Consider the following 57,671-nt stretch of genomic DNA (forward strand, 5'->3'; position numbering starts at 1 on the left):
GGTTTCCATACCGTTAAAGGCGGTGCTGGGTTTTTATCACTCACTGAATTGGTTGAAACGTGTCACGGTGCTGAGAATGTGTTTGACTGTTTACGCCAGAATAATCGCAGTGTTAATGCTGGTTTAATGGACACTATTTTAGGGGCTTTAGATGTTATTAATACACAATTTGAAGCGGTTCAATCTGGTGATGAAGTAGAGGCTGCACCACCTGAAGTACTTGAGCAACTACACCGATTAAGTAAGCCTGAGTCAGAAGATGAAGTGCAGCCTGAGCCTATTGTTGAAGAGGTTGTTGTAGAAGAAGAGCCGGCTTCAAGTGGAGACAGCTCAATAGATGAAATGACACAAAATGAATTTGACGCATTATTAGATGAGTTACATTCAGAATCAGGTTCGACAGTCGCAGCTTCCGCTGCAAGTGTTGAAAATGCAGAAATTAGTGAAGATGAATTTGAATCACTACTCGACGAACTTCATGGTGCGAGTGGTCCTTCTAAAATAACGCCCAATGAGAGTGTCGCTAGCAGTGATGAAATGAATGATGATGAATTTGAGTCATTACTTGATGAGTTACATGGTAAGGGGGCGCATACTGGTCAGCCTACTCCGGTGACCGCTGAAAGTAAACCAGCAGCAAGTGGCGATGAAATTACCGATGATGAATTTGAGTCATTACTTGATGAATTACATGGTGTCGGAAAAAGTGTACAGACAATTGTCGATGAGCCCCCTAAAGCTTCTAAACCGGTAATAAAAGAAGTTCAATCAGAGCCAGTGGTTAAAAAACCAGAACCTATTCCTGCGGTTAAAAAAGAAAAACCAGTAACGCCTGCCGCAGCACCACAAACAGCAAAAAAAGCGCCCGTTGCGAAAGCTGAACCTACAGTGCGTGTCGATACTGCTATTCTCGATGAATTGATGAATATGGTTGGTGAGCTAGTGCTAGTGCGTAATCGTTTAGTGAGTTTGGAAACCAATTCTGAAGATGAAGAAATATCGCGTGCGGTTGCAAATCTTGATATTGTGACCGGTGATCTGCAAGGGTCGGTAATGAAGACTCGTATGCAACCGATTAAAAAAGTATTTGGTAAGTTTCCTCGTGTTGTTAGGGACTTAGCGCGGACACTAGGTAAAGATATTCGATTAGATTTAGTTGGTGAAGAAACAGATCTTGATAAAAATTTAGTGGAAGCACTTGCCGATCCATTAGTGCATTTAGTGAGAAATTCGGTTGACCATGGTATAGAAATGCCAAATATTCGTATGCAAAATGGCAAGGAGAAGCAAGGTTGTATATTACTTTCTGCGTCTCAAGAAGGTGATCATATCTTGCTTGTTATCGAAGATGATGGTGCCGGGATGGATGCGCAAAAATTAAAAGGCATTGCGATGAGCAAAGGTATCTTAGATCAAGATGGTGCGGATCGGATGTCAGACAAAGAAGCCTATTCATTAATTTTTGCTCCTGGTTTTTCAACTAAGGTTGAAATTTCTGATATTTCCGGCCGTGGTGTTGGTATGGATGTTGTAAAAACCGGTATCAGTAAGCTAAACGGTACTATTTCAATTGACTCGGAATTAGGCAAAGGGACGCGTTTGGAAATAACGGTTCCATTGACCTTGGCTATACTACCCACTTTAATGATTGTCGTTGAAGAACAAACCTTTGCATTGCCGTTGACTAATGTTAATGAAATTTTCCATTTAGATCTCTCCAAAACCAATTATGTTGATGGGCAGTTAACGATTGTTATCCGTGAACATGCTATTCCATTATTTTATCTTCGTGATTGGTTGGCGAAAGATGCGGCACCTGTTGAAAAGAGAAAAGGGGTGGGGCATATCGTTATTGTACAATTAGGTGTCAAACAGGTCGCTTTTGTCGTTGATGCTTTATTAGGACAAGAAGAAGTGGTTATCAAACCTTTAGACAAGTTATTAACGGGTACGCCTGGTATGGCGGGAGCAACGATTACCAGTGATGGTGGTATTGCATTAATCCTTGATTTGCCAAGTTTACTAAAGCATTACGTGTAAAATAGGATTCAGAATGACCGTTAAAGTATTAGTTGTTGATGATTCGAGTTTTTTTCGCCGCAGGGTCAGCGATATTATTAACCAATCCCCCTCATTAGAAGTAATTGGAACAGCTAATAATGGGGTAGAAGCAATTGAAATGGTTAATAAATTAAGGCCCGATGTTGTGACTATGGATGTTGAAATGCCAGTGATGGATGGTATTACAGCGGTGAAAAAAATAATGGAAACGAATCCATTACCTATTTTAATGTTTTCGTCATTAACTCACCAAGGTGCTAGTGCAACATTAGATGCATTAGAAGCTGGTGCTGCTGATTTTTTACCGAAAAAATTTGAAGATATTGCACGTAACAAAGATGATGCTATCGCGCTCTTGCAACAACGCATTAAAGCGATTGCGAGTCGACGACCTGCTAGAGTGGTAAGAACATCTCCGGTGAGAGATGTTTCTACACCATCACGTTCTCTTAATACACCGCCATTATCCGCGTTACAAAAATTGAAAAGTAGTAATGCGGCTAGAATAAATTCATCGTCAACTAATTCAAGTCGAACAGAGAATACTGAGCCAGCTCAAGCTATCCCACAGAAGCGGTTTGTTGCATCGGGTAAAACATACGATATTCTTGCCATCGGTACATCGACTGGTGGCCCCGTTGCTTTACAAACAGTCTTAACAGCTTTACCTGCTAATTTTAAGATGCCCATTTTGCTTATTCAACATATGCCAGGTACTTTTACCAAAGCATTTGCTGAGCGTCTTAATGGAATATGCAAAATTAACGTAAAAGAGGCGAGTGATGGCGATATGCTACAGCCTGGTTGTGCATATCTTGCGCCTGGTGGAAAACAAATGTTAATTGATGGGCGTTCAGGGAGAAGTAAGATACGTATTCATGAAGGAAACGAGAAATTAAATTATAAGCCAAGTGTTGATATCACTTTCGCTTCTTTATCTAAACAATATGGTAATAAAGTGCTGGCTATTGTTTTAACGGGGATGGGGGCAGATGGCAGAGATGGTGCCCGTATGCTTAAAGAAAAAGGATCCGTTATCTGGGCGCAAGATGAAGCAAGTTGTGTCGTTTATGGGATGCCACAAGCAGTTGCAAAAGCGGGGATAGCAACGGAGTCTCTTCCCTTGGATCAAGTTGCAAAACGTATCAAAGTTGAATTGAGATATGAATAAACTGAGTCTTTTTGGTTTTGTCGTTATTATCTGTTGCTTGCTATTTGCACAGGTTTATCATGGCGCCGCAGTCTCTGGATTATTTGATTTACCCGCATTTTTAATCGTGTTTGGTGGCACATTAGGTGCAGTTATGATCCAATCATCTAACAAGCAATTTCGTCATGCATTAGCTCTTTTAAATGATATTTTTATTACTCCAGTTGTTTCTTTGGATGCTCAGTCTAAAAAAATCCAAGCATGGTCTTTGAAATCTCGACAACAGGGGTTACTGAGTTTAGAAAAAGAAGTTGAAGATGAAGTTGAAGATCCCTTTACGCAAAAAGGTTTAGCAATGCTTGTCGATGGCAGCGATCATCTTGTTCTTCAAGATGTATTACAACAAGATATTGATTTAGAAAGTGAGCACTATGAACGCAGTGCTCAGCTCTATGAGTCCATGGGAGGATACAGCCCAACAATAGGCATAATAGGGGCTGTTTTAGGACTAATTGAAGCAATGAGTTATTTAGATCAACCAGATAAATTAGGGGAAGGTATTGCCGTTGCTTTTATTGCGACGATATATGGTGTTGGTTTTGCTAACTTTATATATTTACCTATCGCTAATAAAATCCGATTATATTATCAATATATTGCTATCTATAAGGAAATGACACTAGTTGGGTTAATTGCGATTGCACATGGTGATAATGGTTTATTGCTCGAGCGTCGTTTAAATTCCTATATTAATCGAGCTTCATTTTAGTGAGAGCAAAAGGCCGTTCCCGGGCTAATCTACATGCGGGAAATGATCTTAATCGTTGGACTATTTCCTTTGCCGATTTTATGACGCTTATGTTTGCTGTGTTTGTTGTACTTTATGCGGTGGCAATAAGTAAAGAAGAAAAATACAAAGAAGTCATACAAAGTATCCAAAATGCTAGTAAGTTAATTAACCCTACAATGCTTAATCCGGAACGGGAACAAATACTGCTCAAGCAGAGCAATAATATTATTGAAGAAAAAGGACCTGCGATTCTTTCTGATAATGGTGATAAACAAGCTAAAGATCAGCTCTCAGATGTCGATAACCTAAAAAAAGGGGCCCAATTAAGTGAATTAAAGCTCGAATTGGAAAATGCACTTTTATCTGATTTGACTAATGCGTCAGTAAAATTAGATTTAGAAGGAGAGTGGCTAACGATTGAAATGGGAGGGGATTTATTATTTGTCGGTGGTAGTCACACCTTATTGAATACTGCTAAGCAGCAATTAGAAAGATTAGCCAAGGTATTAATGCCAGTTAACAATATGTTGAGAATTAGGGGCTATACAGACCCTGAACCAATTTCCAATGAAATATATTTATCAAATTGGGAATTATCAGGGCTGCGGGCTTTTGCTGTATTACATGCATTAAATGCACTGGGAGTTGATGGTCATCGAATGGCAATGGAAGCATATGGTCCATATTATCCAGTATTTGATACACAAAATAAGATAGATAATGTACGAAGTCGACGTGTTGTTATCGCTATTTCAAAATATGCGTTAGTGGAAGCTGAAGTAAGTCATCCTGTTGCGCCTAAATCGGATGCAGATACAAATGATGCAGTGCCTGTTGTAGATGAAATTAAGGCTGATAGTAAAGAGATGCGCGAAATACATTTACCCAATAACCGATTAATTATTACCACAAGGCAGGAATGACGTTGTTAGTTTGGACAGTTGCGAATCAAAAAGGTGGGGTAGGGAAAACAACAACGGTGGTGTCATTAGCTGGCCTTTTAGCTGAGAGAGGTTTTCGTGTTTTATTAATCGATACGGATCCCCATGCCTCTTTAACTAGTTACCTACAGTATGACTCGGATCAATTGCCAGTAAGTTTATTTGATTTATTTACTGAGCCTGCTGAAAATAAGGCTGAATTAGCGCAAGTTATTCTTCCTACTGAAATTCATAATATTTCGTTAATTCCTGCATCGATGGCATTAGCGACATTAGATCGAGTACTTGGAAACAAAGAGGGAATGGGGCTGTTTTTAAAAAAACAATTATTACTTGTTGAAGATGATTATGACTTTGTATTAATTGATTGCCCGCCTGTCCTGGGGGTCATGATGGTTAATGCTTTGGCTGCTTGTGAAAGAATTTTGGTACCAGTGCAGACTGAATTCCTCGCAGCTAAAGGGCTTGAACGAATGATTAAAACGCTGCAAATAATGCAAAAGTCACGCAATGATCATTTTGAGTATTGTATTATTCCTACTATGTTCGATAAGCGAACGCGGGCTTCATTAAATACATTAAAAGATTTAAAAAACAGTTATGCAAATAGAGTCTGGAATGGAGTAGTGCCCGTTGATACAAAATTTAGAGATGCAAGTTTAAAGCACTTACCTATCTCTTCTCATTCACGAAATTGCCGAGGTGCTTTTGCCTATGAAACGTTACTTAACTACTTGTTACAGATTGAGCCAAATTAATGAAAAATCATAATGATAAAGCAATAGAGCAATATTTTAACTCGATGCTTGATGATACTGCGGCTAAAACTAGCGATGCTGAAAATATAAATAATGATATACCGTCTCAATTAGCTAGTTTACCTGCGGTTACGCCAGTTATTACTGAAACAATTGTTTTTCCAGAAGACCAATCAGAAGAGCAAGTTGCAATTATAATAGAGGAGCAACGTGAATCAGAGGGGCTCGATAATCAACAATCTGAAGTGTGGAAGAATCTTGAAGTTGAAAATGAGTTTCAAGTATTATTTTTTAAATTATCTTCATTAACTTTTGCTGTTCCCCTAGTAGACCTAGGAGGAATACATCATTTAGATACATCATTAAATGAATTGTTTGGTAAGCCCGATTGGTTTTCAGGTGTCATGCCACGAGGCGATATGCTCTATAATATTGTTGATACAGCTAAATGGATAGGAATAGGGGAAACATCTGAAACATTAAACTATAGTCATTATGTTATACTTGGTGAAACAAAATGGGGGTTATCCTGTGAAAAGTTACTGGGTACTGAAACGATAACGCGTGCTGAAGTTGAGTGGCGTAAAGTGAGCGGTAAAAGGCCATGGTTAGCGGGTATGATCAAAGATAAAATGTGTGCATTGATACATGCCGATGAGCTTATTAAGCTATTGAACAATGGAATGAATATTAAGGGTCATTAACATTTATGTTTATTGTTGTTTATCGTATTGATAAATGATTAGTTAATGATAGTAAGTAAAAATAACGTTGAATGATGAAATAAATATCAGCAATTGAAATACATTTATTAATTCACTAAATTAAGTAGAGAGTCTTATGTCTAGAAACAGTAGTGTAGTAGAAACATCTTCAGAGAATGAAGTACTCCAACGTGTGACTTTTCAATTAGAAAATGAAACCTATGGCATTAACGTGATGCAAGTGCAAGAAATTTTACGATATAGTGAAATTGCAGCGGTACCTGGTGCACCTGATTATGTTTTGGGGATTATTAATATTCGTGGTAATGTTGTTACCGTTATAGATACACGTTCTCGATTCGGTTTAATGCCTGCTGAAATTACGGATAATAGCAGAATTGTTATTATCGAAGCAGAAACGCAAGTTATTGGTATTTTGGTTGATAGCGTTGCTGAAGTTGTGTATCTAAAAAAATCTGAAATCGAAGATGCGCCTAATGTAGGGACTGAAGAAAGTTCTCAATTCATTCAAGGTGTGGCGAATCGCGAGAACGGATTACTTATTTTAGTTGATTTAAATAAACTGCTTAGTGATCAAGAGTGGGACGAACTAAATCTTTTATAATTAGAGTTATTGATGTTTATACAATATATTTCTTGGCTAGCCTTAGTGTTAGCCTTTGTTTTTTTTATTGTTTGTTATTTATTAATAAAAAAACAAGCTAAAAAAATTGATGCATTACAACTGTTAGTGAAAACGTTGCTTGCAAGTAACGATTCATTTAAAAAACAGTTTACTGAGATTCATTCGGGAAGCATTGGTATGGGGAAAAAAATTCAGCAACTCGATGCTATTGTGAAAAAAACACAAGAAAACCAATTAAATTTAGTCGCACAGGCACCAGAAAATCGGCTTTATACTCGTGCTACTAAAATGGTTGAACTTGGAGCATCTATCGAAGAGTTGATGGTCGAATGTGAGCTTCCTCGTGCAGAAGCTGAGTTGTTATTAAATCTGCATAGAAAATAAGTTATTTTATTTTTGTTTCTGCCACGTTGAGGCATTTATTACTATTTTATGGTAAACATACATTTAGTGTTAATTGTTATCGTTCCTATCATTTACCATTGTTAAAGATGCTAAACAAATAAGACTCCTTGTTATTAATAAAATGAAGATATCAGACCTATGTTAAATTTTTTATCGCTATGCCAATCTTGTACTTCACTGTCTATCCGTACTATCTTGTTTGCTCTTCTTTTATCTCCTGCAATATCATTTGCTGAATCTGACAGTACTTATACAGAGGAGAAAGGGGCTGAATATGAAATGAATGACCCATTTGAACCATTTAACCGAGTTATGTGGGATTTTAACTATAAAGTAATGGATGCCTATATATATCGTCCAGTTACTGAGAATTATGTGGAATTTGTACCAAAACCAGGACGTAAAGCGATTAATAACTTTGTATCAAATTTCGATGAGCCTTCTACGTTTGTAAACAACTTATTGCAGTTTAATTTTAAATACTCTGCGCAAGCCTTTTTCCGATTTTCAGTTAATTCAACTTTTGGATTGTTAGGTTTTTTAGATGTTGCTGATAAGTTAGGGGTACCACGCAGAAAAGAAACATTTTCAAATGTACTTGGACGTTGGTCTGTTCCTAATGGACCGTATTTGATGTTACCTTTTATTGGACCTGAAAGTACGAGAGAATTAGTTGGAGGCGTTGTTGATGGGTTGTATTTTCCATTTAGTTATCTTTCTTTTGGTGAAGAGGTTGGCTTAGAAGTGTTTGATGGTTTAGATACACGAGAGAGTCTACTTGGCCAAGAAGGGCTACTTGAACAATCGCTTGATCCGTATTTGTTTGTAAAAAATGCGTATATCCAATATAAGACATTTGTTTTTTTAGAAGGTGATAATCAACTAAATTTAATCGAATCCCAACAATCTGATCTTTATGATGATCAACTTGAAGAGTTTGATGATTTTGATGATTATCTCGATGAAATAGATTAATACAAGGTAAGTAATGATTAATAAAAATTTAATTACCATTGATGGGCCAAGTGGTTCGGGTAAAGGCACTGTTTGTCATATTTTGGCAAAAAAATTAAATTGGCATTTACTCGATAGTGGGGCGTTATATCGTATTTTAGCTTTTGTTGCGCTACAACAACATATTGAATTAGATAATCACGTCGAATTAACGGAATTAGCGCTTAATTTAGATGTTTCTTTTAAGTCTAATGGTACTGGGGTTGATACGCTGATTTCTGGTGAAAATGTCGGTGATAAATTAAGAACAGAAATTGTCGCTCAGGCTGCATCTCAAGTTGCCGCGATTCAAGCCGTAAGAGATGCTTTACTCGCGCGCCAAAAAGCTTTTTATCAAATGCCTGGTTTAATTGCAGATGGGCGTGATATGGGAACTGTTGTTTTCCCCGACGCGCCAGTTAAAATATTTTTAGATGCTAGTGCTGAAGAACGAGCACAGAGGCGTTTTAATCAGTTGCAAGATAAGGGCTTTAGTGTTAGTATCGCGCAAATTTTAAGCGAAATCAGAGAGCGAGATTTTCGTGACCGTAATCGTCCTGTTGCGCCTTTAAAGCCTGCAGACGACGCTATCGTGATCGACTCAACGTCATTAAGCATTGATGAAGTTGTGGATCAAGTTCTTCAACTGACGAACCTTAAGCTAAACTTAACGGTTGAATAATCAATCGTTAACTAATACTGCTTTACGGATGAAGTGGTAATCTTTTTCAGCCTCCCTTACTAATGGATTGTATGTGGTTGTATAAAATAAGTGTGAATAAATAGATGATGGAATCTTTTGCTGAACTATTTGAAGAATCTCTTCAACAAGTAGAAACTCGCCCAGGTACGATTGTTAAAGGTACAATCGTAGGAATTCGTAACAACCTAGTATTCGTTGATGCTGGTCTTAAATCTGAAGCTGCTATCCCAGCTGAAGAATTCAAGAACGCTGCAGGCGAAATCGAAGTTGCTGTAGGCGATGTTTGTGATGTAGCGCTAGATGCTGTGGAAGATGGTTTCGGTGAAACTAAACTTTCTCGCGAAAAAGCGAAACGTCATGAAGCTTGGATCCAGCTTGAGAAAGCATACGAAGACCAAGAAACTGTTATCGGTGTTATTAACGGTAAAGTTAAAGGTGGTTTCACTGTTGAATTAAACGGTATTCGTGCTTTCCTACCTGGTTCATTAGTTGACGTACGTCCGGTACGTGACACTGCTCACCTTGAAAACAAAGATATTGAATTCAAAGTGATCAAACTTGATCAAAAACGTAATAACGTTGTTGTATCTCGCCGTGCTGTTATCGAAACTGAAAACAGTGCAGAACGTGATGAATTACTTGAAAATCTTCAAGAAGGTCAAGACGTTAAAGGTATCGTTAAAAACCTAACTGACTACGGTGCTTTCGTAGATCTAGGTGGTGTTGACGGGCTACTACATATCACTGATATGGCTTGGAAACGTGTTAAACATCCAAGTGAAATTGTTAATGTTGGTGATGAAATCAATGTTAAAGTACTTAAATTCGATCGTGAGCGTACACGTGTTTCTCTAGGTCTTAAACAACTTGGTGAAGATCCATGGGTAGCAATTGCTAAGCGTTACCCAGAAGGCACTCGTCTAACTGGTAAAGTGACTAACTTAACAGATTACGGTTGTTTCGTTGAGATTGAAGAAGGCGTTGAAGGTCTAGTTCACGTAAGTGAAATGGATTGGACTAACAAAAATATTCATCCATCTAAAGTTGTTAATCTTGGTGATTCTGCTGAAGTTATGGTTTTGGATATCGATGAAGAACGTCGTCGTATTTCTCTAGGTCTTAAACAGTGTAAACCTAATCCATGGGAAGAATTCTCTTCAACTCATGATAAAGGTCAGAAAGTTTCTGGTAAGATCAAATCTATCACTGACTTTGGTATCTTCATTGGTCTTGATGGAAACATCGATGGTTTAGTACATCTTTCTGATATCAGCTGGGATGTTGAAGGCGAAAAAGCAGTTCAAGAGTACAAAAAAGGCGACGAAATCGAAGCTGTTGTACTACAAGTTGACCCAGAGCGTGAACGTATCTCTCTAGGTATTAAACAAATTGCTGCAGACCCATTCAATAATTACTTAGCAGAAAACAAGAAAGGGACTATTGTTGTAGGTACTCTAGCTGAAGTTGATGCTAAAGGTGCAACTGTTACTCTTGCAGATAGCGTTGAAGGTTACATCCGTGTTGCTGATATTTCACGTGACCGTATCGAAGATGCATCTGCAGTATTAAAAGCGGGTGATTCTGTTGAAGCTAAATTCGTTGGTGTTGATCGTAAAAACCGCGTAATTAGCCTTTCTATCAAAGCGAAAGATGAAGCTGATGAGAAAGAAGCTATTGATAGCTTAAAACAACAAGATAAAGAAAGCATGGGTAATGCAATGCTTGACGCGTTTAATGCAGCTAAAGGCAAATAATTAATTAGGCAGTGGTTATTGTCCACTGCCATTAATTAGCATTAACTGGAGTCGGTTTACTATATTCATTTACATTTATGAACACGAGGTAAGTTATGACTAAGTCTGATTTAATAGAAAGACTAACCAGCAAGCACTTTCAATTGTCGGTTAAAGATATTGAGGATAGTGTTAAGGAAACATTGACATTAATGACAGATTCTCTTGCTAATGGTGAGCGAATTGAAGTCAGAGGTTTTGGCAGTTTTTCATTGCATTATCGTGCTCCTCGAATTGGACGTAATCCTAAAACAGGAGATAAAGTCGAATTAGGTGGTAAGTATGTTCCTCATTTTAAACCTGGCAAATCTCTGAGAGAGCGGGTAAATGCTGCAAATGCTTAATACTTTTCTGGTATAGCTAAAATGGTGCTTTTATAGCACCTTTTTTTTATCTAGAATTTAATATATGTTTTCAATGATTTATTCACAAATAAAATTATAATAGACTGCTATAATTACTATTTTCTATCAGGTGTTAATATGAAACGCTTAATTACTTTAATCATTTTAATTATTGCTATTTTACTTTTTGGCATTGCCATTATTCTTGGATTGAAAAATCAGCAACTAATCGACGTCAATTATCTCATTGCTGAAAATGAGGTTCCTCTTGCTACATTATCGGCCATTATTTTTATGTTTGGTTTTATTGTTGCAGGTTTCTTCGGTAGTTTTTTCTATTTGAAACTGAAAATGAAAACGAGACAATTGCGTAAAGTGAATAACAAGCAACTTAAAGAGCTTGAACAGTTACGTAACGCGTCTCAAATCACACAAGATTAATTTTTAGTGCAAGAGATATTCTTTCTTTTACTGCCAATTGCAGCCTTATATGGTTGGTATATGGGCGCGCGTAGCGTTTATCAAAAGAATCAAAAGAAAGATAATAAACTCAGCAGAGATTATGTCAAAGGGCTTAATTTCTTATTAAGTGAGCAACCCGATAAAGCGGTTGATCATTTTATTGCTTTACTGAAAGTGGATGATGACACGATTGATACTCACCTTGCGCTGGGTAACTTATTCCGTCAGCGAGGTGAGGTCGAACGTGCAATACGAATCCATCAAAACTTAATCGCTCGTCCTACCTTGACCCGAGAGCAGCGTGATCTTGCCCTTTTGCAATTAGGGAATGATTTTTATCAATCTGGGTTATTTGATCGTAGTGAGGAAATATTTCTTCAACTAAAAGAGTCCCCTGAATATAGACAACTCGCTCTTGAAAAACTATTGCTTATTTATCAACAGTTAAAAGATTGGAATGAAGCTGTTTCGGTTGCTGAAGTCTTGAGTAAATTGTTGAAAGGAAAAGCTAACCGAAGAACTTTATCCTATTTATATTGTAGTTTGGCAGAACAGTCTGACAAGCCAAAAGACGATAAACAAAAGGTTAAACTTTATCAAAAAGCGTTGACTACTTATCCTAATTGTATTCGTGCAGGAATTGGCCTTGCTGATCATTATGAGTCTAACAATGAACTTGAAAAAGCATTAGAAATAATAAAACAAGTTGCTGAAGCCGATGTTGAATTTACCGCAGTGATTCTTGAACAATTATTACGCTTGCATCAAGGCCTAGGTACCGAACAAGCTTTGATTAATTATTTGTATCGAATAGTGAGTTTGGGGGGCGGTGCAAGTGCTGTCATTATGCTTGCAAAGTTGATTGCCAAATACAAAGATATTCATACGGCTCAGGCTTTTATTCTTCAAGAATTACGTCGTAATCCCACAATGAAAGGGTTTAACCACTTGATGACTTACCATCTTCAATTGGCTAATTCTGAAAGTGAAAAAAAGAATTTAGCGTTTTTACAAAAATTAGTTTCAGAGCAAATAAAATTAAGACCTCAATATCGTTGTCAAAAATGTGGTTACTCGAGTAAAAAACTTTTTTGGTTATGTCCTTCTTGTAAAAGTTGGGGACGTATAAAACCTATTCGTGGGCTTGATGGTGAGTAGTTGTGTTCGCATTAGAAAAAGCTTGATGTCTTAAAATATAAATTCGCATCATCCGCTAACTTTAGCATTAGGCCAATAACTCATTGTAAATCGAGTTTTATAAATATTAATTAAGTAGAGGAAATAATGAGTCAGTTATCTGATCCGAAAGTAATTATTGCATTAGATTATGCCGATAAACAACAGGCACTAGATTTTATAGCACAACTTGATCCATTAACTTGCCGTTTAAAAATAGGTAAAGAGATGTTTACCCGCTTTGGGCCGGAATTTGTTAAACAAGTTGTTGCAAAAAACTTTGATGTTTTTTTAGATCTTAAGTTTCACGATATTCCTAATACCGTTGCACAAGCTGTTAAAGCTGCTGCTGACCTTGGTGTTTGGATGGTTAATGTTCATGCAAGCGGTGGACGCCGAATGATGGAAGCTGCTAAGCAGATTTTAGAGCCCTATGGGGAAAATGCACCAATTCTTATTGCAGTGACAGTCTTAACCAGCATGGAACAGTCAGATTTAAATGAACTAGGTATTACTATCACACCTGCTGAGCAGGTTAATAAGCTAGCTTTATTAACAAAATCTTCAGGTCTTGATGGTGTGGTTTGTTCATCTCATGAAACAACAGAATTAAAACATTTACTGGGAGCTGATTTTAAATTAATTACTCCGGGAATTCGTCCTGCCGGAACGGATGCTGGAGATCAACGCCGAATTAAAACACCGAAACAAGCCGTTGATAGTGGTTCTGATTATCTAGTTATTGGTCGTCCTATTACTAAGGCTGCTGATCCGGTTCAGGTGTTAACAGAGATAAATGCCAGTTTAGTCTAGTTTGTGGCCAATTGGTGTAATAACGTTACAGCCCTATGGGTGTAATTTGTATTAGGTTGTTTAATGAAAAAAATTGCTATTAATAAATATAAAGTCGAGTTTATGGAAAAATTTTCTTTTGAAGTTAGAGAGTGGATGTCGCCAACAATTCGAGATTATTATTCATTATTTATCAAGAAGGCACATTACAACAAAAGTCAAATACTCTCATGGGTAAAAGAATACTCGATTTTAAAAGATGGGCGTTCGGTAAATGTAGAGCAAAAACCAGTACAATTATCACCGGATGCGCGGGAATTATTCCTAACGTTATGTGCGCAACTTGGTCAAGAAGTACATGTTGGAGAGTGGTTAGAGATCTCACAGGAGAGAATCGATAAATTTTCTGATGTAACTGAAGATCATCAATGGATACATAATGATATTGAGCGTGCAAAAAATGAATCTCCTTTTAAAACAACAATTGCACATGGTTTTTTAACGTTATCATTACTGCCGCGTTTAACCGAAAGTGTTAATCCAGAAAATTCATTGTATAAAAGTGCTAAAATGACGGTTAATTATGGGCTTAACCAAGTTCGTTTTCCTTATCCTGTTAAAACTGGGAGCGTAATTCGCGCTCACAGTCGGTTAATTAAAGTGACACCTATTAAACGCGGTTTGGAGATAGAGAAAGAAATTTCTATTGAGATTAAAAATACTCGCCGTCCAGGGTGTGTTGCTGTGTCCGTCGTTCGTGTGTATTTTTAACGCGAATTTTAATCGTTAAATTCACCTTGTCTAATTTTCGTAAGGCAAGGTAAATCCTCCCTAATTTCCTTCCATGAAATTTATTTACTTTACTCTTAATCTTGAAGTTAGATAAAGGTTACTTGATATTCTAAGTCTACTTATTAAATATTGAAAATTATTAACTCCTTGTTTTTATTGTTGTTAGTTACTCATTTATTTCATAAATATACCATTTTCAAATAAATCGTTATTAATCTCTAAAGAATTTTTGATGAATGTCGATACAGTTATTAAGTCTGAACAACTAAGTTAAAAAGTTGAAAACTCGACTGTTTAGAAATGCGCCGTTAAAGAATTAAAAAACATTAAAGTTATTTTTTAAGCGGTCGATAAATAATTTATACACCAATTTAATCTTAAGTCTTTGTAAACTTAAGCCAGAAAAACATAAAGGAGAAGTTTATGTCATCAGTAATAAATACCAATGTGATGTCTTTAAATGCACAACGTCAATTAGGTAAATCACAAGCAGTAAGCAACCAAGCTATGGAACGTTTATCTTCTGGCTTACGTATTAACAGTGCAAAAGATGATGCAGCAGGTCTTGCTATTTCAACTGGCATGCAATCTCAAATTAGAGGTATCAATCAAGGCGTACGTAATGCTAACGATGGTATTTCAATGGCGCAAACGGCTGAAGGCTCAATGGATGAAATGACTAACATCCTACAACGTATGCGTGAGTTATCAGTACAAGCATCAAATGATACAAACTCTTCATCAAACAGGGCATCAATCCAAAAAGAAGTGGATCAACTCTATTCTGAAATTGACCGTATCGCTGAAACAACACAGTTTAACGGAACTAATCTATTAGATGGTTCAAGTAAATCAACTACATTACAAATTGGTGCTAACTCAGGTGAAACACTTTCTTTCTCTATCGATTCTGTTACGACGAAAGACCTTAATTTGAATGCAACATCTGGTTTAGGTGAGTTAAATGGTGGACGTGTTTCGGGTACAAGTACAGCAGATGGCGATATGGCTATCAATGGCGTTGATATTGGTGCTTCAGGTACAACGGCTAAATCATCTGCTTCTGCAATTAATGCAAAAACAGGGTTAACCGGAGCTTCTGCAACTGCTTATAACGTAGTTGAAGGTACTGGTGGTATTTCTGGGGTAACAAGTGGTGATTTAACTATCGACGGTGGTAATGGCGCGGTGCAAATTGCAGCTACATCAAGTGCACAAGACCTTGTTGATACCATTAACCGTGATGTAGGTGGTGTAACTGCAGCGTTAAATAGTGATGGTGGATTAGTATTAAGTAATGATACTGGTGAAGACATTGTTATTGGTAATGCTGGCGCTGGTAATAACGATGCATCTGCAATTGGTTTAACAGAAGATACTTATAAAGGTATGGTTGCATTAACAAGCTCTGATGGTGCTGAGATTGAAATTTCACAGGGGACTTCAGCAACAGCAAGTGCTGGAGCAGTACAAGACTTCGGTTTTAATGAAGGTGTTGGTTCATCTTCAATCAAAGGTAGTGAAATTGATGAAACATTACCGGCTATTAGTGCAAATGACCAAATTAAAATAAATGGTGTTGATTTAGGTGCGGTTTCAGGTACTTCTGCTGCTGACAAAGCCTTTGCGATTAATGAAATATCAGGTGAAACAGGTGTTACTGCATCGGCTAAAACTGAAGTTTCTTATTCAGCTGAACCAGGCACACTAGCTGACCTAAGTATTAATGGTGCAGCGGTTGACTTAACGGGTGCTGCATCACTTGATGATGTTGTAAGTGCGATTAATTCAACAGGTTTACAAGGGGTTGTTGCAAGTGCTGATGCCGATACCGGTGAGTTGGTATTAACTTCTCAGTCTGGTTCTGATATTAACATTCAAGCTTCTGCTGGTTTATCTGATGCAGCGGGTAGTGCGGTGACCGACGAAACAACGGGTGGTCAAATTACATTAACAGGTGACAACGGTAAAGATGTTGTTGTAACAAGTGATGCAATTAGCCAAGGCGCAAAAGAAACAGCCTTAGATAAATTAGGTATGACTGACCAAGGCGGAAGTTCAGCTGCAGTTGGAACTGGTTTAAGTGTTGCTACTTCAGCAAATGCACAAAATAGTATTGACCGTATTGATGACGCATTGAATAAGATTTCTGATTCTCGAGCTAATCTTGGTGCGATTCAAAACCGTTTAGGTTCAACAATTTCTAACTTAGAAAATGTATCACAAAATACATCGGCAGCAAACTCTCGAATTCAAGATGCAGACTTTGCGGCAGAAACATCTAAAATGAGCAAATCACAAATCTTACAACAAGCAGGTACATCGATGTTAGCGCAAGCAAATGCATCTTCACAAAGTGTACTTTCACTTCTTGGTTAATTTTTCAAGGGTGCTCGCTAAACAGTAATATCAATAGCTCCCTCGTAGTAGGGGGCTTTTTTGCTATGATTAAGATGTAAATTGGAGGCTATATGTCAGATTTAAATATATCACTATCATTACCCAAGTTAATACCAGGAAAAGCAGATGTAGTGAATACACTGCCAGTTAATAAAGAACTTGCTAGCGTAGATAAAGCCGAGCAAGAAGTTAAAGAATTACCATCTAAAGAAGTGGATGCAGCGGTAGAAGAAGTTAATGCTTTTATGCAAAGCATGGAACGAAACTTATCTTTTCGGGTTGATGAAGATCTTGGTGAGCCAATTATATCGGTTATGGATCTTGAAACTGATGAGGTGATTCGTCAAATACCATCTGAAGAGTTATTAGTTATTCGTAAAAAGATGGACGATGTAAATGGGACATTATTTGATGATGAAGTCTAATATTAAGTATGGAGGTATAGATTTATTTTATTTATAAAGAAAGCGAGTTAATTGTTGGGTGTAAAATTAATAGCAATAATCACTAGGATAAAACAAAGCTAAGTAATTTTATATTTCAATTATTTACCTTTATTTTATTAGCGGAGTGTTGGCGTAGTTTTTGCTTTATTTAAAGCTCGTTTCAATTGTAATTCATATCTAATTTTTACTTTATTGTAAAAATTGAGATTTTGTTGGGAATCGTTATGTCATCAATTAAGTCGACTGGTTTAGGATCTGGTTTAGAAATTAACAATATCGTGAGTGCGATTGTTGGTGCTGAAAAAGATCCTGCTATGGCTAAAATAACTAAATCTACAGCGACTGCTACGGCTAAAATATCTGCTTACGGCATGATTAATAGCGAATTATCTTCATTCAAATCTTCCTATAGTGAACTTACAAAAACATCTACATTTTCAGCGGCAAGTGCAGTGAGTAGCGATACTGATATTCTTGATACTGAATTAGGTGTTGGTGCTGAAACGGGTAATTGGGAGTTTGAAGTCAAGCAGTTAGCTCAAGCGCATACTCTAGTCTCTGCTGCGAATACTTTTTCAAGTGTAAATGACCCGATTGGGACCGGTGAAATTTCTTTCCGTTTTGGTAGTTATGGTACGACGACCGACGAAGAAGGGGTAACTAAAAATAACTTTTCAGTTAACGCGGATAAACCGATAGAAACAATAACAATAGACAGTAGTAATAATTCTTTAACGGGATTACGCGATGCGATTAACGAAGGTGATTATAGCGTCAGCGCTTCTATTATTAATGATGGCAGTGACTACCGTTTGGTATTGTCGAGTAAGGAAACTGGACAGCAAAGTGCCATTGAGTTAACGGTTACTGATGATGATGGTAATAATACTGACAGTGCTGGATTATCAAGCTTTATTTATAGTGCTGACACAAAAAATAGCGAACAAACTTCAGCTGCTCAAGATGCAAAAGTCGTGATGAATGGTATTACGATTAGTCGTCCTAGTAACGAAATAACAAATGTAATTGAAGGTGTAACCCTTAATTTACACGGAGAAACCCAGCCAGGTAAGAAAGTTAGCCTTAATATCAGTAAAGATACCAGTAAAGTTGAAGAACAACTGAATGGTTTTGTTGATAATTACAATAGCATGATTAGTAAAATGAATGAGCTAACTGCATTTAATGGCCAAGGTGCTGAAAATGGTATTCTTAATGGTGACACGACCATTCGTAGTATACAAAGTCTTTTACGAGGCGTGTTAAATGCTCAGGTTGACCATATCGGTGGCTCTATACATAGTTTTGCTGATCTTGGTATTTTAACGGCACGTGATGGTACCCTAGAGTTAGATAATCTTAAATTCAATAACGCAATGCAGAATGATATGAAAAGCGTGGCGAACTTTTTTACCGCTGCGGGTGTTGCGAGTGACTCACTTATTGGTTTTGATAAAAGCAATAGTTTAACTAAACCTGGATCATATTCTGTTGAAGTTAGTCAATTAGCCACGCAGGGAACTTTAACTGGGACGAAAGTCAATAATTTGACCATTAATGATGATAATGACACATTTAGAATGCGTATGGATGGTGTTCTCTCCGATGAGATTGTTTTATCTCATGGTACCTATGCGTCGGTTGATGAATTAGCCACCGAATTTCAATCTAAAATCAATTCCGACCCAACCTTTATCAATAAAGGCATCACGATTAAAGTGATTGACGATGCCGGAAAATTGGCGTTTACTTCAAATCGATATGGTTCAAGTTCCAGTGTTGGTTTTACAAATGTTGATGAAGAGTTTTTAAGTGATCTTGGTATTGGTGTTCAATCCGGTTCAAGGGGATTGGATGTTAAAGGTAAAATAGCCGGCGTTGATGGTGTGGGGGATGGTCAATTTTTATTGTCTCGAAGTGGAGATTCAACGGGGATTAAGTTATTAGTTGAAGGCGGTGATCTAGGCGCTCGTGGTAATGTTGCATATGGCGAAGGTATGTCTGTTGTTATGAATAAATTGTTAGGCAGTATCATTGATAAAAGTATTACAGCCAACAGCGGTGATGTTGATTTAAGTGAAGGTATTATTGACGGTAAAATTGATTCACTTTATAAAAGCATTGAAGAATTAGAGAAAAAACAAGAAAATTTAACCTACCGAACCGATAAACTAGAAGCTCGGCTTTATAAAGACTTTAATGCGATGGATGCTGCTGTATCTGGATTGGGTAATACAATGACATACTTAAAAGGTGCGCTAGACGCACTGCCTGGTTATACACGAGAATAACGTTACTTATAAGCTTTGAGTCTATTTTTATTACGTTGTTGTAATAGCGATTTGTCTTTTAATTGTTTGAAATGACTTTCCGCTTGTATTGTTAATGCCGTTGTTTTTTCCTCTAATCGTCGAAGTTTATTTAATACTTGCGTTAATGAATCCGGTGAATGACTATCCATAAACTCTTTTATTTGTTGTGATAGTATTATTTGTTGCTGTAGAAAGTCTTCATACTGCTCTTCCTTGAGCAGTATATTAAGTTGTTTTTGCTGTGTTAATAACGCATCAAGTTGCTGTTCAATATGATTGTTATTTTCTATTTCATGCATAAAGTGCATAACCTTAAATCAACATTTATTTGTTGCGATATTGTTGGCGAATATCCTGTGGTATCCCATCCCAACCAGATTTAATTTCTGTAATAAGTCCAGCAACTTCGGCCAATGGAGCGACATCGTTTTTGATATTGGCTTGGGTCACTTGTGAAATCATATAACCGTATAGTCCATAAAGGTTTTCAGAAAGTTCACCGCCTTTTTCCATATCGAGACTATTTTGTAGTTCGCCCAATAAACCGATAACTTTACCTAACATTTTATTTTTACTTTCAATCTCTTTACGTTCGATTGCACCTTTAGCAGCTGCTAGGTTACCAAGGATATGCTGCATGATTAACGATATAAGGGTATGTGGATCGGCTTGTTCGACATGTGCCATATTAGTATTTTGATATTTTTGAATAGAGAGGCGTGCCATATTATTTATTCCTTACATACTTCTTAAATTTAATGATTATTAGATCAATGCTTAATATTTAAAGGCCATTGGCACAATAATATTAAGTATGGTTTGTTATATTGATTTTGAAAAGAAAAAGAAATATGTTGTCTTTTACTTTATTGATAGTAATGCATTTTTTATGCCATTAAAAACAATGGGAATTGTATGGCAAATGTCAGAATATAGTCATTGTCAGCTTATTGACATATTTTCCTTTTAAATTTCAAATTATGTTCTAAAATATGTTTCATAATCTTTTACGTACGCGTGAAATTTACTTTAACTTGATAAGTGGAAAGTTATGGAATGTCGTTCTCCAATTTATTTGGTTGATATCAATCAAGCTCAATACAATGCATTATCAACGGTTTTACAATTTATTGGTGAAACTTGTCAGTCGCTATCAAGTAATGAATTAACTGAAAGTATTCAGCATGTTAATCCTTTATGTGTTATTTGTGGTTCATCTGAAACGGAGTCACTCAATTTATTAACCATGTATTCAAATACTGCTTTTATCACGACTTCTCTGACGTTAAATACCAATGAAAGTAATTATATCGGTGCGTTGGATTTACCCGTTTCTCAAGGGCAGCTTACGCAGCTGTTACATCATTGTCAGACCTTTAATGACGCGAGTAAACAATTTAAAAAAACGAATAAGTATTTATTATCCTCATTAGTTGGTCGTGGGAAACGTATTCAAGAAATTCGTTATTTGGTCGAGCAAGTAGCCCAAAGTAATGCCAATGTGTTGATTTTAGGAGAATCGGGAACAGGTAAAGAGGTTGCTGCGCGTGCCGTTCATGAAATGTCGAATCGTAAAAATGGTCCTTTTGTTCCAATAAACTGTGGGGCAATTCCTGCCGAATTATTAGAAAGTGAATTATTTGGTCATGAGAAAGGTGCGTTTACCGGTGCATTTGCGGCTCGCAAAGGTCGTTTCGAGTTAGCCGCTGGTGGAACAATATTTTTAGATGAAATTGGTGACATGCCAATGCCTATGCAGGTAAAGTTACTGCGTGTTTTACAGGAAAGAACTTTTGAACGTGTGGGCGGAACAAAATGTTTAGAAGCTGATGTACGCGTTGTTGCTGCTACCCATAGAAATCTTGAAACCTTGATTGAGGAAGGGAAATTTCGTGAAGATCTCTTTTATCGTTTAAACGTATTTCCTATTGAGAAACCGGCACTACGTGAACGTCAAGAAGATATTCCACTACTATTACAAGAATTGCTGTCTCGATTACAGGATGAGCATAAAGCTACATTACGTTTTACCCAGCGCGCGCTTGATTCATTAATGAAACATAATTGGCCTGGTAATGTACGCGAGTTGTCTAATTTATTAGAAAGGTTGCTTATTTTACATGCTAATAAAATAGTTGATTTAGTTGATTTACCGATTAAATACCGTTATCTCGACGATCAAGGAGATACCGTTGAAAAAATTGATTTTAGTCCTGAGCAAGAAGCCCTAGCTGAGCGAGATGCCCTTTGTGGAATGTTTGAAGACCCTCCACTCGCGCCTGAATTTGAAGCCTACGATGAGTCACTTGGATTTCTAGGTCATTTACCAGCAGAAGGTATTAACTTAAAAGATAAATTAACTGAGTTTGAAATCGAAATGATCCGTCAAGCTTTAGACAGTCAAGATGGTGTGGTTTCACATGCTGCCGAATTATTGTCAATGCGTCGAACAACTTTAGTCGAAAAAATTAAGAAATATGGCTTAAATAAAGAAGGTTAATTTTATTTATTGTTACTATTTTAAAAGCCCGTCATTATTTTTTATGACGGGCTTTTTTATTGATTAAAAGTGTCATATTTATGGCTTTTTATTTATAAGTTGTTGTAATTTAATTGTATTTTATATTGGCATGATTGCTGCTTTGTAACTTGTAATAACAAATTATAAAGTAAGGCTATCTAATGGATACTATCAATCAACAAGCACTACAACTGCAACAGGAAAGCTTCCCAGGTGAACTTGATCAATTGCGTGCGCAAGCAAACTATATGGAACAGCTTTATAACAAGCTGCCATCGGGTTTAATTGTGATTGATGGTAACGGTATCGTTGAACAGGCTAACTGTGTTGCACTTTCCCTACTCGGAGAGCCATTAGAAGGGCAACTATGGAGTGCAATTATCAGACGTTCCTTCGCGCCTAAAAATGATGATGGCCATGAAGTTTCCTTAAAAAATGGTCGACGTATTCAATTATCAATTTCATCACTTGAAGGTCGTGCTGGGCAACTTATTTTATTAACCGATTTAACCGATACACGTGAATTACAAGAGCATGTCGCAAAACTAAAACGTCTCTCATCTTTAGGAAAAATGGTTGCCTCTCTTGCTCATCAAATAAGAACACCACTTTCAGCTGCAATGTTGTACGGTGCTAATTTAGCAAATAGAACATTAACCGAAAGTGCGCGTTCGCGTTTTCAGGGCAAGTTAATGAATCGTTTACAGGACTTAGAAACACAGGTAAACGATATGTTGTTATTTGCTCGTAGTGGTGACCAAAAAATAGTGGAAGAAGTTTCTCTGGTCAATTTGCTGGAGTATGTACAGGATGCTAGCGAAGGATTATTGACTAAAATTGAAGGTAATTTGCAGTGTCGTTTACCGGATCCTGATTTATTAATAATGGCAAATAAAAGTGCGTTATCAAGTGCCATTACCAACCTTATTTCTAATGCAGTAGAAGCGACTGGAAAAGGTGTTCGCTTATATATAACCGCATTACGACGCGGTGAAGACCAAGTTGAAATTTCGGTTATGGATAATGGTCCAGGGATTGAAAAACAACATATTGCAAAAGTTATGGAAGCCTTCTATACCACTAAATCTCAAGGTACTGGGTTAGGCTTAGCCGTTGTACAGTCGATTGCACAGGCGCATAAAGGTAGTGTGGAAATCAAATCAGAATTTGGTAAAGGTAGCTGTTTCACCTTGGTTTTACCTTTACATCGTGTTGGTGAATCACGCTATGTGGTAACGGATAATTCGCAATTTAATCAAGTTGTGGGAGGTTAATATGTCGCAAGGTAAATTATTAGTTGTTGAAGATGATTCGGGATTAAGAGAAGCATTAGTTGATACATTACTACTTGCGGGATATCACTGTTCGGAAGTCGATAGTGGCGAGGCAGCTTTAGTTGCCTTAAATAAGCATAAGTTTGATCTTGTTATTAGCGATATTCAAATGGGGGGCATGTCTGGTTTGAATTTATTGCAAACCCTCAAAGAAAAATATCCAACCCTTCCAGTATTATTAATGACCGCCTATGCAACGATTGATGATGCGGTCAATGCAATGCGCGATGGGGCGATAGACTATTTAGCAAAGCCTTTCTCCCCTGAAGTGTTGCTGAATCAAGTGAGTCGTTATGCGCCAGTTAATAAAGTGGAATCGCGCACACCTATTTACGGTGATCCAAATACTGAAAAATTATTTAAAATGGCTGAAAAAGTCGCTAATAGTGATGCTTCAGTTATGATCACTGGCCCAAGTGGATCGGGGAAAGAAGTTTTATCACGTTATTTGCATGATAAATCACCGCGAAGCGACCATGAATTTGTTGCAATTAATTGTGCGGCTATTCCTGAAACGATGTTAGAAGCAACTTTATTTGGCTATGAAAAAGGCGCTTTTACGGGGGCTGTCCAAGCTTGCTCGGGGAAATTTGAACAAGCTCAAAATGGAACAATTTTATTAGATGAAATTACAGAAATGCCTTTGGAATTGCAGGTTAAATTACTGCGTGTTTTGCAAGAGCGAGAAGTAGAGCGTTTAGGATCACGTAAAACGATCAAATTAAATATTCGTGTAATTGCAACCAGTAACCGAGATATTAAAAAGGCCGTTGATAAAGGCGACTTTCGTGAAGATCTTTATTACCGTCTTAATGTTTTTCCTTTACAGTGGTTGCCGCTAGCCAAGCGTCGTGGTGATATTTTACCGCTATCTGAACATTTATTAATGCGCCATGCGCTTGACCAATCTCAAGCCGTCCCAATTTTAACCGATGCAGCTAAACAATTATTATTAAATTACACTTGGCCCGGAAATGTGCGCGAACTTGATAATGTTATGCAGCGTGCCCTTATTTTATCCGATGGTGAAACTGTCGATAAATCGTCACTGATATTGGAAGATGGTCAATTTGAGCATATTTGTGATGATGAACAGTCCGAAGTCAGTACGCAACATGAGCCTGAAAGTATTGCGATGACTAATAGTACTGATGAAAGTATTAAAAATGAAGGCGCTGAAAGTGATGTGGCGGCACTGGGTAAAGGCTTAAAAGAACAAGAGCAGAAAATAATTTTAGAAGCCTTACAAAGTTGTCGAGGAAAACGCAAAGATGTTGCTGAGTTATTAGGTATCAGTCCACGTACTTTACGTTATAAAATTGCAAGAATGAAAGAGCAGGGCGTTGCGCTACCTGCATAGTCTAGCTTATTAAAATCAAGAGTGGGGAGTCATACTCCTCACTTAAATAACGTACCAATAGCCTTTATTCACAAGTTTAGTGAATAGTGCTAAAGCATCAGGATTATCATCAAATAACTCAATTGCTTCACTGCCTATTTCATCTTGATCGCAAAGGTAATGCCCAAATTCAGTAAACCCCTCACAATTAAATTGTTCACCATTAATAAATAATAAGTCAGGAGCAGTAGCGAAATAAACTGCGCGTAGCCCACCAAGGCGAATAAATTCAGCACCATCATTAAACAGACTTTGTACTTCTTGTTCTGTATGGGGCGGATCTATCTCTGCAATATCAAGTTCATGTTTGGCTTCGCTAATCATGCAGCCAAACCAAGGGATTAAACTTTCCGGTGTTTCACATTTTGCGAGCATAATACGATGTAATTCGTTGAGTTCAGGTGTTTCAATTTGTCCTGGTTTTTCACGTACCTGCATATCAATATCATTATAACGTGGCACTTCTTCGGTTGTATCAAGGCAATAATCGGCAAAGCTACTTAATAGATCATTTTGATCGGGTGCCCGAAAACCAACACTATAATTCATAGAAGGCTCCACTGCGTAGCCTTCATGTGGATAACCGCTTGGAATATATAAAATATCACCCGGTTCAAGTTCCACATCTATAATTGCATTAAATGCTTCACAATGTTTAAGTGCATTATTAGCACTAAATTCACGCAATTTTTCCTGTGCACCAACACGCCAATGACGTTTGCCTAATCCTTGAGTAATAAATACATCATAATTATCAATATGAGGGCCAACACCGCCACCTTTGGTGGAATAACTGATCATGAGGTCATCGATGCGCCAGTTTGGCAAAAACCTAAAAGGGCGAACTAGTTCCTGTGCGTCGCTGTGCCAATGATCAAGGGCTTGAATTAATAAGCTTGTATTTTCTTTTTCCAATTGTTCAAAGCTTTTAAAAGGACCTAACTCAGCATGCCATTGCGCATCTTTTTTATAGACGAGTCGACTCTCAACCTCTTCTTCCATCGCTAGTCCGGCTATTTCATCGGGCATAATTGGATCTTCAAAATGACTAAATCCATTTTTAATGACCAATGGTTTTTTCTGCCAGTAGTTTTCGAGGAAGTCGCTTATATCTAAATTGAGTTCGAACATGATGATTGACCTTTATTAGTGCTTATCGAAAGTATTAAGAGTGTAACAGCTCCGCTAGCAGGCGGATAGCCGAGTCCACCAATACTGTGATCTTTTAAATATTGCTTTGTACCTAGTTGGTAAGTATTGTGAATGGGATAGACACAAAAGTATCACTACATCGGGAAGTTGAAATGGTTAAAGGAAATAACGTAGACAAAGTATCGGGTGTGTTAGCTGGACTTGCTGTGGTGGTGATTTGGTCTGGTTGGATTATCATTTCAAAATGGGGATTATCCCACGCATTGACGGTGTGGGATGTAACTGGAATTCGCTTTTTAACCGCAGCGCTGGTTGTTTTTCTTTATTCCATTTTTAATAAAATATCACTTAAGCCGCTTTTCACATTGCCTATTATCACTGCTAGTTTATGCAGTGGTACTTTTTATGTTTGCGCCAGTTTAATTGGTTTATTGCTGTCAGATGCTGCGAATACGGGGGTTATCATTAATGGATTATTGCCTTTGATGTGCGCCGTTATTATTTTTGTATGGAAAAGGAACCGATTAACTTCAACGCAATATGTCGGTGTGTTATTAATTCTACTAGCAAATTTTTTGTTGTTTACTAGCTCTGGAGGTGCGACATTAAGTGCCTTTTTGTGGCTATTTATTGCAACCTTTTTTATTGCTTTTTACTCTGTTTCAATGAAAATTTGGCGCATTGATATAAAAGTCATTATGATGGCCGTGCCCATTATCAATGCAATATTTTTTACACCTATTTGGTTTTTCTTACCGACTCACCTTGGTCATGCTCCAGTCAGTGAGATTGTTTTACAAGGTGTTTATCAGGGAATTGTGGTTAGTATATGTGCCTTATTTTGTATGAGTTACTCAATTAATAAATTAGGTGCGGTATCCGCGTCGACGATTATGGCATTAGTGCCGATTGTCTCAGTGTTGTTAGCGATGGTATTTTTACAGCAGCAAGTGAGTTTACAAATGGTGGTGTCGATTTTAATTTGTTCTTTTGGGATTGCCTGTTATAGCGCACTTCAGCCGATGCTGCTTTATCTGAAACGCTATAAAAAAGGCAACCATTAGGCTGCCTAGGTATATTTGAGTGCTTGATTTAATCGACGAGCTTTTCAACTAAGTCAATTGCTTGACCAATGTAGTTAGCGGGTGTCATGGCTTTAAGTTGTGCTTTTACTGCATCGGTTAAATCTAGTGTATCGATAAATGCAGCCATACCTGGGCCATCAACGCGTTTACCACGAGTTAGCTCTTTTAGTTTTTCGTATGGTTTTTCGATACCGTAACGACGCATAACCGTTTGAATCGGCTCTGCCAATACTTCCCAGTTATTATCTAAATCCTTAAGCATGTTTGCTTCGTTCGCTTCAAGCTTGCTAATACCTTTTAAGCTTGACTCATAGGCAATAACAGAATAACCGATAGCAACACCAAGGTTACGCAATACGGTTGAGTCTGTTAAGTCACGCTGCCAGCGAGAAACGGGAAGTTTTGCTGCTAAATGATCAAAGATTGCATTGGCTAAACCAAGATTACCTTCGGAGTTTTCAAAGTCAATTGGGTTCACTTTATGCGGCATGGTAGAAGAACCAATTTCACCCGCGATGGTTTTTTGTTTAAAGTGACCAAGGCAGATGTAGCCCCAGATATCACGATCAAAATCTAATAGAATCGTATTGAATCGTGCTACTGCATCAAATAATTCAGCGATGTAATCGTGAGGTTCGATTTGTGTTGTGTAAGGATTGAATGTTACTCCTAGACTGGTCACAAATTCTTCTGCAAAACCTTGCCAATTCAATTCTGGGTATGCACTGATGTGCGCATTATAATTACCTACTGCACCATTAATTTTACCGAGAATTTCAGTCGCTTCAATTTGTTTTACTTGGCGTTGTAAACGTACTGCAACGTTCGCCATCTCTTTACCTAGCGTTGTTGGTGAAGCGGGTTGACCATGTGTGCGAGACATCATCGGCATTGCTTTATATTCTTTTGCCAATTCTTTAAGTGCATCGACGATTTTATTGCAGTAAGGCAGGATAACATCGGTTTTAGCCGTGCCTAACATTAATGCATGGGATAGGTTATTGATGTCTTCTGAGGTACAAGCAAAATGGATAAATTCAGAAATAGCATTTAATTCAGGAACGTCTGCAACTTTTTCTTTTAAGAAATATTCAACGGCTTTTACATCGTGATTAGTGGTTGATTCGATTGTTTTTACACGTGCCGCATCCTGTTCACTGAAATTGGTCACAATTGCATCAAGATGCGCATTTGCTGTATCAGAAAATGCAGGAACTTCTGCAATACCCGCTGTTGCAGCAAGTTTTTGTAGCCAGCGTACTTCAACTTGTACGCGGAATTTGATCAGGCCAAATTCACTAAAAATATCGCGTAACAATGCTGTTTTGCTACCGTAACGGCCGTCAACGGGTGATACAGCTGTTAATCCTGAAAGTTCCATTTGTTGCTCCTAAATAAAGTAAGTAGGTTGTTTAAAAGAATTATCCAATGTGTAAATTTAAATTCGGCGTAAATCTTGGTTAACTTGGTGAATCATCGCTTTGCGAGATAAAATTAACTGTGTGCGTGTTCCACCTAGTTGACGCCATAAAACCGTTGCGCGAACGCCGGCAAGCAATAATGCTCGAATTTTATGTTGTGTTTGTTCCTGCTGTAAGCAAGTAGGATTGCCGTTAACTTGAATTCTTGGGCCAAGCGGGCTGATCAGTTCTTTGTAGATCGCATCTAAATTGCTTAGTACATTATTATCGTTGATTTCAAAGTGCGCTAATTGACGTTGAACCTGATTAATTCGCTCACTTAAGAGGTTTAATGTGCCAGGATTTTTACTTAATTTTTTTTCAAGCATGATCATGCCAATTAAATATTTGGTAATTTGCATGTTGCGCTTTTGATCTTTATTACCAAGCTGTTCAAGCATACTGTTAAAGCCAACACTTAACGAAGAATACCCACCAAAAACATCTAAAGGAGAGTCACTTTCTGTGCGCATAATTGAATGTAAAGAAGCTTCAAAGGCTGTTTGATCGCCCGTTGAGCCAGTTCTTGAAAGTTGGTCGACTAGATAAGCTGCCTGGCACATGCCAGCAAATGCGATACATCTAGAGGGTAAATCGTGGTATGACATAGTCACTCTCTCTTTATTATTTTATGACAGTGCTTGTTGTAAATGCTGATCGATGATGGCACCACCTAGACAGACATCACCTTGATAAAAAACAGCCGATTGTCCCGGTGTTACCGCTGCCTGTGGTTGCTCAAAAATTACTTTTAAGGTGTCATCGTCAATCGGAGTGACCGTGCAGTTGATATCTTGCTGACGATAACGTGTTTTGACTGTACATTTAAAGCTTTCTGTTTTGGCTTGACGATCAACCCAATCACATTTTTTCGCGATTAATCCATAGGAAAATAGTGCAGGGTGGTCGGCACCTTGAGCCACTAATAAACGGTTATTATCCATATCTTTGCCAACAACATACCAAGGCTCTTCACCTGAGTTTTGTAAACCTCCAATACCTAGCCCTTTACGTTGTCCCAGTGTGTGATACATCAAGCCTTGATGTTGGCCAATCACTTCACCTGTCGGGGTCACAATATCACCTGGTTGAGCGGGTAAATAATGTTGTAAAAATTCAGTGAATTTACGTTCACCGATAAAACAAATACCGGTACTATCTTTTTTATTGAAAGTGACGAGATCTTGTTCTTCAGCAATACGGCGTACTTCTGGTTTTTCTAATTCGCCAACTGGGAACAATGTTTTGGCTATTTGTTGTTCACCGACAGCATATAAGAAATAGCTTTGGTCTTTATTGCTATCAAGGCCTCGCAATAACTGAACATGACCATCATTTTCTCCGCGACGAACATAGTGACCCGTTGCAATGTAATCGGCCCCTAAATCTTCCGCAGCAAATTCTAAGAACGCTTTAAATTTAATTTCTTTATTGCACATAATATCCGGATTGGGAGTGCGACCTGCTTTATATTCTTCAAGGAAATGTTCAAATACATTATCCCAGTATTCAGCAGCAAAATTAATAGTGTGCAATTCAATGCCTAATTTATCACATACATCCTGTGCATCTTTAAGGTCTTCGGCAGCAGAACAATATTCGTCATTATCGTCTTCTTCCCAGTTCTTCATGAATAGCCCTTCAACCTGATATCCCTGTTGCTTTAATAGGTAAGCGGATACGGATGAATCAACACCGCCGGACATACCGACGATTACTTTAATTTGGCTATTGTTTGTCATGAAAGGTCTCCTACTAATTTGATGCGTGATTTTAACAGAACTTGAACAAGAAAGCAGGGGGATTTTTGAAGGGATTTTTTGCTTTTAAAACTCCCGTTTATTTCAAAGGAATAAGTAAAAGGAGTCGGTTAATTGCTTGATTAATAATGAACATAAATGCATTGCTGATTAAAGATGGGCTGTAAGTTTCTGCAGCCATCTTTATTACTTATTTTTTATACGGAGGGTATTCGCTATTTAAGCCCTTTATTAGGCTAACGCACTTTAGTAATAGTAGGATTATGAAGGACAATGCAGTGCGTCGTAAACATGACATAATGTTAATGAAATATCTGTTAATCCATTTGTACCCAATTTACCGACTTTATTGGCCAACTGATCTAAAGGGATACTACTAAAAAACATCCAAATAATTGTTATTAATGTAGGTACAACAATAACCGCAAACAAGAATTCACGGATAGTACGTCCTTTTGAATGTCTTGCTATTTTAACCATTTCCTAATCGGTGATAGAAGGTTAAGAGAGCCAATGGTTTTATCGGTAGGTTAATTTTGTTAAGATCCATCGTGCATAATATTAAGCATATTTATAAAAACAGAGCCGTTGCTCTAATTGAGGGTTAATGAATTTAAATAAAGATAAATACAGTATAGATAATACCGATTATACCGTGGGACAAGATAATATTCAGAAATGGGGGTTTGATGTACATAACCCTGTATTTGGTATTAGTGCAGGGTTAGTTGGTCTCTTTTTAATTGCCATTTTGGTGATTGATCCCGCTACATCCAAGGCATTTTTAGATGGTTTGAAATGGCAAATTATTGGTTCCTTTGACAGCTTATTCATGTGGTCAGCGAATATATTTGTTGTTTTTTGTTTGGCATTAGTGGTGTCGCCTTATGGAAAAATTCGCTTAGGTGGCGATGATGCAATCTCTGATTATTCAACGCCTTCATGGTTAGCGATGCTATTTGCAGCAGGAATGGGTATTGGTTTAATGTTTTGGGGCGTTGCAGAACCCGTTGCTTATTTTACAGGATGGTATGAAACACCATTAAATGTTACCGCAAATACACCTGAAGCGGCAAAACTTGCCTTAGGGGCAACGATGTTTCATTGGGGGTTACACCCATGGGCTATTTATGGTGTAGTTGCGCTGTCATTAGCATTTTTCTCATTTAACAAAGGGTTGCCACTTTCGATTCGTTCGATTTTTTATCCTATTTTAGGTGATCGTACTTGGGGATGGCCGGGACATGTAGTTGATATTTTGGCTGTTTTAGCAACCTTATTTGGGTTAGCAACGTCATTAGGACTCGGAGCACAACAGGCGGCAAGTGGCTTCCATCATGTGTTTGGTATTGATGCTTCGCTGACATTACAAATTGTGATTATTGTAGGCGTCACTATGCTAGCAGTTGTTTCAGTTGTTCGTGGTATTGATGGTGGTGTTAAACTAATTAGTAACATTAATATGTTATTAGCCCTTGCTTTGGTCGTTTTTGTTGCCTTAGTGACCTTTGCTATTTCAATGGGGACTATTCCAACAACTGTGATGGGCTATATCGAAAATATTATCCCATTAAGTAATCCGGTAGGTCGTGAAGATGAAGCTTGGATGCATGGTTGGACAGTATTTTACTGGGCATGGTGGATTTCATGGTCTCCATTTGTCGGGATGTTTATTGCACGTATTTCTCGTGGTAGAACAGTGCGTGAGTTTCTAACCGCCGTATTAATCATACCAACACTGGTTACTATTCTTTGGATGTCTGTATTTGGCGGTGTTGCTATTGAGCAAGTAATTGATAAAGTAGGTATTTTAGGTTCCGAAGGGTTAACGGAAGTACCACTTGCTATGTTCCAAATGTTTGATGCTTTACCTTTAGGTAATATTTTATCAATGCTAGCTGTATTATTAGTATTAGTGTTCTTTATTACTTCGTCAGATTCTGGTTCATTGGTTATCGACAGTATTACGGCTGGTGGTAAAGTAGACGCACCTATCCCTCAGCGTATCTTTTGGGCCTCCATCGAAGGGGCTATTGCTGCTGTATTACTTTGGGTGGGAGGAACTGACGCCATTCAAGCATTGCAAGCAGGTGCGATTTCGACTGGATTACCCTTTACTATTATTTTGTTGATTATGTGTGTTAGCTTAATAATGGGTATGAGAACAGAGAAACATCAAAGTTAGTCAACATTTTTACAAAGATTAACACTAAGAAGCCGAACATTTAAAATCGTTCGGCTTTTTTATTACCTTTAGAAAGTTAGGCTTAATACGTTAAATTTGTTATATCAGCTCGGTTAATTCAATGTTTTATTTAGGCGTAAGAAAAATGAATGAGTCGATAATTAGAGGAATTGGTATTATAGCCATAAATTTTGAATAGGGGTTTCTGGTTTATAGTGATACCTAATTTGTGCTTGCAGTAGTTCTGCGGTTGCAATCGCATCGGTCAATGCATCGTGTGGTGAGTAAGTGGGTAGATTATAACGTAGACGACTATTAGCAAGTCGAATTGACTGCATTTTCTTTCTTAATAGCCAGTTAATAATGCCACGTGTTTTTGCTCGTTCTAAATTACATTCAATTTGCATCGTGTCGATCAACGGGAAAATAATCCCTTCATTGATCAAGGCGCGAAGATTGCTGTCAAAAAAGTCTCGTTCAATCCGTCGATAATGAACGACGACGACTTTACCTGCAAGTTCATCTAACAGTTGTTCAAGAATCCGTTTTAAGTCCGGTGCTCCTTTTAAATCTGAATGGGTTATCCCATGAATAATAACGGTATTTTCCTTTAAATTATCCTGTGGGTTGATATACCAGCTTTTTGCCTGTTTGCAAAAAATCCGATTGAGATTAAAGGGGACTAATCCGATACTAATGATACTATTTTGCTCAGAATCAAGCCCGGTTGTTTCAAAGTCTAATGCAACGAATTCAATATCTTTTAGTTGAGTACCGTTTGAATAAGTGCCGGTACGATAAAAGTTTTGCAGGCGCGAATCTTTACTTTCATCTGCCTTTAGCTTTAAAAATGCTTGCCAGTTTAAGATTTCTTGATTGGTTAATCGGTGCATTGTTAGTTCCTAAAACTTGTTAGCGGTATAACGATATTTTAAAAAGTTTTGTGCATTGCTCAACACTAAGAAAGCATCTTTAAGATTGCGGCGTTCTAAATCAGACATATTTTCTGGTTCGATATTATTATCGGGTTCAATTTCCGATTCAATATCCAAAGCTTGATGACGAATACGGACTAAAGAAATTAATTCCATTGCGTGTTTTAAGTCTTCACCTTTTGATTTAGGTAAAATGCCTGCTTCTATAATATCAGCTAAACGTTGGAATGAATTTTGTGATGTTGAGCCAATGGCAAGGGCATGAACACGAATTAAATCTGCAAGAGGCGCAGTACCTCTACGTTTTAAGTTAATTGAGTTGTTGTGGCGACCGTCTTTTTCCATCACAAAATCTTTAAAGAATCCGAGCGGTGGTGTTCGGTTTAGTGCATTACGTGCTAAGCAGGCAAGAAAACGGTTATTCTTTTTAGCGCGACGAATAATAAAAGCATTAAGTTGTTCTGCCCATTTGATACGCCCGTATACCCCGCTTAAATCAAAGAAAATAGAACAGTTTAATAGCGCTTTGGGGTTGGGGTTATCAATCCAGTCTGCAAAACAATCTTCCCACTGGGATTGCGTTTTACGAAATTCTGGTGTTGTCGCCATAATTTTGCCGGTACAGTAACTGTATCCACAGGCTGCCAACCCATCGCATACAAATTTGGCTAGTTCAGTAAAGTATTCACCATGTTTAGCTTCGTCATAACTATTATCAAGAATAATGGCGTTATCTTGATCGGTGACAATTAGTTGTTCGTCGCGTGCCATCGAACCAAGTGCTAAAAAGCAGTAGGGGATAGGGGGCGGCCCCAATTTTTCTTCTGCTAATTCTAATAAACGCTGTTTAAAACTTCGTCCTATTTCTGACATGGCCCTGCCAATCATATGAGAGTTTGCATCTTCATTGACCATACGAACAAAGCAATTTTTGAGTTCAGGTGAAAGTAGTACTAAATCTTCGGGCGTATGTTGTTGAAAGATACTGCTAACAAACAACAAGCTATTTTGGGATTCGTATCGAATGATATCAGCGACTTCGAGCAGACCAATCGGTTGTTTATTTTTTAAAATGGGTAAATGATGCACGTTATATCGCAGCATTAGAAGCATGGCTTCAAAAATATAGGCGTTATGATCTAATGACATTAATTCATTCGACATTACGTCAGAAACGGGGCTGTTGATGTCTACTCCTTCGGCAATGACCTTAGCGCACAGATCTCTTTCAGTTATGATGCCAACAAAACTACCACCATGGCCATCTTCCATATCAGGATCTGTAATTAATGCAGCCGACACATTTTCTTCAGTGAGTATTTTAGCAACGGATTGAATAGATGTATTGTTCGTAAATATCACCGGTTCACGGGTCAGCAAAGTCGTGACTTTGGAAGTTGTGAGACTATTCGCGTCATCTTTACTTTCAAACGCCTGTTTTAATCGGATGCTATCTTCCGCTTCGACATAATCAGCAAAAACTTCATAACGTTCGCAGAAGTCACTAAAAATAGATTCGGGAATACAATATAAGAGTGAATCTCTTTTTGCCGTTGCAGGGAAGCGAACTTTATTATTGGTGAGTAATCCCATTTGGCCAAATAACATGCCTTGATCAAGGCGGTTATATAGCTCTCCATTACGTCGAAATAATTCAACAACGCCACTGCGAATAATATAGAGATCATGAATCATATCATTAAGATTGATAATAATTGAATCTGCTCGGTGATAGGATATTTCTATATTTTGTGCAAGTTCAATTAACGCTTCTTCGGGTAGTTGATCAAAGGGAGGGTATTGACTGATAAAATCTTGAATTTCTAGTAATTCTACTTCCATTCTTTACTCGGCTTGTCATAAAGGAACAATAATATATTAATCGATTATAACGTGATTGAATCGCTTTAAACAATTGTTCCTAACAATGAATGGGTTGGTAAAATAATAGAAAGTAAGTGTGCTATTTATCTTAAATATCGCTGTTATTCTGTTGTGTTTTCGATAAAAAATACCGAATCAGTGGATAGGAGATAGTATTGAATTAGAGCAATTTATAATGACCGTTTTCAATACCATCGATGGTCCAGCTTCCAATGCGATAACGAATTAAACGTAGCGTTGGAAAGCCTATATTAGCCGTCATCCGACGAACCTGACGATTACGGCCTTCAATGATGGTAATGCTTAACCACGTTGTTGGAATATTTGCACGTTCACGGATTGGTGGCGTACGAGGCCAAATATTGGGAGCTGTGATTATCTCAACTTTGGCGGGAAGGGTTAATCCGTCTTTTAATTGTACGCCATCTCGAAGTTGCTGAAGGTGTTGTTCATCGGGGGAACCTTCTACTTGTACCCAATAGGTTTTCGTTGTTTTCTTACCTGGCTGCGTGATTTTAGCTTGTAGTTTACCGTCATTGGTTAATAGCAGTAAACCTTCGCTATCTCTATCGAGTCGGCCAGCGGCATACACATCGGGTACATCAATAAAATCTTTAAGTGTTTGACGACTGTTTTCGCCATTATTTTCATCGGTAAACTGACTGAGGACATTAAAAGGCTTATTGAATAGGATAATTTTTTGTGGGCCACTAGATATTGTCGGCTTAGCTTTAGGTTGTGTTTTTTTATAGGTTTTTTGTTTATTTACCTGATTTTTTTTAAAGGTATTATTATTTTTTTTAAACACTGTACTACCCGTAATAGAAATATCGGAGGATAATTGTATCAGAATATTATTATTACAAATGATATTATTCTGTTTATTTTATGACCAAATAGTGTCCTGGTAGCAACTTTTAGTGCGTAAATATGCATCTAATTGGACTATTTAACAGTTTTCGCTATGATAAAGATCTCATTTTTTGATGGCATAAAAATTTCACTCTTCAAATGTTGATTTATTTGAGGTGCCGTGTGCTTTTGTGCCAATTGAAATTATTAACCGTAGTTAAAGGAAATGATATGACTGATAAATCTGCAAAGATTATTTATACACAAACGGATGAAGCACCAGCGTTAGCAACACATTCACTGCTTCCTATTGTTAATGCTTTTACCCAAGCTGCTGGTATTAGTGTCGAGACAAGAGATATTTCTTTAGCGGGTCGTATTATTGCTAATTTCCCGGATAACTTAACCGAAGAACAAAAAATTCCGGATGCATTAGCTGAATTAGGTGCGCTTGCAAAAACACCTGAAGCAAATATTATCAAATTACCCAATGTAAGTGCATCACTTCCACAATTACAAGCAGCTATTAAAGAGCTTCAAGCGCATGGATACGATATTCCTGCTTACCCTGAAGATGCACAAACTGATCAACAAAAAGACATTCAATCACGTTACGCAAAAGTATTGGGCAGTGCTGTAAACCCTGTTCTTCGTGAAGGTAACTCTGACCGTCGTGTTGCTGATGCTGTTAAACAATATGCACAAGATAATCCTCATCGAATGGGGGCTTGGTCTAAGGAGTCTCGTTCTCACGTTGCTAATATGCAAGAAGGGGATTTTTATGGCAGCGAACAATCAGTTATTTTGACTCAAGATGATGATGTTAAAATTGAATTCACCGCCGATTCAGGTGAAGTGACCGTATTAAAAGCATCAACGCCAGTATTAAAAGATGAAGTAATTGATGCTTCTATAATGAGTTGCGAAGCATTGCGTGATTTTTTTGAAACGCAAATGCAAGATGCAAAAGAAAACAATATCATGCTGTCTTTACACCTTAAAGCAACCATGATGAAAGTTTCTGATCCCATTATGTTTGGCCATGCAGTGACCGTTTACTTTAAAGATGTATTTGCTAAATATGCAGATCTATTTGCTGAGCTGGGTGTTGACCAACGTAATGGTTTAGGGGATGTTTATGCAAAAATTGCGACGCTTCCTGAAGAACAGAAAGAGAAAATTTTAGCTGATATTCAAGCCGTTTATGCCGTGCGTCCGTCATTAGCGATGGTTGATTCTGATAAAGGCATTACTAATTTACATGTACCAAGTGATGTCATTATCGATGCGTCAATGCCTGCAATGATCCGTTCAAGTGGTCAAATGTGGAATGCAGAAGGTGAGCTTGAAGATACTAAAGCGTTGATTCCAGATCGTTGTTATGCCGGCATTTATCAAGAAACTATTAACTTCTGCCGTGAAAATGGTGCATTTGATCCTTCGACAATGGGAAATGTGTCGAATGTTGGCCTGATGGCACAGAAAGCAGAAGAGTATGGGTCGCACGATAAAACCTTCCAAATCGCAGCACATGGTATCGTAAAAGTCATCGATCAAGCTGGCAATGTATTAATGGAGCACCTTGTTAAACAAGGAGATATTTGGCGTATGTGTCAGGCCAAAGATGTGCCAATTCGTGATTGGGTACGTTTAGCCGTTAGCCGTGCAAGAGCGACAGGCCAACCTGCTATTTTCTGGTTAGATGAAAATAGAGCACACGATGCAAACTTGATCACTAAAGTGAAAACCTACTTAAAAGATCATGATACGGTTGGTTTAGATATCCAGATACTTGAACCAAATGAAGCCATTAAATATACATTGCAACGTGTTAAAGAAGGTAAAAACACTATTTCTGTGACCGGTAATGTATTACGTGATTACCTTACTGATTTATTCCCAATTTTAGAATTAGGTACCAGTGCAAAAATGCTGTCAATCGTTCCTCTACTTGCTGGTGGTGGTCTATTTGAAACAGGCGCTGGTGGTTCTGCACCAAAACATGTTCAACAATTTGTCGAAGAAGGCCATCTACGTTGGGATTCATTGGGTGAGTTTTTAGCGTTAGCCGTTTCTATTGAAGATATTGCCGAAAAAACGGCTAATGAAAAAGCCGTTGTTATGGCTGAAGCACTCAATGTTGCAAACAGTAAATTCCTGAAAGAAGACAAGTCGCCTTCACGTAAAGTCAATGAACTAGATAACCGTGGTAGTCACTTCTACCTTGCAATGTACTGGGCTGAAGCGCTAGCGACACAAACAAAAGATGCTGAGTTACAGGCTCAATTTGCACCGTTAGCTAAAACATTGGCTGATAACGAAGCGGTTATCGTAAAAGAGTTAAATGATGCACAGGGCAGTAAAATGGATCTGGGTGGTTATTTCCATACCGACCCCATTAAAATGGCGATTGCAATGCGTCCGAGTGAAACATTAAATGCGGCACTTGATAGTATTTAACCTAATAATTTCCTTTCTCTAATAAAAAAAGGTGCTTTATGCACCTTTTTTATTGCAAAATTTTTAATGTGAACTATGGCTCAGGTTTCTCTACTGAGAAATCAAAAGCTTGTATTTTATACGATATTTAATTATCTTGTGATCTTCTTCCATATTTAATTAACATTGTGCATTCTTTAATGAGTAATATATTACTATTGTAGATTGTTTGGTTTTTTTGAGATGTATATGAAAAGTTCAGGTTTCACCGTTGTTGAGTTGTTGGTTTCAATCGCCATTATGGCAATTGTCTTAGGCATTGGTGTGCCCAGTTTTAATGAGTTGATACGCAATAGTGCCATAAGATCTAACAGCAATGATATTGTTGTAGCATTAAATTATGCTCGGATGGAAGCAGTAAAACGCGGAGATAATATTATTTTGAGCCAACGCATAGTTACCGCTCCTACAAGCTGGAGTGGTGGCGTTGTTGTGTGGGTTGATACCGATGGTGATGATACTTTAGATGCAGGAGAAGAGCTGCGTTTGTGGGATGCATTCAGTAATGGTAGTCAAATAAATAGTACGAATACTTCTATAGTTTTCAGTGCGTTAGGTGAAGCTTCTCCTGGTGATGTATTTACGCTTTGTGACGATAGGACAGGAGAAACAGGGCGAACTATTACTATTTTAGTTTCAGGTGCTGTTTACGTAGAGGAAAAAAATGATTGTACTTAAAACCAAACGGAAATTAAAAATAACTAAAATTGTATTTTCTAAGTTTCAAAAAGGCACTTCGTTAATTGAAATTTTAGTTACCTTATTTATTATGGCGATAGGATTGCTTGGTTTAGCTGCAATGCAGATCAATAGCTCAAAGAACATAAATAATTCTCAATTTCGTTCCTTAGCAGTATCTTATGCATATGATATGGCAGAACGAATGCGTTCTAATCCGGTGGGTGTTTCTGCCGGTGATTATGTTGCACTTAAAACTGTTTCTGCAAGTGCCCCTACTTGTATGGGCAGCAGTTGTGGTACATCTGATATGGCTCAATTAGATAGCTTCGAATGGGCCCAGCAACTAGGGGCAAGTGTTCTTTCTGGTGGTTTACCAAGTGGAGAGGGAATTGTTAGTGGAAGTGTTGGTACAGGTGTTTATGATATTCAGGTAACCTGGGACGAACAAGATCGTGATAATACTGGGGGCGTAATAAGCAATTCCAGATTAACTTTAACGATTCAACTATAGAGCTAAGTTAAAATGGTGAGGCAAGATAAAATTCTGCTGTTTTCACATTTTGTATTAGAGAGAGATATGGGTAGTAATATAAAAAATAAATTAAATTTACGTTACCAAGATGGGTTTACATTAATTGAATTAATGATAGCTATACCGCTTGGGTTGCTTGTGATGTTCGCTGTACTACAAATATTCACAGCCAATGTACAGGGCCTAAATACACAAAATGCATTTTCTCGAGTTCAAGAAAGTGGCCGTATGTCGACGGAAATATTAACGCGGGATATTCGGTCTGCAGATTTTTGGGGATGTATTCACGATACTAGCTTAATCAAAAATTTAGAGGGTAACGCCTCAGTTGTTGTGCCGACTGGACAACAAGGGGTGCTGGGTGTCGAAAATTATACTTCAGCAACACAAATTGGCGGTATTTCAGTAAAAAGTGGCACAGATACGCTAACATTAAGAGGTTCCACTGGGTTTCCTGATGCAAAAATAGCTGCTGCAATGGTATCAGCTTCTGCTGGCATTTCATTTACTGCGGGCAGTGGTATTGCTACGGGAGATGTATTATTGATTGTTGATTGTGAAGGTGCGGATACTTTAACTAATACATCAATAGTTGATGGAACAATTAGCCATGCCTCTGCGTTATCAAATACTTATGGAATTGATGCTCAAGTGTTAATTCCTTATATTAAAATTTATTTTATTGGAATAAATGGAGAGGGAACTAATTCATTATATATAAGTGAAAATGGCTCTGTTACTGAGCTTGTTAGAGGTGTCAATGACTTACAGTTGCTCTACGGCGAAGATACAACTAACGATGGTTCTGCAGATACAGTATCGAATGCTGATGGAGTTACCGTGATGGGGAATGTGCTTTTTGTTCGTGTACAACTTGTGAGTGATAGCGGTAGTGATACTTCGGCAGTCTCATTGCAAAGAACTCATACGGTTACGGTGAATATTCGTAATCGTACTTTATAGTAAGGTCAGTATTATTATGTGTAAAAAAGAATCTGGTGTAGTTCTGGTCGTTAGTTTGATTATATTGTTTGTTTTAACTCTGATTGTCTTGTCTGCCAGTCGATCAGTTTTGGTTCAGGAAAAAATGACATCAGCAGTGCGTGACATGCATGTGTCTCTTGAAATAGCAGAATCTGGTTTGAGTGATGCGGAGGCTTTTATTGAAACTCTTGCAGATAATAGCTCATTTGTTGATGCAGGTACGAATGGACTTTACAGTACTGGTAATGGGCCAACTAATCTTTTTGCATCTGGTACATGGGATGTTGGTGTGACCAGTTCCGCAACAACAGTTGTTTCAGGGGCAGGTACAGTAGCACAATACTTTATTGAAGATTTAGGCTTAATCTCTGTTGCAACAACGAGTGATGAAATTGAGATAAAAACACACGCGACTGCATCGGAAGCAGATGCAGATGTTCGTCTTTTTAAGATTGTATCTCGTACCTTAGGGAATAATGGTAACACTGAACGTATTGTCGTGAGTTATTACGGTAGAAGTTTTTAATTTAATCCTTCACTTTTAAGGAACAAATATGAATAATTTATTTAAAAAAACATTACTGGCTGAGCTGTTTCTAACACTTTTTGCCACACCTTTTGCGCTTGCGTTAACATTACCAAAAGTTCCTTTAATTGCTGGCTCGAGTGTTGAACCGAATATGATGATGCTATTAGATAGTTCGGGCTCTATGAAAAATATTGTGGTGGAAGAAACTGAGTATGCGGAAGGGTATAGCGGACCTTATGATCAAGGCTATAGCAGTGACTATACCTATACTTGTGACTCAGGACATGTATTTAGTGGAAATGTATATCTTAAAGTTGCTGATTACGGTAACGGTACTGCTTACTTTTCCAAGGACCGCGATTACACTAATCTCACCGGTAGCGGCGGCTGGAAGAAGAACTATCAATTTGGGAATTCAGGTTCTGATAAAAAGTGTTTTGATAATGATACTAATTATACTGCATCCCTTTATGCATTTACTGGCTCAAGTGTAAGACACCCAGCTAATAATGGGACCGCTTCCTATACAGGGCACTATCTAAATTGGTATTTTAATAGTGCAACAGGTGGTTTTACTGGGGGGCAGAAAGACAATACATTTACCCGTATGCAGGTTACTCATACAGTTGCATCTTCATTAGTTGCTGACTTAGATGATATTCGTGTTGGTCTTGCGCAATATAATAGCGGAGATGGTGCAAAGGTGCTTGTTGATATTGCATCTGTAGAAACCCAACGTAGTACATTGACAACCCAAATTAATAATATAACACATTCTGGTAATACACCATTGGTCGAATCTCTTCAGGATTTAGGTTGGTATTATAGGGCTGGTTATACCGGAAACCTAACGTTACATGCAGGGGATGTCGGTGGCACTGAAGTTGTCGATTCCGCAAATAACATTTTCACGCCACATGGTTCCAATACAACAACACCTGGTTCAGGAACAACTGTTATTCAAAATTGGTGTCAGCAAAATTTTATTGTTGCAATGACTGATGGAGAGCCTACTTCCGATAATAATATTAGTTCGAGATTACAAAATTATAGTACAGCTGCAAATGGGGTTGATGTTGTGCAGGCCATGTATGAAACTGATTTACGGCCAGATATTGATCATGATAATGGAGATGAATATACCAATAAAGTGGAAACATATCTTATCGGCTTTGGTGGTGCAGTATCGGGAAGTACTCTTTTAACAAGTATGGCGACGGCCGGTGGTACTTCGTTTTACACAGCCTCTAGTAGTGCTGGTTTAATCGATGTGTTTAACGATGTGGTGCAAAATATTGCAGCTAAAACTTCAGCGATGAGTTCTGTTTCTTTCAATGCCAATGATCTTAGTACCGGTACTGCATTATATACCGCTACGTTTGATACTAGTTGGAGCAGTACATTTTCAGCCTATAGTGTTTCAGAGGCTGGTGTTGTTTCATCTTCTGCCAATTGGGATGCAGCAGAAAAACTTGATACGCTTTTTAATCCATGGGTTTCGGCTAGTCCTACAAATATTGAGGTTGTGGGTGAGGATGATATATCAGATCGAAATATTTTTACTTACAATAGTGATTCAGATACAAGAAGTGGGGTTATCTTTTCCTATGCCAACTTTGCTAATTTAAGTGATGCTCAAAAAGCTGACTTGTATAAAGGAAGCGATGCTGATGGAGATGGTAATAGTGCGAATGATAATGATGACGCAGAGGCACTGATTAATTATCTTTACGGTGATAATGATAATAATGTTGGAACGAGTGCTACTAATTATCGCTCCCGTTCAAGTAGACTGGGCGATATTGTTAATTCTACCTCTGTCTATGTTGAGGCACCAACCTTAAATTGGCCCGATTATAGTACAAACAACAAATTTGGGACCTCTGCTAAAAGCTATTCCGAATTTAAAAATGTAACTGCTGCAAATCGTACGCCAATGACTTATGTTGGGGCGAATGACGGTATGCTGCATGGTTTTAATGCTGAATTAACAGGGGCTGATGCGGGTCAAGAAAAATTGGCTTATATTCCTGGAATAATTGCTTCTAATGCAGATGATGCTGGAATGCATTACCTTGCAAGTCAAAATTATGCTCATCAATTTTATGTCGATTTAACGCCAATCGTGAGTGATGTTTTCATTGACAAAGATGGTGTTGCTGCAAATAGAGACTGGCACTCTGTACTAATCGGTGGTTTGCGAGCTGGTGGAAAAGGAATATTTGCATTAGATATCACTGATCCTTCTCAGTTTACAAGTTCAGCAGAGAATGCTGAAGATCTTGTGTTATGGGAGTTTAGTAGTGCCGATGATGCAGATTTTGGTTATAGTTATAGTCGACCAACGGTTGCGATGATGAGCAATGGAAAATGGGCTGTTATCACAGGTAATGGCTATAAGAGTACTGATGAAAAAGCTTCGTTATTTATTTTATTTGTTGAAGAAGGCGCTGATGGTACTTGGGATACCGGTGATTATATCAAAATACCGACCAACAACCAGACTAGTAATGGTCTTTCAACACCTAAAGTGGTTGATTTGAATCAAGACGGTGTTGCAGATTATATTTATGCGGGTGATTTGCAAGGTAATATGTGGGCGTTTGATGTTACGGATACGACAGATACTGCTAATTGGAAAGTTTCTTATGGAACAAGTAGCGATCCCAAACCTTTATTTACGGCGAATAATGGCAGCAAAAACCAACCGATTACTTCAGCTCCAAAGGTAGTGAAAAATACATATACCTCAGGAGGCTCTCCTAATCTGCTTGTTTTCTTTGGTACAGGTCAATATTTAGAAACAAATGACGTAACAAGTAATCTGGATGTAATGAGTTATTATGGTGTACAAGATAATGGGGGCGGTGATAAGAGCAGATCAGATTTAACTCCTAGAACTTTAATTACGAAGGCTGCGACAGCTTCAACGGGTAGAACGCGTTCACTTACAGGAAGTAATTGGAATGGCTCATCTGGTTGGTATTTTGATTTAGTTGATCGTGCAACGACTACAAGTACAGCTATCGAGCTTGGAGAGCGTGTGTTTACAGACTCAACAATTGAAAACGAAATATTATATATGTATACAAATACACCGAGTGGTTCCGTATGTTCATCGGGTGGAACAAGTTGGACGTTGACTATTGATTTTAAAACCGGTCAGCAAGCATCATATAATACGCTCGATGTTGATGGAGATGGAGTTGTAACTGCTGGCTCTGATGGAGATAGTAGTATGGGCGTTGAAAATACCACTGGTTTAAAAGTTAATGAAGGAGGTCCTGTTATTATTGATAATAACATATTTGGTGTGAGTACTGCTCCAGAGGTTGAAAGCCTAGCGACAGAAAATGGTGGAAGTAGTGATGTTGGCAGATTTTCTTGGGAAGAAATGATACGTTAAATTAGAACAGAAAGGGCGTGAGCTTATAGATTTTCGCCTTTTTACATATCAAAAGAAATAATAATACGAATATGTAGAACCCTAGGAAATAATAATGAAAAGAAAAAATGGATTTACTCTTATAGAACTGTTGATAGCGGTTGCAATTGTTGGCATATTAGCATCAATTGCTTATCCTTCTTATATGGATAGTGTAACTCGCTCTCGTCGTGCAGATGCGCAGGCTGCATTGCTTGGCTTTGCCCAAGCTATGGAGAGACATTATACGACGACAGGGGGGTATACTGGAGCTGGAACTACTGGCGGTAATACAGGCGCTCCAACTATATTTTCAACAAAGTCACCAATAGATGGCAGCGATACTTACTATAACCTAACTATTGAATCAGCTGCTGTTACTACTTATACTCTTAAAGCAACAGCCGTTGGTAGTCAGTTGGGAGATGGAGATATACAGCTATCTTCTACAGGAGCTAGATCTGGAAATTGGAATTAATTTTCTGATTATTATTTTTATATTATAAAGCGCCTAGGCGCTTTTTTTCGCCCATCATTGAATAATATCGTTATATTATCCTCTTTAAAATAAAGTTTTATCCTCGTTATTTTTATATTTTATTCATCATTCGTGCTTATTTTTTCCTCGTTACTTTCCCATTGTAAATATATTTTCCATATAGAATAAATCATATTTAGTAATTATTTTTTATTAATAATATTGTTGATTATTTTTAATAAATTATTAATGGACAACAGCTTTCTGTTTTTTCTTTTTAAGGGATTATTTAATGGCGGTTTTATGGATAAATCTGGTTTTACCCTAGTCGAAATGCTGGTCACGATTGCGATTTTAGCGATTGTGCTAATGGTCGGTATACCCAGTTTTAATTCAATTATTAAAAGTAGCAATATGAGTTCCAATTCAAGTGATTTGGTTACCGCACTTAACTATGCGCGAATCGAGTCGGTTAAACGCGGTACTTCTGTTGAACTTTCTCAAACGGACGGTGCTTCCTGGGAAGGTGGTTTAGTGGTTTGGGTTGATGAAGATAATAGTAACAGTATGGACTCAGATGAGGTGTTGCGTTATTGGGATGAGTTCAGTAACGGCAGTTCCATTGTTAGTGATGGTGATATTTCTTCTTTTATTTTCTCTGCATCGGGAGAGGTGAATAATAATGATATTTTGACATTATGTGATGATCGCACTGGAGAAACGGGGCGTGAAATTACCATTTTGTCTTCAGGTGCTGTGTATGCAATGGAGGTTGACTGTGAGTAAAACAAATCGGATGTTATTTAGTGAGCACCAGAGAGGTAGCACATTAATCGAAGTCTTAGTGACGTTATTTATTATGGCGGTTGGATTGTTAGGGCTAGCATCAATGCAAATGATCAGCATTAAGAATGTTAATAACTCTCAATATCGTACTTTGGCAACGGATTATGCTTATGACATGGTTGAGAGAATGCGTGCTAACACCTCTGGAGTGGACGCTGGAAAATATGATGCACTTTCTACTAGCGGTGCAACATCGACTAGTTGTAGTGCTTGCAGTACTTCCGAAGTTGCTCAGTTAGATGAATATGAATGGTCAGAACTTATCACTCAAGACGTATTATCGGGAGGATTACCTTCTGGTAGTGGAACTGTTACAGCCAATGGTGATGTATACGATATTCACATTGAGTGGAATGAGCAAGATCGTGATAGCAGTGGCGGGTTAGTTGATACCGCTGAATTTACGCTTTCAGTTCAACTTTAATTTTGATTGCATCGTGTTAATTAGGGAAAAATTCGCATGAGGAAAAATAACAATTCACATTTCAAGTCATATAAAGGTTTTTCATTAATTGAGTTAATGATAGCTATACCAATTAGTTTATTGGTGTTATTTGCAGTATTAAAAATATTTACCGCTAATATTCATGGTGTTAGTGTGCAAAATGGCTTCTCTCGTGTGCAAGAAAATGGTCGCATGGCAATTGAATTGATCAGTCGTGATATTCGAGGCGCAGATTATTGGGGATGTGCTAATGATCGTGACGATATTACCAATAACCTTTCAGATGCAAGCAGTGTTGATTTAGATCTTAGTGATGGTGGCCTTGAAGGTAATAATGATGTCAGTTCTTTGACTATTGACAGTGAAAATGTGCTTGATGGTACAGACACGTTAACGTTACGTGGCGCACAAAGTTACTCAAATGTAGCGGTTAATGCCGATATGTCTTCTACATCGGATTCAATTTCCATTACTTCTGGTAGCAGTATTGCAAAAGACGAAATGATCCTGATTACGGATTGTGTCGTTGGCGATATTTTTTCTAATAGTGCTACATCTTCTAGTACATTAACGCATTCTGGCAACTTATCTTCTGCCTATGCTATTGGCGCTCAAATACTTTCCCCTTCATCACGTACTTATTTTATCGCAGCAAGTGCCTCAGATAGTAGTGTTTACTCTTTATATAGCAGTGTTAATGGCAGTGTAAGTGAAGTGGTAAGAGGAGTTAGTGACCTTCAGATTCGTTATGGTGAGGATACTAATAGCAGTGGTTCTGTTGATACCTATTCCGATGCTGACAGTGTGTCGGATATGGATGATGTATTAACTATTAAGATTGAGTTAGTAAGTGAAAGTGGTAATGGTGTATCTGGGACTTCTTTAGAAAGAACTTATACGGCAACAACGAATATAAGAAACCATACACTTTAATAGGGAAATTATATGACATTAAAAAAACAATCGGGGGCTATTTTAATTGTTAGTTTGATTATTTTAGTCGCCTTAACGTTATTTGTATTATCCGGGGGACAAAACGTGATGATACAAGAAAAAATGACCTCTGCAGTAAGAGATATGCACGTTTCGCTCGAAATTGCAGAATCAGGTATTAAAGATGCCGAATCTTATATAGATACACTTTCTAATCTAAATTCATTTTCAGATAGTGGTAATGGCGGGCTTTATAGTGAAGGTAATGGCCCATCGGATCTGTTTGATGATAGTACATGGGATAACAATGTTATTAGTGCAACCACAGATGTATCAGATAGCAGTGTGGTCGCAACTTATTTTATTGAGGATATGGGCGAGGTGAGTTTTGATGAAGATAGTGATTCATCAATCACTATCAGTAGTTATGGAAGTACTTCAGATGATTCATCCTCTGAGGTTTTTAAAATTGTTTCCCGTTCAACAGGAATAAGCGGTAATACTGAAAGAGTTATTGTTAGTTATTACGCGAAAAGCTTTTAATAGTAAGGACACCTAATGAATAGTTTATTGAAAAATGGATTTATATTAAAAACACTTGTTGTGACATTTGCAGCATCTCCCTTGGCTTTTGCTGATTTATTGGATTTACCGACAACGCCTTTGATTGCCGGTACTAATGTCGATCCTAATTTGATGTTGTTACTTGACTCTTCAGGGTCGATGGATGCTATTGTCGAACAAGAAACCGATGATGGTTATGATGCCGACACGGATTACTATGATTGTGAGAGCGAAAATACGGTTGATGAAGATACAACGGTTTATTTTAGCTTCTCAAGTACAACGCCTTATATCTCTTTTAGCTCAGGTAACCAAGCTACTGCTTATGAATTTGGTAATGACGGTGATAATTCTACCTCCACGAGTAACAATGACAGAAGAGGAGGGGACTCGAGTTCATCTGATTATACTTACTGTTTTGATGATGATACTACTTATACTGCTTATCTAAATTCGTCGTCTTTGTCTGGTACTTCCGGCACTTATTCTGGAAACTTTTTAAATTGGTATTTTCAATATGAAAGTGATGATGCTTATAGTGATGGAAAGAAAGAAAGTAGTTCTACACGTATTCAAGTGACTCAAGAAGTAGCGACAGATTTAGTTGGTGATTTATCAGATATTCGTGTAGGTCTTGCTAAATATAATGGTCAATACGGCGCCAAAGTCTTAGTCGATATTGATGATATTGATGATAATAGTAGTAGTTTAGTTTCGGCTATCGATGGGATTAGTGCCTCAAGCGTGACTCCATTAGGTGAGTCTTTACAGGATCTCGCGTGGTATTTTACACAAGGGGGTAATGGAAAGGTAACTTTACATGATGGGGATTCAGATGAAGAAACTTGTACCGCTTCCGATGCATTTTATAAGGATGATAATAATAGATCGTCTACCATTACAACTTCTGAAACTGTAGTACAGTACTGGTGTCAACAGAATTTTGTTGTCGCAATGACTGATGGTTTACCAACATACGATCAAGGATTTACCGACAAAATAAAAAATTATGCAGATTATGATGATTATGATGATTTTGCTTCTACCGATGATTCAGATGGTTACGATTTATATCGTTTAAATGTAGTTAAGGCAATGTATGAAAGTGATTTTCGCCCTGACCTTACTGAAGATGATGGTACCGAAGTTACTAATAATGTAACGACATATATGATCGGCTTTTCATCTACGTCTGCAACGGGAAGCGATTTATTAAGTAATATGGCTGTAGCAGGTGGCGGGAGTGAATTTTTAACGGCAGATACCAGTGATGAATTACTTGCTGCCTTTTGGGAAGCGGCAGATAGTATCTTTGCTAAAACAGCGGCAATGAGTTCGCTTTCCTTTAATACCAGTGAAGTAAGTTCTGACAGTGCATTATTTATGGCAAGCTTTGAAACGTCAGATTGGTCAGGCTCCCTTTATGCGTATGAACTAACTGATACCGAAGACGAAGCTTGGGAGGCGAGTGAATTACTGGATGATTTAAGTACGACTACCTCAACGGGTGACTTTGATGATATCTATGATCGCAATATTTATACTTATAATGGGTCTCAAGGTGTTAAATTTGCGTTTAGTAATTTAAGTACTGCACAAAAAGAAGATCTTTATGCGGGCGCTGATATTGATGGTGATAGCGCGAGTAATGATAGTGATGATGCCGAAACGTTAATTAATTATATCTATGGTGATGATTCAAATGAAGGAAGTGACGATGATACCTATCGCACACGTTCTAGTCGTTTAGGGGATATTGTTAATTCAACAACGGTTTATGTTGGCTCTCCTGAGTTAGATTGGCCTGATTATAGCGAAGACACAAAGTTTGGTGCTAGCGGGAAAAACTATTCTGATTTTGTAAGTGATAATGAAGATAGAACCCCAACGGTATATGTTGGTGCAAATGATGGCATGCTACATGGCTTTAATGCAGAAGTATCTGGTAGTGATGCTGGTCAAGAAGTCCTTGCTTATATTCCAGGAATAGTCTCATCTGCTGAAGATGAAGGCGGATTACATTATCTTGCAGATCAAAACTATGCCCATCAGTTTTATGTCGATTTAACCCCAACCGTAAGCGATATTTATACCAATGGTGCATGGCGTTCCGTCCTAATTGGTGGTCTGCGTGCTGGCGGTAAAGGCTTATTTGCATTGGATGTGACTGATCCAAGTGATTTTGATGATTCGTCTAAAGCCGACGATATTGTTATGTGGGAATTCAGTAGTGATGATGATGCTGATTTTGGATACAGCTACAGTAAACCCATGGTTGCCATGATGCAAAATGGTGAATGGGCAGTGATTGTGGGTAATGGTTATAACAATAGCGGTGATGGTACTGCTGAATTGTTTATTCTATTTATTGATGAAGGGACTGACGGCTCCTGGAGTGCTGGTGATTATATCAAAATTAATACTGAGGTTGGTAGTGCAGATACACCAAATGGACTGTCGACTCCAACCGTTGTTGATACCGATGGCGATAGTGTTGCAGATCGAATTTATGCGGGCGATTTACAGGGAAATATGTGGGTCTTTGATGTAAGTGATGAAGATGAAGATGATTGGGATGTTGCTTACACATCAAGCAGTAGTCCAGCTCCTTTGTTTACAGCTGAAAATGATGATGGCGTTGCTCAGCCAATTACTTCAGCTCCAACATTAACCACCAATACTAGTACATCTGCAGGCTCACCTAATCTGATTGTTTTCTTTGGTACGGGGAAATATCTTGAAGAAACGGATATTAGTGGAAATTATGATGTAATGAGTTATTACGCGGTATTAGATTCAGGCACTGGCAGTAAAGCCCGTGATGACTTACTCGAAAGAATTATTTATACCTCTGATGATGACCTTCGCACTGTGAGTGGTGATGACTTAACTTGGGGGACCGACGATGGTTGGTATTTTGATCTTGTTGATCGTAATGTCGGTGCCAGTGATGATTCTTACACCGCATACGGTGAACGCGTTGTCACAGATTCTACAGTTAGTGGCGATATTATTTTCTTTAATACTTGGATCCCAGATGGTTCCGAATGTTCTTCAGGTGGAGAAAGTTGGTATATGTCAGTTGACTTATCGACCGGGTTAGCATCAACAACGGCTGTTTTTGATGCCAATGGTGATGGCGTGATTGACGATGATGATATTGGTTATGTCGGTGAATACTATTCAGATGGTTTGCTATCTACTTCTACCATTTCTAATGATACACAATACACAGTGGACAGTAATGGTGATTTAGTGGAAAGGGATGTTGAAACAAGTAGCACAAGTACTGAAGGGCGTCTGTCTTGGGAAGAGCTGTACAAGTCAGAATAAATAATTATTTTTATAATAGTAAAAGAGTTTATATGAAACAAAGTAAAGGATTTACACTGATTGAATTATTAATTGCGGTTGCAATAGTAGGGATTATCTCTGCGGTTGCTTACCCTTCTTATCAATCAAGTATTATTGCATCACGACGAGCCGATGCAAAGGCCGCATTAGTTGGTTTTGCGCAGGCAATGGAGCGATACTATACCAATAATGGGACTTATACAGGTGCAGCGGAAAGTGATGCTGATAGTGGTTCTCCCACCATTTATTCAACAACATCGCCCTTAGATGGCTCAGATATTTATTATAACTTAACAATCGATTCATCAACGGATAGTGCTTATTTATTAAAAGCCGATCCGGTTAACTCTCAAGATGGTGATGGCATGTTGACCATTTCATCTACGGGTTTAAAAGGGTGGGATGAGGATGATGATGGTACCATTTCAAGTTCAGAGGAAGAATGGTAAATCGTTATTAGTATTGATAAATGGTAAGGGCTGATCTACAGCCCTTTTGTGTTTTTTAGGAAAAATTAAATACCTAATTCGTCGAGTAAATCTTGATCAACAAGTGACTCTGTTTTCGGTTCAGGTTTCTTTTCTATTTTCATATTTTGCTGATCAAATAAAGTATCTAAATCAAAGTCTTCAGTTTCTTCAAAGGTAGATAGTTTAATAAATTCAGTTTTATCCATCGCGAGCTCTAAATAGAAAATATTATTTTTTTCAGTGGTAAATGTGACGCGTCTAGCTTGTGGACGGTCTAAATTTGTATCAATAGAGAGTAATACCTGCTTATTAATAGTCAGCATTTTAGGCTGATTTTGAGTAATGGATGTTTGCAGGGTTTTACCTATAACACCCGTAAAATCGCCAACCATCTGATTCATTAATTCGCCCATTACATCACTCACATCATCGGAGGTATGTGAATGTGATAATTCATTGGCAGGAATCCCCATATGCGTCATATAATTCTGGTAAATTTCTAATGCTGCTTTCGCAGTAAAGTTCATAATAACTAATCCAGAAAATCCACCATCAAATAAAACGAAACACCCCAAATCTGGTTTTAGGCAAGTTTTGTTAATTTTTTGTACCATAGATGAATAATTAATAGGGTGATCTGTTGCAGTTGATAGAACGGATTTTATTGAATCACATAAAACCAGTAAAATATCATCTGTTGTTATTGTTTTAATTTTGGCCATGCAGTTTCCCGTGATTGTGTCGTTTATTTTAACGGTTAATCTATTGTATAAATGAATATAATACGATTAAAATCATAATATAACGTGAACAGTGAACGATCTTTATACCATAATATAGCTCTGATAGTTTAAGTTGGACAGGGAACAAGATAAATTGATTTTATAATCAGAAGTAGAAGTTGTTTGAGGATATACCCGTTACTAATCAAGATGCGTTTATCAGTCACTAGCTCGGATACCAAGGCAAGGCGTAACATGATGACAATGGCTAGTCCTTATCGAATGTTATAACGCAGTATTGCCATGGTTTATAAGAAACGAGCTAGTGACCCGTAGGGCAATACGAGAGGCAAACATCTTCGTTGTTTAAAGTCTCGATTTAACCCGTTAGATCTTCACCTTTATGCCTAGAATCTGCTCACCTCTCGTCTTGCTGATTTCTGCATCTTGAATGGTAATGGGTATATATTATTGATGTATATCTAAGTCGGAACGTTATTTAAATTTGTTGCTATAGGCTGATAATCATGCGCTTAACCATTTTTCATAAATTATTTATTTCATTATTATTGACCAGTATGATCATGATGTTAGGGATGGCATTGTTGATTAATAATAGTTTTCAGGGTGGTTTACAAACCTATTTAAATCAACGCGAAGTTAAGCAGTTAGAATTTATTGCTGCCCAAGTAGGGGAGTATTATTCTGCAACCGAAGGTTGGGATCATCTTAAATCGGACCCGAGTATTTGGGAGAATTTATTAAAACAAATTGGTGAGCGCCCAGAAAGTGCTGATATCACTGTAGATAATCCTCCGCCTGAACGTCGCTTTAGTCGACAAGATTTAATCCAAGCCTATAAACGCATTCATTTGATCGATGAAAAGGGGAATATGGTCTTTAATCAAGTGGATTCACCTAAGCATAAAAAAGCCGATCCATTTTTTATCGAAGTACCTGTTAGATCCGATGGTCAAGTTGTTGGTAAAATAACCATGATTCAACGACGGGTTATTACTGGTGCACTTGCAGAAGGTTTTTACAAACAACAATTAAATAATTTTTACCTTATTGCTATATGGGTTGCCTTGTTTTCATTTATCGTTGCAGGTTTTTTGGTTCGCCATATTTTACGGCCATTAAAAAATCTACACAGCGGTGCAATTGCTTTACAACAAGGCGACTTTAAAACAAAAATACCGGTAAAAGGAAATGATGAGTTAGCTGAATTATCGCAAACTTTTAATCGGTTAACGACGACGCTCAAACAGCAAAAAATAACCCGAGAGCAATGGTTGGCAGATATATCACATGAATTAAGAACCCCTATTAGTGTGTTAATCAGCGAAATTGAAGCGATTGAAGATGGTATTCGACAACCTGAGCCTAAATATATTCATTCGCTACATAATCAAGTAATGAATCTTAAAGAATTAGTTGAAGATCTATATCAGCTGTCATTGTCGGATTCAGGCGTTAATATTGATAAATCGCAGTGGGTTGATTTAACGAAATTGTTAGATAGAGTAACGGATCAAAATGAAGTACGTTTGAGCGAAAAACATATTACTTTAAAGCGCCATTATAATCGTGCCGAGTCGGTACTGTTAAAAGCTGACTCAACGGCATTAACGCAATTGATCACGAATGTATTAGAAAACAGTTACCGTTATACGGATCCCGATGGTGAAATTGAGGTAACATTATTGCAAAGTAAAAAGAATATAGAGATTGTTATTGCAGACAGTGAGCCTGGTGTGCCAGATGAATCCTTAGGTAAGTTATTTGATCGTTTGTACCGTGTTGATAAATCACGTAGCCGAGCAAATGGAGGATCGGGGTTAGGGTTATCTATTTGTCAGAATATAGTGACGGCGCATAACGGGAAAATAACGGCAGAGCAGTCTCTTTTAGGCGGTTTACAAATTAGTATATTATTACCAATTGAGGGTAGTTAAACAATGAGTTCTCAGGAAAAATTAATTTTAGTGGTTGAAGATGAACCATCATTGGCCGTTGTCCTTTGTGAATATTTAGCCAGGGCTGGATACCGCACACATATCATCGACAATGGACTGGATGTGATTGATTGGGTTAAATTGAATCACCCTGATTTGTTAATTCTAGACTTAATGTTACCCGCTCGGGATGGGTTAGATATTTATCGCGAGCTTCGTACTTTTTCTCAAGTTCCCGTTGTGATGGCAACCGCGCGTATCGATGAAATTGATCGATTAGTTGGCTTAGAGTTAGGCGCTGATGACTATATATGTAAACCATATAGTTCTCGAGAAGTTGTCGTACGGGTGAAAAATATATTACGTCGTGCAGGTGATGAAAACAAAGAGGAACAGCAAGTAAAAGGGTTAATCATCGACGATAAAAAAATGGCGGTGTCGCTGAATGCCGTTCCTGTCACCTTAACACCTGCTGAGTTTAGGCTGCTTTCTTTTTTTAATAAGCACCCAGAGCAAGTGTTTAGTCGCGAGCAATTAATGACTCAGATTTATGAAGATGATCGTGTGGTTACAGATCGAACCATTGATAGTCACATTAAAAATTTACGTAAAAAATTACAATCAATTGCAGAAGATAGCGAGTATATTAAATCTATTTATGGTGTTGGTTATAAGTTAGCACTTTAAACCGACCGAGTCCTATTGCTGATGGCTATTTAATTAAATAGCCTTATTTTATTAAATCTTTAATCTCCTGAATTTCTCCATAATTGCCACATATTTCGAATTTATAGTTAACTCATCCAAGCAAAGAGCTTGTTTACTTAACATTAAACGATAAAGAGAGGCTATTATGAAAAAATCATTATTAATTACTGCAGCAATCTTAATGGGCACAGCTGGATATGCATCGGCTGATAATGCAAAACCAACTACATTCGCAGAAATGGATGTTAATGGCGATATGGTATTAACAAAAGAAGAAGTGCAAGGTCGTTTGCTACAAAACTTTGATAAATTAGATATTGATGGCAACGGTACACTTTCTCAAAATGAAATGCCAATGGGCAAGCAGGGGAAAACAGGGCGTGATAACAAAGGGCCTAATTTTGCCGACCTAGATAAAAATGGCGATAACGTATTAAGTCAAGATGAAGTGCAAGGGCGTATGTTAGATCACTTTGCCCAACTAGATAAAGATGGCAATGGCACCTTATCTCAAGATGAAATGCCAATGGGCAAGCAGGGTAAAGGAGGGCGTGATCATAAAGGTCCTAATTTTGCCGACCTAGATAAAAATGGTGATAACGTATTAAGTCAAGAAGAAGTGCAAGGACGTATGTTAGATAATTTTTCCCAATTAGATAAAGATGGTAATGGCACCTTATCTCAAGATGAAATGCCAATGGGCAAGCAGGGTAAAGGGGGGCGTGATCATAAAGGCCCTAATTTTGCCGACCTAGATAAAAATGGTGATAACGTATTAAGTCAAGATGAAGTGCAAGGACGTATGTTAGATCATTTTGCTCAACTAGATAAAGATGGTAATGGCACCTTATCTCAAGATGAAATGCCAATAGGTAAAAATGGTAAACAAGGTAAATCTCAACGTCACCATGAACGTCCAACATTTGAACAACTTGATACAAATAAAGACGGTAACTTATCTGAAGCTGAATATAATGCCAAACCACAAGGTAATAAAGATAAAGGGCATGAACGTCAAAACTTTCAAAAAATGGATAAAAATAACGATGGTGTGTTAGATAAAACAGAAGTACGCGGTCGACTACTTGCTAACTTTGAGCAACTTGATGTAGATAATAGTGGGTCGCTTTCTTCTGCAGAGCTTCCAAGCCAACAAAAATAGTCAGTTAAGTATCTTTCTAGTTATATTGATTAACGACTATCGGTAATATACCCGTTACCAATCAAGATGCGTTTATCAGTCACTAGCTCGGATACCAAGGCAAGGCGTAACATGATGACAATGGCTAGTCCTTATCGAATGTTATAACGCAGTATTGGTGTTCGAGCTAGTGACCCGCAGGGCAAGACGAGAGGCAAACATCTTCGTTGTTATAAAGTCTCGATTTAACCCGTTAGATCTTCACCTTTATGCCTAGAATCTGCTTACCTCTCGTCTTGCTGATTTCTGCATCTTGAATGGTAACGGGTATATAAGCCTCGTTACTGTTGTGATGGGGCTTTCTTTTTTTGAATGGTAACAGGTATAATATTGAAAATAATTAGGAGACCATCATGTTTAATCCCCAAAAATTAGAAGATATTGCAAAGCAGGTTACCGATGCGATGCCAACAAGTGTTAAAAACTTAGGCGAAGAAGTGGATCGTAAAATGAAGCAGGTTTTACAGGCGCAGCTGGGTAAACTTGATATGGTAAGCCGTGAAGAATTTGATGTACAAACACAAGTATTATTGCGCACTCGTGAAAAGTTAGCTGAGATGGAAAATAAGCTTGTTGAGCTTGAGTCAAAACTGACTGCGCAGGTTGAGAAATAAATGAAAGAAAATTATTTAAAGAATGCAGAAGCGTTTGTCGATCAAGTAACTGACGAATTGCAGCTATTCGGTTTATATGATGAAAACCTTGGTTGGGCTAATTGTCATGCCCATGATAATAAAGATGCAACGGCTGTCTATCTTTTTTGGTCAAAATCGGCGTTGGCTGAAAAATTAAAAGCCGAAGAGTGGGCTAATTATAAAGTGGCGCCAATTTCTCTTCCTGTCTTTTTAGAATCTTGGTTAGATGGTATGCAAAAGCAACAGGTCTTTGCTGGTGTCAATTGGGATGAAAATTTGTATGGTTTGGAAGTGGAAGCAATGGTACTGAAAAATGCATTATTAGAAAAAATGCAGGAAGTAGAAAAAGAAAATATTGAATAATATGCATTAACCAATAAAAAAATTGAGCTATGAAAAATAACTTTCGTAGCTCAAACTATTTGATTACTCTTCGGGGTAAGTGCCCCAACCATCATAATCAACACCGAAGG

At 37.8% G+C, this 57,671-nt stretch carries 53 protein-coding genes and 1 pseudogene (2 of these 54 cut by a window edge); 42 read left to right on the top strand and 12 right to left on the bottom strand.

Features of this window, described 5'->3' with window-relative positions; genetic code table 11:
* The 19 genes from ACR30L_RS05635 to fliD all read left to right on the top strand — a co-directional run.
* A protein-coding gene (locus ACR30L_RS05635; protein WP_435237057.1) for a chemotaxis protein CheA crosses the window boundary here: on the top strand, positions 1–2,040 show its 3' portion. Its footprint begins 138 nt before the window's first position; 2,040 of the gene's 2,178 nt are visible here — the last part of the coding sequence; its start codon lies beyond the left edge, outside the window; the stop codon is at positions 2,038–2,040.
* 13 nt (positions 2,041–2,053) lie between these two features.
* Positions 2,054–3,232 (top strand): protein-glutamate methylesterase/protein-glutamine glutaminase, encoded by a 1,179-nt coding sequence (locus ACR30L_RS05640; protein ID WP_435237058.1) that lies wholly within the window; start codon positions 2,054–2,056, stop codon positions 3,230–3,232.
* On the top strand, positions 3,225–3,980 hold the full coding sequence (locus tag ACR30L_RS05645; RefSeq protein ID WP_435237059.1) for a flagellar motor protein: 756 nt from the start codon (positions 3,225–3,227) through the stop codon (positions 3,978–3,980). Before ACR30L_RS05640 ends, ACR30L_RS05645 begins: the two co-directional genes overlap by 8 nt.
* Positions 3,980–4,924: a flagellar motor protein MotB gene (locus ACR30L_RS05650; RefSeq protein WP_435237060.1), complete on the top strand. Its 945-nt coding sequence runs from the start codon at positions 3,980–3,982 to the stop codon at positions 4,922–4,924. The genes ACR30L_RS05645 and ACR30L_RS05650 overlap by 1 nt, the downstream gene beginning before the upstream one ends.
* Before the next feature lie 2 nt (positions 4,925–4,926).
* Positions 4,927–5,700, top strand: a complete 774-nt coding sequence (locus ACR30L_RS05655) for a ParA family protein (RefSeq protein ID WP_435237061.1) — start codon at positions 4,927–4,929, stop codon at positions 5,698–5,700.
* Positions 5,700–6,404, top strand: a complete 705-nt coding sequence (locus tag ACR30L_RS05660) for a chemotaxis protein CheW (RefSeq protein ID WP_435237062.1) — start codon at positions 5,700–5,702, stop codon at positions 6,402–6,404. Before ACR30L_RS05655 ends, ACR30L_RS05660 begins: the two co-directional genes overlap by 1 nt.
* A gap of 136 nt (positions 6,405–6,540) precedes the next feature.
* Positions 6,541–7,029 carry a chemotaxis protein CheW gene (locus tag ACR30L_RS05665; protein ID WP_435237063.1) on the top strand — a complete coding sequence of 163 codons (489 nt, stop codon included), beginning with the start codon at positions 6,541–6,543 and terminating at the stop codon, positions 7,027–7,029.
* Positions 7,030–7,041: 12 nt separating this feature from the next.
* Positions 7,042–7,434 (top strand): DUF2802 domain-containing protein, encoded by a 393-nt coding sequence (locus ACR30L_RS05670; protein WP_435237064.1) that lies wholly within the window; start codon positions 7,042–7,044, stop codon positions 7,432–7,434.
* 159 nt (positions 7,435–7,593) lie between these two features.
* Positions 7,594–8,430 (top strand): MlaA family lipoprotein, encoded by an 837-nt coding sequence (locus ACR30L_RS05675; protein WP_435237065.1) that lies wholly within the window; start codon positions 7,594–7,596, stop codon positions 8,428–8,430.
* A 13-nt stretch (positions 8,431–8,443) separates the two neighbouring features.
* Positions 8,444–9,130, top strand: a complete 687-nt coding sequence (gene cmk, locus ACR30L_RS05680) for a (d)CMP kinase (protein ID WP_435237066.1) — start codon at positions 8,444–8,446, stop codon at positions 9,128–9,130.
* A gap of 104 nt (positions 9,131–9,234) precedes the next feature.
* Positions 9,235–10,905, top strand: coding sequence for a 30S ribosomal protein S1 (gene rpsA, locus ACR30L_RS05685; RefSeq protein ID WP_435237067.1), 1,671 nt, complete (start codon positions 9,235–9,237; stop codon positions 10,903–10,905).
* 95 nt (positions 10,906–11,000) lie between these two features.
* Positions 11,001–11,288 carry an integration host factor subunit beta gene (locus ACR30L_RS05690; protein ID WP_435237068.1) on the top strand — a complete coding sequence of 96 codons (288 nt, stop codon included), beginning with the start codon at positions 11,001–11,003 and terminating at the stop codon, positions 11,286–11,288.
* 138 nt (positions 11,289–11,426) lie between these two features.
* Positions 11,427–11,729, top strand: coding sequence for a LapA family protein (locus tag ACR30L_RS05695; RefSeq protein ID WP_435237069.1), 303 nt, complete (start codon positions 11,427–11,429; stop codon positions 11,727–11,729).
* A gap of 6 nt (positions 11,730–11,735) precedes the next feature.
* Positions 11,736–12,908, top strand: a complete 1,173-nt coding sequence (lapB, locus tag ACR30L_RS05700; RefSeq protein ID WP_435237070.1) for a lipopolysaccharide assembly protein LapB — start codon at positions 11,736–11,738, stop codon at positions 12,906–12,908.
* Positions 12,909–13,034: 126 nt separating this feature from the next.
* On the top strand, positions 13,035–13,739 hold the full coding sequence (gene pyrF / locus ACR30L_RS05705; RefSeq protein WP_435237071.1) for an orotidine-5'-phosphate decarboxylase: 705 nt from the start codon (positions 13,035–13,037) through the stop codon (positions 13,737–13,739).
* 63 nt (positions 13,740–13,802) lie between these two features.
* A complete protein-coding gene (locus ACR30L_RS05710) occupies positions 13,803–14,489 on the top strand; it encodes a MaoC family dehydratase (protein WP_435237072.1) in 687 nt (228 codons plus the stop codon).
* A 444-nt stretch (positions 14,490–14,933) separates the two neighbouring features.
* Positions 14,934–16,889, top strand: a complete 1,956-nt coding sequence (locus tag ACR30L_RS05715; protein WP_435237073.1) for a flagellin — start codon at positions 14,934–14,936, stop codon at positions 16,887–16,889.
* 92 nt (positions 16,890–16,981) lie between these two features.
* On the top strand, positions 16,982–17,335 hold the full coding sequence (locus ACR30L_RS05720) for a flagellar protein FlaG (RefSeq protein ID WP_435237074.1): 354 nt from the start codon (positions 16,982–16,984) through the stop codon (positions 17,333–17,335).
* 245 nt (positions 17,336–17,580) lie between these two features.
* Positions 17,581–19,647, top strand: a complete 2,067-nt coding sequence (fliD, locus tag ACR30L_RS05725; protein ID WP_435237075.1) for a flagellar filament capping protein FliD — start codon at positions 17,581–17,583, stop codon at positions 19,645–19,647.
* Between the two features lie 2 nt (positions 19,648–19,649).
* Here fliD and ACR30L_RS05730 read toward each other — a convergent pair whose 3' ends face one another.
* Positions 19,650–19,967 (bottom strand): hypothetical protein, encoded by a 318-nt coding sequence (locus tag ACR30L_RS05730; protein ID WP_435237076.1) that lies wholly within the window; start codon positions 19,965–19,967, stop codon positions 19,650–19,652.
* Between the two features lie 25 nt (positions 19,968–19,992).
* Positions 19,993–20,394: a flagellar export chaperone FliS gene (gene fliS, locus ACR30L_RS05735; protein ID WP_435237077.1), complete on the bottom strand. Its 402-nt coding sequence runs from the start codon at positions 20,392–20,394 to the stop codon at positions 19,993–19,995.
* A gap of 325 nt (positions 20,395–20,719) precedes the next feature.
* On the opposite strand from fliS, the gene ACR30L_RS05740 reads away from it, so the two are divergent.
* The 3 genes from ACR30L_RS05740 (at position 20,720) to ACR30L_RS05750 (ending at position 24,883) form a co-directional block, all read left to right on the top strand.
* On the top strand, positions 20,720–22,168 hold the full coding sequence (locus tag ACR30L_RS05740; protein WP_435237078.1) for a sigma-54 dependent transcriptional regulator: 1,449 nt from the start codon (positions 20,720–20,722) through the stop codon (positions 22,166–22,168).
* A 182-nt stretch (positions 22,169–22,350) separates the two neighbouring features.
* Positions 22,351–23,463: a sensor histidine kinase gene (locus ACR30L_RS05745; RefSeq protein WP_435237079.1), complete on the top strand. Its 1,113-nt coding sequence runs from the start codon at positions 22,351–22,353 to the stop codon at positions 23,461–23,463.
* A 1-nt stretch (position 23,464) separates the two neighbouring features.
* Complete coding sequence (locus ACR30L_RS05750; protein WP_435237080.1) at positions 23,465–24,883, top strand: sigma-54-dependent transcriptional regulator; 1,419 nt, start codon at positions 23,465–23,467, stop codon at positions 24,881–24,883.
* A 42-nt stretch (positions 24,884–24,925) separates the two neighbouring features.
* Here the strand turns inward: ACR30L_RS05750 and ACR30L_RS05755 are convergent, their stop codons facing one another.
* Complete coding sequence (locus ACR30L_RS05755) at positions 24,926–26,053, bottom strand: JmjC domain-containing protein (RefSeq protein ID WP_435237081.1); 1,128 nt, start codon at positions 26,051–26,053, stop codon at positions 24,926–24,928.
* 173 nt (positions 26,054–26,226) lie between these two features.
* On the opposite strand from ACR30L_RS05755, the gene ACR30L_RS05760 reads away from it, so the two are divergent.
* Positions 26,227–27,138, top strand: a complete 912-nt coding sequence (locus tag ACR30L_RS05760; RefSeq protein WP_435237082.1) for a DMT family transporter — start codon at positions 26,227–26,229, stop codon at positions 27,136–27,138.
* Between the two features lie 28 nt (positions 27,139–27,166).
* On the opposite strand, the gene purB is transcribed toward ACR30L_RS05760, so the two are convergent.
* From purB to ACR30L_RS05780, 4 genes and pseudogenes are all read right to left on the bottom strand, one after another.
* Positions 27,167–28,540 (bottom strand): adenylosuccinate lyase, encoded by a 1,374-nt coding sequence (gene purB / locus ACR30L_RS05765; protein WP_435237083.1) that lies wholly within the window; start codon positions 28,538–28,540, stop codon positions 27,167–27,169.
* A gap of 57 nt (positions 28,541–28,597) precedes the next feature.
* Positions 28,598–29,227, bottom strand: a complete 630-nt coding sequence (gene hflD / locus ACR30L_RS05770; RefSeq protein ID WP_435237084.1) for a high frequency lysogenization protein HflD — start codon at positions 29,225–29,227, stop codon at positions 28,598–28,600.
* A gap of 21 nt (positions 29,228–29,248) precedes the next feature.
* The gene (gene mnmA / locus ACR30L_RS05775) at positions 29,249–30,361 is read right to left on the bottom strand and encodes a tRNA 2-thiouridine(34) synthase MnmA (protein WP_435237085.1); all 1,113 of its coding nucleotides are present in this window, start codon (positions 30,359–30,361) and stop codon (positions 29,249–29,251) included.
* Between the two features lie 294 nt (positions 30,362–30,655).
* A pseudogene (locus ACR30L_RS05780) lies at positions 30,656–30,850 on the bottom strand (BCCT family transporter); the annotation flags it as partial.
* Positions 30,851–30,986: 136 nt separating this feature from the next.
* Here ACR30L_RS05780 and ACR30L_RS05785 point away from each other — a divergent pair.
* Entirely contained in the window at positions 30,987–32,564 is a 1,578-nt protein-coding gene (locus tag ACR30L_RS05785) for a BCCT family transporter (RefSeq protein WP_435237086.1), read from the top strand.
* 176 nt (positions 32,565–32,740) lie between these two features.
* Here ACR30L_RS05785 and ACR30L_RS05790 read toward each other — a convergent pair whose 3' ends face one another.
* From ACR30L_RS05790 to ACR30L_RS05800, 3 genes are all read right to left on the bottom strand, one after another.
* Positions 32,741–33,457, bottom strand: a complete 717-nt coding sequence (locus tag ACR30L_RS05790; RefSeq protein WP_435237087.1) for a 3'-5' exonuclease — start codon at positions 33,455–33,457, stop codon at positions 32,741–32,743.
* Positions 33,458–33,466: 9 nt separating this feature from the next.
* Positions 33,467–35,341 carry a DUF294 nucleotidyltransferase-like domain-containing protein gene (locus tag ACR30L_RS05795; protein ID WP_435237088.1) on the bottom strand — a complete coding sequence of 625 codons (1,875 nt, stop codon included), beginning with the start codon at positions 35,339–35,341 and terminating at the stop codon, positions 33,467–33,469.
* Between the two features lie 202 nt (positions 35,342–35,543).
* A complete protein-coding gene (locus tag ACR30L_RS05800) occupies positions 35,544–36,191 on the bottom strand; it encodes a pseudouridine synthase (RefSeq protein ID WP_435237089.1) in 648 nt (215 codons plus the stop codon).
* A 275-nt stretch (positions 36,192–36,466) separates the two neighbouring features.
* Between ACR30L_RS05800 and ACR30L_RS05805 the strand changes: the two genes are divergently transcribed.
* The 13 genes from ACR30L_RS05805 to ACR30L_RS05865 all read left to right on the top strand — a co-directional run bounded on the left by ACR30L_RS05805 (position 36,467) and on the right by ACR30L_RS05865 (position 51,953).
* On the top strand, positions 36,467–38,695 hold the full coding sequence (locus tag ACR30L_RS05805; protein ID WP_435237090.1) for an NADP-dependent isocitrate dehydrogenase: 2,229 nt from the start codon (positions 36,467–36,469) through the stop codon (positions 38,693–38,695).
* A gap of 228 nt (positions 38,696–38,923) precedes the next feature.
* The gene (locus tag ACR30L_RS05810; protein WP_435237091.1) at positions 38,924–39,412 is read left to right on the top strand and encodes a GspH/FimT family pseudopilin; all 489 of its coding nucleotides are present in this window, start codon (positions 38,924–38,926) and stop codon (positions 39,410–39,412) included.
* Positions 39,399–39,926: a type IV pilus modification protein PilV gene (gene pilV, locus ACR30L_RS05815; RefSeq protein WP_435237092.1), complete on the top strand. Its 528-nt coding sequence runs from the start codon at positions 39,399–39,401 to the stop codon at positions 39,924–39,926. The genes ACR30L_RS05810 and pilV (ACR30L_RS05815) overlap by 14 nt, the downstream gene beginning before the upstream one ends.
* A gap of 66 nt (positions 39,927–39,992) precedes the next feature.
* The gene (locus tag ACR30L_RS05820; protein ID WP_435237093.1) at positions 39,993–40,910 is read left to right on the top strand and encodes a PilW family protein; all 918 of its coding nucleotides are present in this window, start codon (positions 39,993–39,995) and stop codon (positions 40,908–40,910) included.
* A 16-nt stretch (positions 40,911–40,926) separates the two neighbouring features.
* Positions 40,927–41,457, top strand: coding sequence for a pilus assembly PilX family protein (locus ACR30L_RS05825; protein ID WP_435237094.1), 531 nt, complete (start codon positions 40,927–40,929; stop codon positions 41,455–41,457).
* Between the two features lie 28 nt (positions 41,458–41,485).
* A complete protein-coding gene (locus ACR30L_RS05830; RefSeq protein ID WP_435237095.1) occupies positions 41,486–44,866 on the top strand; it encodes a pilus assembly protein in 3,381 nt (1,126 codons plus the stop codon).
* A 94-nt stretch (positions 44,867–44,960) separates the two neighbouring features.
* On the top strand, positions 44,961–45,362 hold the full coding sequence (locus tag ACR30L_RS05835) for a type IV pilin protein (RefSeq protein ID WP_435237096.1): 402 nt from the start codon (positions 44,961–44,963) through the stop codon (positions 45,360–45,362).
* A gap of 303 nt (positions 45,363–45,665) precedes the next feature.
* Entirely contained in the window at positions 45,666–46,148 is a 483-nt protein-coding gene (locus ACR30L_RS05840; protein ID WP_435237097.1) for a GspH/FimT family pseudopilin, read from the top strand.
* A complete protein-coding gene (gene pilV / locus ACR30L_RS05845; RefSeq protein WP_435237098.1) occupies positions 46,141–46,632 on the top strand; it encodes a type IV pilus modification protein PilV in 492 nt (163 codons plus the stop codon). The genes ACR30L_RS05840 and pilV (ACR30L_RS05845) overlap by 8 nt, the downstream gene beginning before the upstream one ends.
* A gap of 36 nt (positions 46,633–46,668) precedes the next feature.
* A complete protein-coding gene (locus ACR30L_RS05850; RefSeq protein ID WP_435237099.1) occupies positions 46,669–47,586 on the top strand; it encodes a PilW family protein in 918 nt (305 codons plus the stop codon).
* A gap of 12 nt (positions 47,587–47,598) precedes the next feature.
* A complete protein-coding gene (locus tag ACR30L_RS05855; protein ID WP_435237100.1) occupies positions 47,599–48,129 on the top strand; it encodes a pilus assembly PilX family protein in 531 nt (176 codons plus the stop codon).
* A 15-nt stretch (positions 48,130–48,144) separates the two neighbouring features.
* Positions 48,145–51,483 (top strand): pilus assembly protein, encoded by a 3,339-nt coding sequence (locus tag ACR30L_RS05860; RefSeq protein ID WP_435237101.1) that lies wholly within the window; start codon positions 48,145–48,147, stop codon positions 51,481–51,483.
* 32 nt (positions 51,484–51,515) lie between these two features.
* A complete protein-coding gene (locus tag ACR30L_RS05865) occupies positions 51,516–51,953 on the top strand; it encodes a type IV pilin protein (RefSeq protein WP_435237102.1) in 438 nt (145 codons plus the stop codon).
* A 65-nt stretch (positions 51,954–52,018) separates the two neighbouring features.
* Here the strand turns inward: ACR30L_RS05865 and ACR30L_RS05870 are convergent, their stop codons facing one another.
* Positions 52,019–52,696, bottom strand: coding sequence for a DUF3334 family protein (locus tag ACR30L_RS05870; RefSeq protein WP_435237103.1), 678 nt, complete (start codon positions 52,694–52,696; stop codon positions 52,019–52,021).
* Between the two features lie 527 nt (positions 52,697–53,223).
* On the opposite strand from ACR30L_RS05870, the gene ACR30L_RS05875 reads away from it, so the two are divergent.
* The 5 genes from ACR30L_RS05875 to ACR30L_RS05895 all read left to right on the top strand — a co-directional run bounded on the left by ACR30L_RS05875 (position 53,224) and on the right by ACR30L_RS05895 (position 57,561).
* Positions 53,224–54,654, top strand: coding sequence for an ATP-binding protein (locus ACR30L_RS05875; RefSeq protein ID WP_435237104.1), 1,431 nt, complete (start codon positions 53,224–53,226; stop codon positions 54,652–54,654).
* 3 nt (positions 54,655–54,657) lie between these two features.
* Entirely contained in the window at positions 54,658–55,341 is a 684-nt protein-coding gene (locus tag ACR30L_RS05880; RefSeq protein WP_435237105.1) for a response regulator, read from the top strand.
* Between the two features lie 166 nt (positions 55,342–55,507).
* Positions 55,508–56,524 (top strand): EF-hand domain-containing protein, encoded by a 1,017-nt coding sequence (locus tag ACR30L_RS05885; RefSeq protein ID WP_435237106.1) that lies wholly within the window; start codon positions 55,508–55,510, stop codon positions 56,522–56,524.
* Between the two features lie 392 nt (positions 56,525–56,916).
* Positions 56,917–57,177: a ubiquinone biosynthesis accessory factor UbiK gene (ubiK, locus tag ACR30L_RS05890; protein ID WP_435237107.1), complete on the top strand. Its 261-nt coding sequence runs from the start codon at positions 56,917–56,919 to the stop codon at positions 57,175–57,177.
* Positions 57,178–57,561, top strand: coding sequence for a DUF2750 domain-containing protein (locus tag ACR30L_RS05895; protein WP_435237108.1), 384 nt, complete (start codon positions 57,178–57,180; stop codon positions 57,559–57,561).
* 63 nt (positions 57,562–57,624) lie between these two features.
* Here the strand turns inward: ACR30L_RS05895 and rraB are convergent, their stop codons facing one another.
* Positions 57,625–57,671, bottom strand: partial view of a ribonuclease E inhibitor RraB gene (gene rraB, locus ACR30L_RS05900; protein ID WP_435237109.1) — the 3' portion only. The gene runs 319 nt beyond the window's last position; 47 of the gene's 366 nt are visible here — the last part of the coding sequence; its start codon lies off the right edge, out of view — the gene reads right to left on this strand; the stop codon is at positions 57,625–57,627.

The organism is Psychromonas saccharinae (assembly GCF_051201515.1).
GTDB lineage: Bacteria > Pseudomonadota > Gammaproteobacteria > Enterobacterales > Psychromonadaceae > Psychromonas.

Bases quoted from the DNA above. Each gene is read 5' to 3' on its own strand.
- ACR30L_RS05640 (WP_435237058.1), top strand. From the start codon at position 2,054: ATGACCGTTAAAGTATTAGTTGTTGATGATTCGAGTTTTTTTCGCCGC.
- ACR30L_RS05645 (WP_435237059.1), top strand. From the start codon at position 3,225: ATGAATAAACTGAGTCTTTTTGGTTTTGTCGTTATTATCTGTTGCTTG.
- ACR30L_RS05660 (WP_435237062.1), top strand. From the start codon at position 5,700: ATGAAAAATCATAATGATAAAGCAATAGAGCAATATTTTAACTCGATG.
- ACR30L_RS05665 (WP_435237063.1), top strand. From the start codon at position 6,541: ATGTCTAGAAACAGTAGTGTAGTAGAAACATCTTCAGAGAATGAAGTA.
- ACR30L_RS05670 (WP_435237064.1), top strand. From the start codon at position 7,042: ATGTTTATACAATATATTTCTTGGCTAGCCTTAGTGTTAGCCTTTGTT.
- ACR30L_RS05675 (WP_435237065.1), top strand. From the start codon at position 7,594: ATGTTAAATTTTTTATCGCTATGCCAATCTTGTACTTCACTGTCTATC.
- cmk (WP_435237066.1), top strand. From the start codon at position 8,444: ATGATTAATAAAAATTTAATTACCATTGATGGGCCAAGTGGTTCGGGT.
- rpsA (WP_435237067.1), top strand. From the start codon at position 9,235: ATGATGGAATCTTTTGCTGAACTATTTGAAGAATCTCTTCAACAAGTA.
- ACR30L_RS05690 (WP_435237068.1), top strand. From the start codon at position 11,001: ATGACTAAGTCTGATTTAATAGAAAGACTAACCAGCAAGCACTTTCAA.
- ACR30L_RS05695 (WP_435237069.1), top strand. From the start codon at position 11,427: ATGAAACGCTTAATTACTTTAATCATTTTAATTATTGCTATTTTACTT.
- pyrF (WP_435237071.1), top strand. From the start codon at position 13,035: ATGAGTCAGTTATCTGATCCGAAAGTAATTATTGCATTAGATTATGCC.
- ACR30L_RS05710 (WP_435237072.1), top strand. From the start codon at position 13,803: ATGAAAAAAATTGCTATTAATAAATATAAAGTCGAGTTTATGGAAAAA.
- ACR30L_RS05715 (WP_435237073.1), top strand. From the start codon at position 14,934: ATGTCATCAGTAATAAATACCAATGTGATGTCTTTAAATGCACAACGT.
- ACR30L_RS05720 (WP_435237074.1), top strand. From the start codon at position 16,982: ATGTCAGATTTAAATATATCACTATCATTACCCAAGTTAATACCAGGA.
- fliD (WP_435237075.1), top strand. From the start codon at position 17,581: ATGTCATCAATTAAGTCGACTGGTTTAGGATCTGGTTTAGAAATTAAC.
- ACR30L_RS05730 (WP_435237076.1), bottom strand. From the start codon at position 19,967: ATGCATGAAATAGAAAATAACAATCATATTGAACAGCAACTTGATGCG.
- fliS (WP_435237077.1), bottom strand. From the start codon at position 20,394: ATGGCACGCCTCTCTATTCAAAAATATCAAAATACTAATATGGCACAT.
- ACR30L_RS05740 (WP_435237078.1), top strand. From the start codon at position 20,720: ATGGAATGTCGTTCTCCAATTTATTTGGTTGATATCAATCAAGCTCAA.
- ACR30L_RS05745 (WP_435237079.1), top strand. From the start codon at position 22,351: ATGGATACTATCAATCAACAAGCACTACAACTGCAACAGGAAAGCTTC.
- ACR30L_RS05750 (WP_435237080.1), top strand. From the start codon at position 23,465: ATGTCGCAAGGTAAATTATTAGTTGTTGAAGATGATTCGGGATTAAGA.
- ACR30L_RS05755 (WP_435237081.1), bottom strand. From the start codon at position 26,053: ATGTTCGAACTCAATTTAGATATAAGCGACTTCCTCGAAAACTACTGG.
- ACR30L_RS05760 (WP_435237082.1), top strand. From the start codon at position 26,227: ATGGTTAAAGGAAATAACGTAGACAAAGTATCGGGTGTGTTAGCTGGA.
- purB (WP_435237083.1), bottom strand. From the start codon at position 28,540: ATGGAACTTTCAGGATTAACAGCTGTATCACCCGTTGACGGCCGTTAC.
- hflD (WP_435237084.1), bottom strand. From the start codon at position 29,227: ATGTCATACCACGATTTACCCTCTAGATGTATCGCATTTGCTGGCATG.
- mnmA (WP_435237085.1), bottom strand. From the start codon at position 30,361: ATGACAAACAATAGCCAAATTAAAGTAATCGTCGGTATGTCCGGCGGT.
- ACR30L_RS05785 (WP_435237086.1), top strand. From the start codon at position 30,987: ATGAATTTAAATAAAGATAAATACAGTATAGATAATACCGATTATACC.
- ACR30L_RS05790 (WP_435237087.1), bottom strand. From the start codon at position 33,457: ATGCACCGATTAACCAATCAAGAAATCTTAAACTGGCAAGCATTTTTA.
- ACR30L_RS05795 (WP_435237088.1), bottom strand. From the start codon at position 35,341: ATGGAAGTAGAATTACTAGAAATTCAAGATTTTATCAGTCAATACCCT.
- ACR30L_RS05805 (WP_435237090.1), top strand. From the start codon at position 36,467: ATGACTGATAAATCTGCAAAGATTATTTATACACAAACGGATGAAGCA.
- ACR30L_RS05810 (WP_435237091.1), top strand. From the start codon at position 38,924: ATGAAAAGTTCAGGTTTCACCGTTGTTGAGTTGTTGGTTTCAATCGCC.
- pilV (WP_435237092.1), top strand. From the start codon at position 39,399: ATGATTGTACTTAAAACCAAACGGAAATTAAAAATAACTAAAATTGTA.
- ACR30L_RS05820 (WP_435237093.1), top strand. From the start codon at position 39,993: ATGGGTAGTAATATAAAAAATAAATTAAATTTACGTTACCAAGATGGG.
- ACR30L_RS05825 (WP_435237094.1), top strand. From the start codon at position 40,927: ATGTGTAAAAAAGAATCTGGTGTAGTTCTGGTCGTTAGTTTGATTATA.
- ACR30L_RS05830 (WP_435237095.1), top strand. From the start codon at position 41,486: ATGAATAATTTATTTAAAAAAACATTACTGGCTGAGCTGTTTCTAACA.
- ACR30L_RS05835 (WP_435237096.1), top strand. From the start codon at position 44,961: ATGAAAAGAAAAAATGGATTTACTCTTATAGAACTGTTGATAGCGGTT.
- ACR30L_RS05840 (WP_435237097.1), top strand. From the start codon at position 45,666: ATGGATAAATCTGGTTTTACCCTAGTCGAAATGCTGGTCACGATTGCG.
- ACR30L_RS05850 (WP_435237099.1), top strand. From the start codon at position 46,669: ATGAGGAAAAATAACAATTCACATTTCAAGTCATATAAAGGTTTTTCA.
- ACR30L_RS05855 (WP_435237100.1), top strand. From the start codon at position 47,599: ATGACATTAAAAAAACAATCGGGGGCTATTTTAATTGTTAGTTTGATT.
- ACR30L_RS05860 (WP_435237101.1), top strand. From the start codon at position 48,145: ATGAATAGTTTATTGAAAAATGGATTTATATTAAAAACACTTGTTGTG.
- ACR30L_RS05865 (WP_435237102.1), top strand. From the start codon at position 51,516: ATGAAACAAAGTAAAGGATTTACACTGATTGAATTATTAATTGCGGTT.
- ACR30L_RS05870 (WP_435237103.1), bottom strand. From the start codon at position 52,696: ATGGCCAAAATTAAAACAATAACAACAGATGATATTTTACTGGTTTTA.
- ACR30L_RS05875 (WP_435237104.1), top strand. From the start codon at position 53,224: ATGCGCTTAACCATTTTTCATAAATTATTTATTTCATTATTATTGACC.
- ACR30L_RS05880 (WP_435237105.1), top strand. From the start codon at position 54,658: ATGAGTTCTCAGGAAAAATTAATTTTAGTGGTTGAAGATGAACCATCA.
- ACR30L_RS05885 (WP_435237106.1), top strand. From the start codon at position 55,508: ATGAAAAAATCATTATTAATTACTGCAGCAATCTTAATGGGCACAGCT.
- ubiK (WP_435237107.1), top strand. From the start codon at position 56,917: ATGTTTAATCCCCAAAAATTAGAAGATATTGCAAAGCAGGTTACCGAT.
- ACR30L_RS05895 (WP_435237108.1), top strand. From the start codon at position 57,178: ATGAAAGAAAATTATTTAAAGAATGCAGAAGCGTTTGTCGATCAAGTA.